The organism is Lysinibacillus sp. GW823-FHT06C08 (genome assembly GCF_058795135.1).
The window spans coordinates 1,095,757-1,153,427 of sequence record NZ_JBXAHN010000001.1 but is presented as its reverse complement, the minus strand read 5'-3'; the positions used below and the strand labels follow the sequence as shown (position 1 = coordinate 1,153,427).

Below are 57,671 nucleotides of genomic sequence, written 5' to 3'. Positions count from 1 at the left end.
AACGTATCAAAGAAATCACAAAATTAATAAATGAAGAGTATAACGGCTATTTAAATGCCACGTTAGCTATTAAAGACTATACAAAGCAAAAGGACGATGCAAAAAAAGCCCAACTTGATAAAATTGCAGATAAAGTTATTAGTGCGTATAAAGATTATTATCAAGAACTTCGAGATGAGCAAATCAAGCAACTTGATGAAGAAATTGAGCGCGAAAATAAAAAACATGAAACAATCATGAAAAATCTGCAAGAAGAAATGGACTTATTTAGAAAAAGTGTTGAAGATAAGCTAAGGCTCATTGACCGAGAAGAATCTCAAAGAAGCTATGATATGGAGATTTCCGATTTAGAAAGTGAACGGAATGACGTACAGAGCAAGCTAAATATTTTAGCGTTAGATAATTCTTATGAAGCGAAAGCAAAGAGGAAAAGTCTACAAGAACAGTTAGATGAAATTGATAAAACAATTGCGGAAAAACGCCATAACCGAGAAATTGATTTACGTAAAGAGTCTTTAAATGATGCATTAGAATCAAAAGAGGAAGAAATAAATGAAAAAATAGAGCTACAAGAGTCAGAGCATGATAATTTAGTCAATAAAATTAATCTTGAAAAAGAACATTGGGAGTCGTACTATAGCGATTTACTAAATAATGAACGCCAATTCGCTAAAATGAGAGAAGATATCATCAACGGTCATTTAACTAATGTGGAGGCAGACTTCAATCAGTACCGAGATAAATTAAAAGCCTCACTACCCGAAATTAGCGGTGCATTAGACGATACTATGAAAGCTATAGGTTTTTCTATCCGAGACAATGTTATTCTCGAACTAGAAGAAGCTCTAGATTTAATAAAAAAATTTAATGACAGTCAAGAATCAAAAGATAATGGTTCATTTGAATCGAATCTTTCCAATCCACAAACATCTAAAGGTAATTTATCTAATGCGGACTTACAAGTTCTATTAGGAAAGTTCTTATATGACAGAGTTTTGCCGAATGTTTCTGGCCAGGATCAGAGTGCCGTTAGTGAAATGGCAAAAAATTTAGCAGCAAAGGGTCGCGATAAGGCTGATTCCCGATTTACTGAAAATGGTGCTAATTTTAATGAGTCCACAAGGGTTCTTACACAAGCAGAGATGGATTCATTATCTGAGTATTTTAATAGTAATAAAAACTTGCTTGGTGGGAAATATAATAGCTTTTTTGAGCAGTTTTTCAATGAGAATTCAGGAAATACACAAGAAAATGGAAGTAAACTATCTGATGCGGATATGAAAGTTATGTTAGGCAAATTTATTTACGAGAAACTTGTACCTGAACCATCTTTAAATGCAAATACTAAAATGTCTCTAAAAAACAAAGCTGATAATCTCGCTTCAGAAGGCAGAAATAAAGATTCCCAAATCTCCGAAAATGTAACATTTGATTCTGTAAAAAATAATTACTCTTCTGAACAAATACAACAATTAAAAACTTTCTTTAATTCCAGATTAGATATGATTGTAAATCTTACAACCCGTGAATTAATGAAGAAAAAAATTGCCTCACTTGACAGTGGCGGTTTCATGAACTGGACTGGAATTGGGATTGATGGTAAAGGAGGCAAAGCTATTATTGCTCACCCTCAAGAAATTATGTTGAATAAAGCTGATACACAAAGTTTGTTTAATTCAATCAATATAATGGATAGTATCATGAATAATTTATCCCCTCTCTTACTAAAGTTTACCCCATTCCAAAAGTCATCCTCTGTTAGTACAGGCGATACGTATGGTGACATTAAGATAAACTTCCACATCGATAAAATGAACGGTGACAAAAACGACTTACATCGATTTAGTAAAATGATTGATGATGATTTATTGCGTAGGAAAGGAATGAGAAAGTAATGTTGGAATCTATTCATTTTATGTATGACAACATTTCATCAAAAGATATGGGGATTCAAATTGCTTCAACAAGAGGAGGTTTATTTGAAGAAAACTTTCTTCCTAGAAGGAGAATTATTGAGAAAAAAATTGCTAATAATGAAAAACCGTATTTTCAAAAGGTTGAACATGAACCCCTCTCCTTTAACTTGTCCTTTTATCTTGAAGATTGGCTTGATGACCACGATCTAAGAAAAATTGCTCGTTGGTTATTTCAGCCATATTACAAACCCTTAATTTTTGACAATAATCCAAATAGAGTATTATACGCCCTGGTAGAAGGAAATTCTGCATTATTACATAATGGTTTAAAGCAAGGTTATGTAGAACTAACTATTAGATGTGATTCTCCTTATACTTACTCTCATGAACTTATTTTTAATAATATGGCATTTAGAAATGCTAATACTGGTTATCAAATTATCGACGACATGAAAAGCTTTGAACAAGGGAGTTTTTTTAATTCGAAGGTTACCTCTAATGGTTTAACAATTGATAAAGTTGATAATTCTTGGGGAGCACAATATGCCAATATCAAAAAATGGAGTGAATTTTAAATGGAAACAACAGATGGACTTAAATTAAATATTACTACTGAATCCTCTTTTGAAGATGATGATATAAAAAATACCATTGTTGAATATGGCAATAATTTTAGTAAATTAGAAAAATACTTAAAAGATTCAACTCAATCTATTGAAGATCTAGGTGATAATAAATATTATCCAATTGGTCATATTATGTGGAATAAGGTCCCTGCCTCAGGTTCATATATCGGCTGGGTTGTCACAAGAGAAGGTATTCAAGCAAAAAAATGGTTGCCAAATAAAAATTACAGTATTGGCAATTTAGTAAAGCCGCCTGTAGATAATGGTGGCCTTTATGAATGCGTGGTCGATGGGAAAAGTTCCACTACCCCTCCAACTTTTATTACTTCCTTACAACAAGAATTTCCCGAGGTATCAGGAAAAATTTGGCGCAAAGAATTCAATTATGAGGTAGGTGACTTGGTATTCCCTACTAATGGAAGTAAGACATATTATTATCTTTGTGAGACAGCAGGCTACTCCTCCCCTACTGAACCTGAATGGTCTTCTGTTCAAAACGATACAGCATTTATTGATAGTTCAGTTGTCTGGAGAAAAGCAAAAAATATCATTTGGAAAAAGGTTGGCACAAATAGTGAGTTTAGACCTTTTGGAAAAATAGAATAGGAGTATTTAGAATGAAATGGGGTTCCTTAATAAATTCAACAGGCTCTTATGTATCTAAATATTATGAAATTACGAATGCTTCTTCAAAATATTTAACAACCATCCTCGCTAATATGATAAATATACATCATCAACAAATAGAGTTTCTCTATTCCCTCTCTTACGACTACAAGAATTGGACTAATTGGAAAACAATAAATTTCAGTGATAACAATTTGTTAGATGGCTTTAATTTAGATGGTTTGATTTTTAGATATAAGATTGTTCTTCATGCAAAAAAGGATAACGAAAAACCTTATATACAATCTTTCTCTATCACCTTCGATCCTTGCGAATCCTTAGAAAATCTGGGCGATTTTATTGTTAAGCCAAAACTATGGATTAAGAAAAAGAATGGAAAAGGCAGTATAGAACTAACCAATATCATGACAAATCAAACATTAGTTGTAGACAATCTTATCGATAATGAAGAAGTATTTATTGATTGTCAAAAAGAAGATATTGTTTCTGACAGGCAGCATTTAGGTTTTTATCGGTATGATGATCATAATGATGAATTCCTAGCATTAATAATCGGAACTAATCTCCTAAAAGGAAAAGGGGATTTCGATATGGATGTTAGACATCAGTATGTCTTTTTACAGGAGTGAGGTGAAAATCATTGAAATTAGGTGAAATAGATTACCGTTTAAAACCAGATGATGCAAGAATATTTTTATGTAGTCCAGATAAAAAAACAATTGCCAGAATTAGTGAGGCATATGATATCAATTATAGTACTAAGGTTTCGGTCCTAAATGAAATTTCATTTAAAATACCTACTGTCCTAATGGAAGATGGGATTCCTTTTGAAAATAAAAATATTGATAAAATAAGAAACAGGTATCTTTTCAAATTGAAATATGGGCAAATCACTGAATACTTTTTAATGAACGAATCCAGTAAATCCTATAGTGATGATGAGTATATTAGTTATACTGCTTTGTCACTCGGCGTCCAATTAAGTGATAAAAATATACGACAATTTGAAGTAGTCAGTAAAACATTGTCTCATATTATTACTGATATTTTATCTTCCGTAAATACAAAATGGAAATTAGGCTATGTTGACAGTTCCTTCGAGGAGGTTTATCGAAGCTATGAGGTTTCATCAAATAATATTTTAGAAATTATTTATGATTTAGCAAAAGTTTGGAATGCTTTAATTGTATGGGATTCAATAAAATATGAAATCAATTTCTATAAACCCGAAAATATTGGTAAAGATAAAGGCTTCCACCTCCGTGATGGAAAATATTTAGAGTCATTCAATTTAGCGACAAACACAATTGATACAATCACTCGCTTAAAAGTGTATGGACAAGATGGCTTATCTATACATCGATTAAATCCTACCGGTCAATCCTATCTCGAAGATTACAGATACTACCTCTACCCTTTCAAACGTGAAAACGGGATTGTTGTCAGTCATTCTAAATATTTAACAGATGGTTTATGCATTGCATTAGAAGACTATCAGGCGTTGGTTGAATCCTTATCAGAGAAGTTTACTAATTTAACTACAATGGTCACTACACAAAATTCCATTATCCAAACAGAGGAACAAAAACTAAGTACCCTGAATTCCCAAAGAGTCCTTATTGAAGATGAATTAGATTTATCAAATGCAAATTTTCACTCCTCAACTCCAAAGCATCAAGACATCATTCAACGTTTAGAGGCCAAACGATTAGAGATCTCCACTCAAGAAGCCTTTATTAGAGATTTAAACTATCAGCTTTCTGATTACGTAAATGAATTACTTGCGTTACAGGAAAAATTAACTAGAGAAAATAACTTTACAGTTGGGCAGTTAGCCGAGCTATCCGATTTTGAAATAGAAAAAGAATATACTAATGATTCAATTGTTGATGATGAGGACTTAATGGAAGACGGTAAGGAAGTATTCAGACAATATTTAGAGCCAAAAATCAGATTAGATATGAACTTAATTGATTTTCTATCCATCGTTGAATGCCAAAATGATTGGGACAAGTTAGGTTTAGGAGATATTATTAGGGTTAGATATGATAGATTACAAGTGGATATAAAAGCCAAAATTACGGAAATTACTCATGACTTTGAAAATGAAAGTATTTCTCTTGTTATCGAAAATGAATTTGATGAAGACAATAATTGGTTAGAACAGCTTAATAAAGCAGGCAATACATCTACAATTGTTCAGATGGATAAATGGAAGTGGAATTTGTCCGAGCAGAACAACGGGGCCATTAACGATATCATCAATAATAAATGGGATGCATTAAAAAATGCTGTCATGGCTGGTTATAACCAGAAGATAGAAATAAGCGAACGTGGCATTATTGTAAAAGATTTAGAAGATCCATTAAGCTGGCTTGTTATACAAAATGGATTTCTTGCTATCACCAACGATAATGGCGAGTCATGGAAACACGCAATTTCAAAGGATGGAATTTTTGGTGAGCGTATTTTTGGGAAGATCATATCTGGTGTTAATTTGATGATTGAAGATGAATCTGGTATATGGATAACACAGGGCTCAAGAACTACCATTTATAATCGACATGGTGAAGAAACCATGTATTTAGGGTTAGTTTCTAATAATAAAAAAGATGAACAAGGAAACTTAATTCCACAGGACCATGAATGCTTCGGACTTATATCGTGGAATGATGTAACAAGGGTTGCATTAACTACTTGCGAAGGGTTTTCTGTGAGTCAGAAAGATAATGAAGAATGGAAAAAGGTGTTATGGGCTAATACAGATGGTACTCTCTACTCTAGAAACATGATTGCTGAGAATATTAAGATTGTCAATAATCTTGATGAAGTGATCTTAGATGCTGAAAATAACTATTTTAATATTGGTTTATTTGACAAAATTGTAGCTGATGGCAAATTAACGACGCTTGAAAAATTAGAGCTCATTAAAGAATTATATAAAATCCATTCAGACTACAAGCTGCTTCTTCAACAGGCACAAAAATACATACGGAGTGAGAGAGATAATGTTTCAGATATTGACGGTGCTTTTAATACTGCAACTCAAACCTTCCCTACCGTTTACTCTACTACAGACAGGTATTCGACGAGTGCAATAAAAAATGCATATGTAGAGTTAACAACTTACATGTCCAATTATATCAAAATCATAAATACTGGTTACCTTGAATCATCCTTCTTAAATATTGATATGACTGATCCACTGACAGAATCCACGAGTCCCATTGAGAATCGTGGTATTTTTGTGCAGAAATTTAAAAATTACTATGATGAAGCGACTAGATTAAGACAAGAAATTGAGGATTCCTTATTCTATTCAGGTCTCACAATGGGTAGATATCACAACAATCTCATGATGAATGATTTTGGCTTTATCGCTGTTCGGAATGATGGTAAGTATCGAGCTTATCTAAATGCCACTAATGGACTTGCGCTGCAGAAATGGGAAAATGGGAAATGGGTTAGTAAACTATTTGCCACTTTAGGTGACTCTAAATGGGAAGACGGAACACTATACGCCGAAGGATTGGTAACAAAAAATCTTCGAATTGTAGATGGTGACTTAGGTGATGCCATTACTCTAGATTGGGACGAAGGTATTACCATTAATGGGAAAAATGGTGAAAAAATCAGATTAAATGCTAATGAAGCTATCTCCATTTATGTCGATGGTCAGAAGAAATTTTACGTAGGGACAGATGGAAGACTTTATGCAAAAGACATAACTACGCACAACCTTAAAATAGTTGATGGTTTCTTAGGTGAAAAGATCATCTTTGACCAAAATGATGGTATCACTATTAATGGGAATAGCGGTGAGGAAATTCGGCTAAATGCTAATGAGGGTATTGCAATTGATGTCAAACATGAGCCTAGATTTTGGGTCAGTAAAGATGGACACTTGTATGCACGAAAGCTTTTCATTATGAATGGTGAGCTAGATGAGTCGATTCTTGAAGAATTAGCTGACGATGATAGCTTTATCTCTGATTTGACGGTTACTAGACTCAGAACTTATGACCCTAAGGACCCTGATAATTATGTCCATATTAAACAAAAATTTTTAAGATTTATTACCAAAAATGGTTCATCGGAAAATGTTAAATATGAAATGTATTTTGAGGGTTCAGGATCACAAGCCTACCCTATTGCTATTTGGGGTAGTGGTTCAGGTAATAATACTAACAATAATAAAGCTAAGCAATATAAAACCTCTCAAGGTTTCTTTACTGAGTATATAGATGAAACTGGTGAAAAACACTCTATTAATTTAAACACTGAAAGCACAAAATCTATAGAGATTAATTCACCTAGGACGGTATCTATTAAAGGTGGGAGCGGTAGTATCACAATGAATAACTCACTTTTAGAATTAAAATTTGGAAGTAATACGATGACTATGTCTGCAACAGGCATTAAATTAAATGGTACTCGTATTGATCTAAACTAAGGAGTGTTAGCATGCCTGAAGTATCAGTAAGAGGTAATAAAATAAGTAGCTCTATTGCTAGTAAGCACGTTAAAGTAAGGAAACCTAATAAGCCCCAGTGTGTTCCAGAATATATAGATGGTCAATATTATGGAGGCTATTGGGTGGGAGATGTTTGTTTTGGTATCGAAATCCCACCTAGCTCGCCCTATGATGAGCTAGATATCGACGCAACTGTGGAAGGGACCATTGATGATGGAGCACCTACTGTTTTTGTGAATGGTAAGGAAGTTGCATTTTCAGGTGCCAAAACACAGGAACAAGATTCATATACTGTTCCAAGTGGCTGGTCTTATGTCAGCGGTGGACATTCTAGTGCCAATGGTTCTGTAAGCTCAGGTAGTTCCAAGGTATTTGTTAGTGGTAAACAGCTTGCTAGAAAAGGTGATTCTGTAAGAACACATGCAAGCTCCAGTGCTTCTATACAAGAAGGATCTAATAATGTGTTTGCCAATTAAAATTCACTTGGAAAGGAGGTGAGAAAATTGTCACTACCTACTAATTATTTAGAATTTAATAATCCTATTCATATCGTTTGGCGAAAAGGAACACCCAACGACCCTTACATCGATCGACTAGATATCGCTCGTGTTGTCAATCAACGTGTTTTTTTATTAGAAATTCCTGATGAAATGTATAAGGTTAGAATTTCAGGTATGTTTGAAATTAATTATGAAAAATTCATCAAGCACAACTTAGAAAAAAATGAATTTTATGTAGACTATACTAATGGTTTTGTTTATTTCCATGCAGTGAAGGAAGCAGAAACAATGTCAATGGTGTACAAAGGAAGAGGATTAATCCTTTACCCCTCTACACGAATTGTCCATTATGATGGTACCAATTCTACCGAAACACTTCACGAAATCATTGAAAGAAGTAAAATACAAGTTCAAGATCTAATTGATCGAACAGATAACTATGAAGAATACTTAAAAAAACTGGTCATTGCTATTAATGAATCCAATCATGCCACTGACCAGGCTTTAATTGCCACTCACAATGCTAATGAAGCAACTGAACTAGTAAGAGATGCATACGAAACAACAGTTTTAATTTATCAACCATTTATTCATACATATGATGACATTGCTAAAAAATTCCCCCATCCTGAAGTTGGATGGACAACACAGGTTTTTGATACAGGCATACGTTATCGTTGGAATGGAAAGGCCTGGATTCCTATCGATGCCTTAGGTGGAAATGTACCTTTAGCCAACGAAGTAATAAATGGATTAATGAGTAAAGAACAATTCGTAAAGCTTCAAAATATAACTGAATTTGTAAATGAGAAAACAATTGTATTCATTATTCCAAAAGATATTTTGCAAGGCGTTCAAGACCCACATATCATATTTGATTGGGACGGTGAAATTGTTGATATTCAAGCATCGATTTCTATTTTAGGTTCAATGCCTACCCCTATTCAAATACAAAAATCATCGAACTTCATTGATTGGTTGGATATTACAGTCAACCCAGTAATCATTGATGAAGATCGTTATTTAAATAATCAAGTATATACATTAAGAGACAGTTTGGTGAGGAAGGGAGATGTGTTTAGACTATACATCCCTTCTTTTTCTGTTGATGCACAAAATTTATCTGTCAATGTAAAAGTAGCATTGAAATAATTTATAACTCACTCATAATACCCTCACAATTTAATTTAAATAATACAAGGAAAGTAGGAATTTAAAATGACAAACCAACCTCAAGTATCATGGTATGAAGGTGCTAACACAAAAGCAAGCGAAGTAAAAAACACAGTAAACTACAATACTGTCGATGCAGATTCTCATTCACACATAAAAGTCTTTTATATTTGGAATAATCGTGGTGGTACAGAAGATGTTTCTAAGATGGAGGAAGTAGTTTTCACTACTCGTGACCGTCAAGGCGGGGATGGTAGCCAAGGGAATGTCGTTGAAGCTGTTCGTGACAACTGGTTTCATGTGCGTGTTGATAGTCTGAATGAAACAGGTTGGACACCTGTTGGTAAAGGTGGCGTTAATACAGTCAACCCTCCTGGAACTAAGGATTTAGGAACAACAGGTACTACAACAAATGTGAATGCTGCGACTGCTCATGTTTGGTCAGCTTCTAAGGATTTGACATTAGATACTTATGTTCAGCCAACAGTAGCTAATGGTTACATTTATAAAGTAACGAAAGCGGGTACTACGGGTGGAACAGAGCCTACATCATGGGTGAAAGTTGAAGGAAATCCTGTAGTTGATGGAACGTTAGAATATATAGCTATTCAAATTGAGAAAAAACCTAATGCAAAAGAGATTTTAGGTTTAGCTAACAACACTGACGTTAATGGTAGTAATGCAGACTTTGCAGGCGGTAACTTTGTCCAGATTTCTGTTTTCGCAGATGTGCCTATGACCGCTTCGGCAGGTAAAAATCTGTTAATGCAACGCGTTTCATACCGTTATGTGTAAAAGGAACATAATCATATTTAAGAAATAAAATAATTATTCTAAAGGGTAAGGGGATTTCTCCCCTACCCTTTTTTTATGGATTTATTAAAAGAAAAACTTCAATGCAATGAAGGAGATGATAAAAATGTTATTCTCAAGCTCAGAAAATGCTCAAGCAATCGGCATTCCTTTTAATTGGAATGCTGATTATGTAAATGGTAAAAACTATGCTGAGTATGACCTACTCACGCATAAGAAAAATGATTATTATTTAATTCAGAGAAATCAGGTCATACGTTTTGGTTTGTTTGGTCAAGGAATGAAATTTTTCTTCGAAATGACCGATGGCTCTTTTAACCTAAGTGGTAAAAGAATTGAAATCGAGTATATTGATGAAAACGGAAAAACGTTTCATTTAACAACAAATTTTGCAGACAAAGACCTTATTACATATAAAGAAGCCTACTCGGACTTCAATGGTGTACAGGGTGCTGTACAACGCTCAGATATAAAGTCCATTAATTTTGGCTATAAAACAACTTACAGGAAAGATGATGTTCAATTATTCTTTCAGCCTATTGTCTCAATTCCCTTTAATAAGAGTGCGTTCATTGAAGTTAAGCTAACTTCCAATAAAACAATGGACGGTCATTTGGTATTCAAAACAAGAGGGATTGAGGTGGAACGCTTCTATGCCCCTTTAGAAGCCAATCGAGCAGGTCAAATTAATTGGACAATCAAATAATAGAAAGCGAGGAAATACATGATGAAACGATTTTGGTTACATCTTCCCGATAAAAATGATTCCTTAGAAATAACAACCTCTAATAACAAGCTATCTTTATTTGAGTCTTCAAATGAAAAAGTTTACACAATAGAAACAGGAAAACATTCACTAAACAAGCTAATAGACGCCCTTGTCAAAAACGGTTTAAACGCCAAAATTGGAGAAATGAAAGCACCAAAAAATAAAAAACTATTGGTGTTGTTCTTAGATAAATCATATACAAACATAAGTGGGAGTTTTGTTACTTTTATGGGTGGCATCGAATCTATTGATACTGGCGATAGACAAGATGACCATATAATCATACTCAACAATTAAGAAAGGAAAATACTCATATGGCTCTTATAGGTGGTAATACAGAGAAGAAAAAAATAGGTTTATCTATTGGTGTCTCCGGAACACATGATAAAACAAAGATCAACAAAGACACAGGTTTTTTAGAGTTAGTGGATATTGATGTAGATGGTGAAGGAAAACCTATCTATGTAGAGCAAGGCTCGTGGACTTCTGACGTTATTAATCTAGGAGATATTTTTCAAGATTTCGAGAAAGTATTTACAGACAGCAAAATAAATGGTGCAAGCTCTTTCGCTGTGTTAACAAGAGTTTCATCAAACAATTATGATTGGTCTGATTGGGTTGCTATTGCGGAAGATGGAACTATTCAATCTGCTACTAAACAGTTTATTCAGGTAAGGATTGACCTGTTTGCAGGGTTTGTAACTGACTTATTCTTTATTGCTAAGAGAGACTTTAATATCAATGAATTTCTTGAAGAAAAGGAAGTAAAAATAGGTGGATATGTTGTTCCTAAATTAACATCAAACACTTCGTCAACAGAAGGCTTTGCATTTGCTGAAACAAGATATAGCGTTAATTATGACTCATGGTATGCATTTGACAAAGTAGATAGAAGTGAAGGATATTGTTCTGCTAATGGAGTTAAAACAGGGTTCTTAGGCTTTTATTTTATTAAAAGGGGTGTAGTAGCTTCTAAATACAAAATTAGAAGTTGCAATGTTTTGTCAACAATGATTAAATCATGGGTTCTTCAAGGCTCAACTGACACAACAAATGGCACTAATGGAACTTGGGTTGACTTAGATAAACAAACTAATCAGGTTTGGACTACAGGGTACACTGATAAAGTATATGAAGTACCAATATCAATAAGGGCTAATTATATTGCCTACAGAATTAAGTTTTCTGAGATAAATGGCGGTGATTATGCAGGTGTAGGAGAACTAGATTTCTATGAAGATGGAACAACTTCATTAAGCCTTAAACGAGATTACGTTCTTGATAAACAAGTAGATTCAACTTGGTCAGACACAGGGAGTTTACACAGAAAGAAAATCACCCGTAGCCAATGGCAAAGAATAGATAGACTAAATGTAATGGTGGTAGATAATTAATGGAAAAAAGATACACTGAGAATTTGATACCCTTAATGACAAGCTATACTACCCCTTTTGGAAAAGTAGATTATGGCGGAGATGCTTATTTGGTATATGGTGGATACAACTATGAACCATATCATCTGTTTGGCACAGGTCAGTTCAGTTCGGCAAGCTCAAAAGGCATATGGGTTTCATATGAGTTTGAAAAACCTGAGAGGATTGTAAAATACACACTAAGAACACACAGTTGGTTGTACGAAAGAAGCCCTAAGAGTTGGACATTCGATGCTTGGGATGGAACACAATGGATAGTTTTGGACACTAGAGATAATCAACCACAATGGACAAACACCGATAAAAGAGAATATGAAATAAAAAATAGTTATTATTATAAAAAGTACAGAATAAATCTCAAAAACAGTTGGGGTAGCTATATCCATCTAAGCAGAATGGAAATGATGGGAGAACTACCGAATAAATCATTTATTTTACATGAAGGTGAATATAAAAAATTCAATCCAAAGATACTAGGTAAAGACCCAAAAATTGATGTTGTTCCCAAAATGACAAGCGACACTAGCCCATTAGGAAAGGTTACTGCTAGGGGTGCTTATAATCCTGCATGGCAAGCATTTGATAAGGATAGTTCAACATATTGGTATGATAACGGCTCTAGTGCAAGCAATCCATCATGGCTTCAGTATGAATTTGACTCTCCAAAAATAATAAATAAGATTGCATTAGATTCTCTTATAATTACAGGAAGTGCATATGGAATAAAAGAATTTACCCTATTGGGCAGTAATGATGGTTTAAACTATGATAGTCTTCTATCTGTTGACAACCATCCTAATAGAAGTACTAAAGAAACTTATCAATTCAATAATAAAAATGAGTATTTAATATATAAGCTTAAATTCGGATTAAGCTACCATAATTACTATACATTAGTTAGTTCATTTGAAATGTATGAAATGGCTACTCCTAACACACCTGCTTTTTGGTCTACAATATCTACTACTGTCCCTACTTCAAATCAATTTATCGAGAAAGGTATTGATTCTTTATTTCCCTTACTAAATAGAACTTTAACACAATTAGAACCATTCCCAATGATACAAAGAAATGACATTTTAGTGTCAGGAGAAGTTGGCAAGGTGTTCAGCAAAACTATTGACTTAAAAAAATATTTTGATATTAGAAGCATAAGAACCGAGGTGAAATAAATGCCAACTATTAGAAACAATAAAAAAGATTTTACATTCAACAATATCTATTATGTAGATTCCTTAAATGGCTCAGATTCAAACGATGGTAGTAACAAATCTCCTTTGCTAACAGTCAACCACGCCATATCTAGGTGTTCATTAAAAGGTGACGCTATTTTTGCAAAAGCAGGTACTCATGATGTTACTAGAATTGCAGGTGATTTTGACTCAGGTGGTCTTTGGGATGATAATAAAGAGATTTATTTTTTTGGACTAAAAGAAAAAACTATTTTTCTATGTGATGGCACAAAACATAGTGGTAGAGATACACATTGTATTATGTTTAAAAACTCAGAAACAAAAGTATACAACATTACTTTTGATTTTAAAATAGGCAATAGAAATGGTAACAACTATCAAAATTCTATCTGTGGTATTGGTGGTGGAGCTGTAAAAGGAGAGCTTGTAAATTGCTTATTTAAAATTGATAGCCTAACTCCAAACTTCACCTATTCAAATAATGCAACTTCTACTACAAAATTTACTAATTGCGTATTTGATATTAAGGCGAACTTTGTAGGAAGTTATTCAGGCTCAGGGTTTACTATCGAAAACTGTGTCACTAATTTCACATTCTATAATGAAGGAACTAGGAAAAACATTTATAACAAAGTTACTTTTGACTCAAGTTATCACATTACAAACTATAATGAACTAACTTTAAATATTGGTGTCTATGCAGGCTCTTATTCTTGGACTTATTCTTGGGCTTTAGGTTTAACTCTACTTAGGGCAAATAATAAAACATATTCACTAGAGTCAATCAGTACAATCCACGAAACAAAAATGACTTCTAATAATGCACCTTCTCCATTAGTAGCATCTGCTAGTGGACAATATGGGTCAGGATATGAAGCATATAGAGCTTTTGATGGCAATTTAAACAACACTTGGATTGGAGCAGGAAGCCTAAAAACCGGTTGGATACAGATTGACTATGGTGTATCTTCCCCAAAGATTGTAAATGTTTTAGAGATAACTGGTCGAAACTCAACGGTTCTTACAGATAATGTTAAAGATTTTAATATACTTGGCTCTAATGATAACGTTAATTTTGATACACTTGCACAAATTAGAAATCAAATTGATTGGGCGCAAGTAGAAACTAGAAGATTCGAGTTTAAAAATGAGAAATCATACAGATATTATAGAATACAAGTATTAGATAACAATGGCTATTCTTATGTAGCAATAGGAGAGATTCTATTTTCTTATCAAAAAGCAACTCTATTTGAAGTTCCTGCCTTGTCAGTAAGCAATTATGTTAAGTATGGAAAAAATATTATAAACAATATAAATATACCTATTTTTAATGAAAAATACATTTTACAAGGTGATTATTCAAAACATGAAGAAGGTCTTTGGACAAAACAATTAGATAAAAAACCACTCAGCATTAGTTTTAATTAGTGCTGATTTTTTTTTGGAAATAAATTAGATGAAAGGGATGATAATATGAGTGCATTTAATAACATAATACCCATAATGACCTCAGATACAGCCCCTAGTGGGCAAGCTTTTTCGAGTGGAATTTTAAGCGCTAGTTATTTTAGTTTTTACGCATTTACTAGCAACCTAGCTCAATCATGGACTTCCTCTCAAATTGCCTATCCTCACTATTTAGGATACAAGTTTGATAGCACTAGTGAAATTGGTGGATATTCAATCTCAAGCAGAAATCTTGATGGCAATGATTTAACTGCTATGGTAAGAGATTGGGAGTTAGAAGGCTCAAATGATGGCTTTGTCTACACAAAAATTGATTCTCAAAGAAATGTAGTTTGGGTTTCAAAAGGAGAGGAAAAAATATTTCAACTTAAAGAAAAGGTGTCTTTTTCTTACTTTAGGATAAAAATACTATCAAATAATGGGTATTCTTCAACAGTTAGTACAGTAGGTAGACTGCAACTATTTGATGGAAAAAGTGTAAAAACAGAAAAAAAATTAACAATCAAAAGTGCAAGCACAGATGAACTCTATTCCCTTTCAGACAACACTCTTATACACCTTCCTGATAACACAACTGAAAGCATTATTGAATATGGTTTAGAACAAGGTAAGTATATTCAATTAGATGTGCCTTTTGATAAGCATAAATACTTTAACGACACACCTGTTGATGGTGCGAGTGGTAAAGTGTTTACACACGATATTGGAGTAATTAACACTTTGAGTATTAAAGAGTTTGCAAAGAACATGGATTTTAAGCCTTTATACAATTGGTATAACACCAGAATGACTGCTAATAACGCTCCTTCTCCCTTAGTAGCTTTTGCTAGTTCCGAGCAGAGTGCTACTTTTTCGGCTTGGAAGGCATTTGATGGAAATGTCATGCCAATAGATAATCAAAGTTCTTGGTCAGCTTCTATAGCTAATAGAAACGGTACACTAGCTCTTAATTTTGGTTTTAAAAAAATGTTTGACTGTATTCGTTTGACTGCTTTAGAATACACGACATCTCCAAAAGACTTTCAAATACAAGCTACCAATGATAACACAGGTACTTGGACTACCCTATTAAATGTTACCAATGAGGTATGGAGTCAATCAATATCTAATGAAACTAAGGTGTATACTTTCGACAATACAATAGAGTATCAATATTATATGATAGTCATTACACAAGTAAGCGCTCCTAATAAACAACCTATGGTTACAGAGTTAGTTTATGGAAATGTCAATAGAGAGGTGAGTTAATATGGCAACAACAGAGCAACTAATGACACAGTATGGTGTCGCATGGTTTGGTTTTGATGAAGATAGTGGTAATGTATACGATAAATTAGGATTGGGTAGTTATGTTGGCATAGATGTAACAGCAACTAGAACAGTTGGATGGAATGGTGATGGTAATTCTTTATTTTTCAACGGTACAAGTAATTCTGTATCTATGAATTTTGGCTCTAACCTATTAGGAGAGTTAACGTTTAAATTTAAAATTAAGATAAATCAAAATAATAATACAGAATATGTGTTTGCAACGCATAACAATGCCAATACTCAGAAAGGCTTTAATTTCTGTAAGATAACAGGCGATACTTTAAGATGGAATTTCTACAATGAAGCGAATCAACCGAGCTTCGTGTTAAATTCGTCAAATAAGATAACACCGCAAGTTTGGTATGACGTTATGCTGTCTTGGAATGGAAAGGCAGGCTCTCTAGCTTCTATGTACATCAATCAAGAGTTAGCAGGAGTGGTCAGAGCAGAGCGCCCTAACAACGGTAGTACTTTTAACTTAGCCATAGGAAGACTGTCTAATCTATTAAATGGGTGGTTTGCAGGTCAACTAGATGATTTACAAATCTACAATAAAGCTCTCTCCCCTTCTGACTTCGAACAAAAACGCTTTGTAGTCAAAACAACAAACAATAAAAACCTTGTTTTATCCCCTACTTCAACTCGTGTGAAAGAGATTCCTAACACAGTAGAATATATGATGTTAGCTCAAGGTGGTGTAGTTAGAGAGATTGACTCAGCAGTCGATAGACCACCAATTGATTTCACTAAGCCTACAACTGAATATGAGCTTGTAACTAATAACAGAACACCATTAGGAAAAGGTAGAATGTTTACAATTCCTATTAGTGGTGATTTTAAAACAGCAATGATTGAGGACAACTATTAATTTGGTTGTCCTTTTAATATGGAAAAATATTGGAGGTCAATACAATGGCTAATACAAAAGATAATTTAAGTAAGTATGGTAAATCTTTAATCGGTTTTGATGAACCTAGTGGTAATGCTATGGATTCTATTAGTGGATATACAGGAACATTAACTAATGCACCCACAAGAATAGATGGGTGGAATGGTAAAGGTTCTGCATTGTCATTTAATGGAACTAACCAAAGCGTTTCTTTTCCACCTTCTTTTATACCATTGGGTAAAAAAAGCATAAGATTCAAAATAAAATTAGGGGCGTTACCAACAAATTACTCTTGGGTTATGGCAAATGGCTATAATGGGCAAGACTCATTCAATGTCTTACTAAGAAATAATGGAGCAATAGGATTTAGTGTATCTCAGGCTACAGGAGCTCTAATTAACTTTGGTGCAATGATACCGAATGATAATAAATGGCATGATATTTTATTTACTTGGACAGGAGATGCATCTGTTGACGGTGCAAAGATATATGTTGATGATATGACAAATCCTGCTAATAAAACTACATCAACAGGGCTAGAAGTTACTACAAGCACACGTAATTTTATATTGGGCAATTATCCTGACTTACAAACAGGTCAGTTCTTCAATGGTCAGCTAGACTCAATTGAAATTTACGACAGAGTAATTTCCCCTATTCCTGATAAATATTTAATTCAACATAATGGTGATTACAAATATCATGATGGTACTACATGGAAATCAACAACACCAACAGAAGAAAACTTTATCCAATATGGTATGAACAATCTAAACCATATTACAGAAAAACAATGGAAAGAGCTATCAGGAAATAAGTCAGTAATCATGTGGTCTGATTTTGAAGATAAGCAATTCACTTCTGTTGTATTAAATAAAAATAGTTTTAAAGCACAAGATTTACTAGGTGATTCAGCTCAAGCGATTTACTACACTGATTCAGACACTTCTAAAATCGCTGTAGAAACAGGCGTTGATCCATATAGTATCTATGACTATATTGGTGAACTACCTACAGTGGCCATTTATACAGAGTCTAATGATGATATTGTTGTATCGACTAATGTTGAGCCTTTTGATATTTATGATGAATTTGGTGAAAATGTTGAGGTTCTTTATTACACAGATGATGAAACTGTAACAAATGCTGATTTAATCCTTGAAGCTAATTGGTCGCCTTTAGATGAACTTGAAGGTGATTTTGAAGTAGTGACATGGACAGATGAAGGTTCTGATACTGCTAAACGAGTGCTTGATATGAAAGCAATCCCACAACCTCAATTCGTTAAACTAGTTAACCCTAAACGTTTGTATGGTTCTTTAGATGATGTATTTGTCAATGATATTTCACAATCCTATCGTGATGCAGCTCGTTACTTTGTTGGTAGAGAAACACCTGATAAATGGTATGTATGGGACAAAAAAGAAAAGAAATTCGTTGTTGCTGATGCTTCAAGTCCACAAAAAATCATGTTAACAGGCATGACTTACAAAGACTTAAACAATATCACTGATATGCAATGGCGGACATGGACAAGTGACCACATTAATATTGGTATGTTTATTACAGACAACCCTCGTGACACAATCAAAACAATTGTCGAAGAAATCTCGTTCGAAGACTATCTCCCTCGTGATACGACAATTATTGAAAACTCAAGTCTATACATCTTAAACACTACTGCTAAAATTGACATTTCTTTTGACACAAATGTTCTTAAGGCTGTGTTAAGTGATGATGATTTAACGCGTGTTCAATATCGTGTATTACTAAACAATGGTTACTACTACCCTTCAGATGGAAGTTTTACTAAACTAGGTGAATCCCCTCAAAATATTGAGTTAGCGATTGGTAGTAAAGACATTAGGATTGATAATTGGAACACACTTAAAGTAGAGTTCCAAGATTTCTTTGGTACTACTGATTATTGGTCTACTCAATTCATGGGAACCTATACAGGTCTTATGTTCAAAGATGTTTATGGCCAATACTTCTCTAGTGAAATCGGTGAAGTCCTTAAATATCTTGATTTTGGTATCATTATTGCCGGCCAAACTACAATTGAACATGAAGTATTCCTTAAAAACCAATATGGCTATGATATTAAAGATATTCACTTGTATGCTAATACAGCAAATTTCCCTACAGGAATGACTTGTGAATTTAGTACAAGCTCATCCCCTTTTACACCTCAACCTGATTTAAGAATAGGTGGTGTGTTAAAAAACAATGAAGAAATTCCATTTTTCATTCGACTAAAATCTGAATTAGGTTCAACGCCTGACGTTAACGGTTCATTCGACATTATCGTGAGAGCAGACAAAGCCTAATCACAATACAATGTGATAAGGAAGTGAGATTATGGAGGATCAAGATTTTGGATTAGAAACAGACATTTCCTCTCATAGAAATGAAATAGTAACTGAGAATACAATACCCTTTGATAAATCCTTTGAAGTATATACTGAAATTGAAGTAAGTCCTCACAACAGTTTTAAAGCAACATACAAACTAATTGCTGTAGGGAAAATAGAGCAAGATGTTGAGATTATAGCTAGACCTTTAAGTGAAAGTAAAGTACTAACTGAGCTTATTTCTCGTGCTTTAGACGCTAGTAATAAAGATACCTATTTAAACATCATGTATCGTGGGAACTCAGATGTTTATACGGAGATTCAGCCTATTGGTTACAATTTCTTAGAAGCAGAAATTGAAGTGCCACCACATAATAGAATGTATGCCATTTATGAAGTTCAACAACCGCCTATCGTTACAGATGTGTACAATCCTACCCAAGATGCTTTCACAAGAGAGGAAGCAGCTTACCAAACAATCAACTATGGCAACAATTCTTCTATGGTTGTTGGTCGCAGTAAGGATGATATTTGGCGTTCGTTTGTGCAATTTGACTTATCTTCTATTCATCCTTCTTATGTGCTAAAAGAATCCAATTTACGCCTATACTATAAAGGTGAAGCTCCTGAAAACCTTAAACTAGAAATACTAAATGCTAGTAGCGAGTGGTACGAAACTAGCCTTACTCACCTGAATCGGCCAATCCCTATAGATTTAATTGCAGATAAATTCACGGTTAATAGGGATCAAAGATACATCGAATTTGATGTACTTGAAATTGTTGAATCTTGGGTTTCTCTTGAAAAAAATAATAATGGTTTTATTATTCGTTTATCCAATGAAACTGCTTTTGGACAGACAATTTTCAATACAAGGGAAACTTCTTCTCCACCTGAATTAATTGTAAAATATTTCGATTCAAGAATATTTTCTCAAGGAAGAAGCCAGCAACTTACTGAAATCTTTGTCTACAAAAGAAAGCATTCCGAATGGTTTACTGAGGTCACTGTTGATTCCATTTTCAGTTTCGATAAGTTAGATACTGAAATCTATGTTCACAGACCAGAAGTTCCTTTAGATTTCGAAGCACAAGCTGAAATCACCGTCACCAAGCCATATGTTGAGACTGAGATCATTTCTTCGATTCGTGATGAAGACGAAATTTTGATTGAAATTAGTGCCAGAAGACCACTTAATAGAGAAATATTTGCTGAAGTTACGATTAATACCCCCTTTACTTTAGCTCAAATCAACTGCGCCCGAATTGACACTAGTTCTTGGGATACAACTGTTTCGGTAACACGGCCTTCTATCCATGCTGAAATTTCTGTACCATTCCATGACAAAAATGAAGTTTACACAGAAATTGAAATTAATAATATTTGGACATCTATTGTTTATACAGAACTTTTTGTAGCAAAGGATAAAATAGCAACAGAAATCACGCCTAGGGTTGGTAAAGATAGTAATCTTTTTGCCGTAGTTCATGTCTCAAAACCAAAAATAGAAACAGAAATTGAAATTAAACATAGAAATGACATTTTGGTAGAAATTGAGCCTAATATTAAGTCAGATGTTTTCACTGTAATCATTGTTTCTAAGCCTTCTATCAATGTATCTATTGCCGTACAGCTTTATGAGAAATCCGAAAAAGATACCGAAATATTCGTTAAGTTCATTCAAGATATTTTTAGTGAACTTACCGTAAAAGCTGTTAGCCAAGTCGATACTGTAATTGATATTAAAAAGGTATCTCAAGTTTATACTGAAATTTCAGTGAACAGAAGATTTGTTCAAACAGAGATTACCATTCCAACATGGGCTGACCAGGAAGTTCCGACTATTATTGAGCCTCGTATCTTAATGGTAAATAATAAACTAACAATCATTACTGTTAATGGTTCAGTATCAGGCTACGCATTTATACTGTAAAAGAAATGGAGAATATTAACTATGATAATAAAAAACTATGAAATTGGAGAATTACAATCATTCCTTTTCAATCTAATTCTTAAGGGCAAAGAATCTAGAATGCGAACTAGGTTTATTAAATTACTGGAAGATCAAATAGAGCTCTTAAAGGTAGAAAGGCAACAACTTATTAACGATTACGCTTTAAAAGATGAGAATGGGGAAATCGTTACTGAAACGAAAGAAATACATAACAAAGAAGAAGAGATTGTACTATTTCAATGTGAAGAAGCTGAAAAAGAAGCACAAATGCAAATTATGTTAATGATGAATGAGGATTTTATTATGGAAGAAACGGCAGATAAAATTGAAATGCTTACAATTTTACAAAGTATCATTTTAAACTGTGATTTAGAATTTACGGGAAATAAGGCTGTTCTCTATGATCGATTTTGTGAAATTTTTGAAGAGATAGAACTATTAAATGACTGAGGGTACTCAGTCTATATTTTTAAAGGATAGATGGATAACTACATCTATCCTTTTCTATTTTACAAAAGTTGGTGATTACGTGCAAAATGAAAAATTTGGTGAAAGATTAGCTAGTGCAGAAGTTGAAATTAAGAATCAGGAAAACCGAATTTCAAAATTAGAAGGTAATCATGAGTTATTATATCGCTTAACATTAGTATCTGAACAACAGCAAGAAATGAATAAACATCAGCAAATACAATTAAATAGAATGGATAAGACTTTTAACAACATCAATATGAATTTAACAAAATTAAATATGTCTCAAGTTGAATTGCAAGAGGATGTTAAAGATATTGGAAAGCGTGTTGACAGCATTGAAGATGATTTGAAACAGGAAACTGCTAAAGACAATCTATCAATTAGCGACATGATCAAACAATATCTACACTGGTGGATTCTCATCCCCACTGTGATAATTGGAGCTCTAATTTTGAAAATATTAGGCTTGTAAGAAAGGAATGGATATTTATGAAAATCAATTGGAAAGTACGTATAAATAATCCTCAGTTTTGGATTACAGTCGGATTATCTATTATTACCCCCCTATTTGCCTACTATGGGATTACAGGAGCCGATTTAACCACCTGGTCTAGTGTAAGGACCTTACTTGTCAACGCCGCTTCAAATCCATATGTAATCGCCTTAATGGCTGTAAGTACATATAATGCCGTTTTAGATCCCACTACCGCTAGCCTAAGTGATTCATCACGGGCTCTAAGATATAAAAAACCGAAACGAGATGATCTATAATGCTAGATTTTATTTGCCCGGTTAAAAATGCAAGGTTAACAAGTAAATTTGGATGGAGAAATATCGGATATGGCAATGAGTGGCATCAAGGCATCGATCTTGCTTCAACAGGAAAAGTTCCCATTTATGCTAGTGCTGCTGGGATAATTAGTCGCGCCCAGGTGTTAAGTAGCTATGGGAAAGTAGTAATGATTAAACATATTGTTAATGGTAAAGCCTATGAAACAAATTATGCACATTTAGATTCTTATTGTGTTCGTGTTGGTCAAAGTGTGAAGCAAGGTCAACAAATTGGCATGATGGGGAACAGCGGTAGAGCATTCGGTATCCATCTACATTTTGAAATACATAACGGAAAATGGGCTATAGGTCAGCCAAATGCAATTGATCCTATGACATATATTTCTCTAGCAAACGAAGCTAATACTATTATTAATAACAAAGGAGAGCTGACGATGTCACAATATACAGAGTTACTTACTAAAATTAACGAACTGGAGGAAGCTTTAAAAACGAAACAGGCTATTATTCCAACTCGGAAACCCGCTAAAATACATCATTCTGCTTGGGAATGGTTAAAAAATAAAGGTATAACAGATGGCTCTAATCCTCAAAATTTCTTAACGCGCGAGCAATTTGCCACAATGCTTAAAAGATACAATGATTCATTCAATAAAAAATAATTTTTTCATACCTTATACATAAAATTCTCTTCCATATAACATAAATTCATTCCCATCTAATAGAACCATGTTACAATAGAAAGGATTCTGGCAACTAAGGAGATATAGCATGAAGCTCTCGACGATCTTAAATTTCTTTATTCTAGTATTTTTCACATTATTATTTGTAAATGATTTCTTCCCTGACACAACGATTGCATCGATCTTGACTAAAAAGATAATTCTTCTCATATTAGTCGTGCTAGTGATCATACAGCTAGCCTTAGATAAAGGTCAATATAAAAAAATGTCTAAGAAGGCCTATGTTGGTTTGACTCTGTATACAGTTGGATTATGGATTGTACTAACATTGCTTGGTGGTCAGTCACAAATTGGTTTGTCGTTTACTAGCCCACTGTTTTATATCATTATTGTATTGCTTGGGTTGGATTTATTACGTATTTCGCGCCAATCTAAACGCGATCAGCCTGAGAAAAAATAAAGAGTACACTCATAGGCCTGCTCATTATTATCTGTCTATACTATAAAAAGCATGTCACCGACTGAAATTTCAATCGGCTGACATGCTTTTTTAAGATTCTAGTACATTTAAAATCTCATCCAATTCATGAACGGCTAAATCTAGGCGTTCCTTTGCCTCGATATTTTGTTGTTTTAAATGATTAAACTCTAATAAATTGTTTTCATGTTTTAATTTGATAGAAGATAAGCGTTCAATTCGGGTTTCTACCTTCTCTATTGCTTGCTCACAGACTGTTGTCCAGAGCTTCTCTGAATGTTGCATTTCTGTAGTTGATGGATTGTGCTGACGCATAATGCGTGTGTAAATGACTTCTATTGGTTCGATTAATTCTGAATAAAAATGGCGCTCCACACGAGTAGTTTGGAATGTTGGATGCTCTACCTCTTTTGCATATGGTGTAATTTGACGTAGGAGCTTTCCAGCATTTTCTCCGAAGGCATGCGATAAATTTAAAACATTCATTAGTTGCAGCAATAAACGGATTTCTTCTAGATTAATCAGCTGTGAATCAATGCTTTCCTTTAATTTTAAGGACTCCATATAGCGACGATCAAAATGCTCTATTTCGCCGTTACGTTGCTCTACTAAATGTTCACTTGCATTGTCTTTTAAGCTTTTAATATAACGAATTGCATGGTTTTTTAGCTCTTCTGGTGACAGCAAGTTGTCATTATCTTGTTGTGGTTTTTCTCGTTGAACATAAGCAAATGCATCCATTTTTTTGGGCCATTTTGCTGCTGAAGTTTCTTTTGAGACATTATAGCGTATATAAATTCCGTGCATTCCATATCCTCCAAGTCCATAAACAAGTATCTCTAAAGACAATAAATCGAATACGGTATTTTTTCAAGTAAAAAACTTATAATCAATGAAAATTCCTCTTTTATAAGAATAAATCAAAATTCCTGAATAGTCGATACTATTCAGGAATTTTACTAACTATTACCTTCTAAAAATTTTATCCTTTAACCAGTTTAGTACGTGCACGATTTGAAACATACTCCACCAGTAAAATAAGAACAACAAGCCCTAATAAGATGGCACCTACCTCTGACCATTTGTACGAATTCATAGCGAAAATTAGGGGTGCACCGATGCCTCCTGCTCCCACTAAACCGAGTACAGTTGCATCTCGCAAATTCATATCAAAGCGATAAATGACAATAGATGTAAATAACGCCGTTAGCTGTGGCCATATACCAAAACGAATTTTTTCCATTAACGTACAACCAATAGCCTCCATCGACTCTAGTATACTTTTATCTAAGTCCTCAATAACATCCACATATAGCTTTGACAGCATTCCGATAGACGTTAAAGACATAGTCAATACACCTGCAAATGGTCCAGGGCCTGTTACACGAATGAACATTAGTCCATAGACGATGGCAGGTATGGTTCTAATAATAATTAATAGAAAGCGAACAATAAATGCAACAGGCTTTGGTACAATAGTAGAAGCGGATAAAAAGGCTAGAGGGATCGCTAGCAATGCCCCTACAATAGTACCTAGAAACGCTATGGCCATTGTTTCGATTAATAAATAGGGTATACCTTCAGTTGTCACATTCATTATTAATGACCAATCAGGATTCAGCAAGCCTACGAAGATATTTTTTGCAATTTTCGTACCACTTGCCGAAACATTCTCGAAATGAATGGCGGTTACAGACCAAATAAATAATAAACTAAGTATGATCATTGTCATGATGTATGACATGCGTCGATTTGGTTGTAGTTGTAATTGCTTGTCGATAGCATTCATTACATCACCTCTACATTAATTTTTTGCGGAAATATTCGCTTGTTGTTTCAATTAGAAAAACCGTACAAACCAGCATGAGAAGGATCATCCCCACATTCTCATAGCTTCGCCATCCCAAACTTTCATTCAGAAGTAACCCAATTCCTCCTGCACCTACATACCCTAAAATCGACGCATAACGAACATTTCCCTCAAAGCAAAATAACGAGGTGGAGAGATAATTGGGTAAAATTTGCGGCATAATCGCATAACGAAATGCTTGAATTGTTGTGAGGCCCATTGAATGCATTGCCTCATATGCCCCCATATTGGCATTTTCTATTTGTTCATATAATAGTTTCCCTACATACGCTATAGTAAATAAAAAAATCGCCACTGTACCAGCCATCGTTCCAAGCCCAAAAATAAACGTCGCTATTAAGGCAACAATCAAAGTAGGCAACGTTCGTAGTAGACTTAACATAAATTTAGCTACCATGGCGATTCCTTTATATTTCGTGATAGTAGTGGCAGCAAGTATGGCAATAGGTAACGCAACTAAAGCACCTGCTACAGAGCCAAATAAGGACATTTTAATCGTATCAAATAGCGGCTGCCATAGCTTTGATAAGTAGTCCCAATTAGGTGGAATCATCTGCTGTAGGATGACAAAGAACTCTTGAATTCGATGGACAAGCACCTCTATGCTAAAGCCCGTAATACGAATTGAAAGAAAAAGTAGTACAACTATTAATAGCCACAACACAGGCAGGAATGAGCGTTTCTCCAGCACTTCTTTTCCATTAGGCAAAACTATTTTTTTCGGTGATCGCATCTTCCATGACATGTTCTGTTTCGCCTCTCCCTTGGTTCGTAGTGTTATAAATGAAGGCAAGCGTTTCCTCCGTTATTTCACTTGCCTGCCCATCAAATACAATTTCACCGCTCCGTACACCAATAACGCGTGTCGCATAGGCTAATGCCAAGTCAACATGGTGAATATTAATAATTATGGTCATGTTGAACTGTTTATTAATTCGTTTAAAATCGTCCATCACTTGTTTAGCTGTTACAGGGTCAAGTGACGCAACAGGCTCGTCCGCCAAAATAATTTGCGGATTTTGTGCAAGTGTACGAGCTAATGCCACACGCTGTTGTTGCCCCCCGGATAATTGGTCGACACGGACATACGCCTTATCCAAAATACCGACTTGATCGAGTGCCATTAATGCTTGTCGCTTTTCTTCTTGCGTAAATATGCCTAAAACTTTTCGCCATACTGGCATATTCGGCACAAAGGATACGAGCACGTTTTTCAAGACCGACACACGTGTCACAAGATTAAAAGATTGAAAAATCATGCCAATATTTCTGCGTAAATTACGGATGCCCTTGCCCTTCAGATGCTGCACATTGACTTCATTGACACGCAATGTACCTTCAGTAATGTCGTGCATTTTATTAATACAGCGTAATAATGTTGATTTTCCAGCACCGGACAAACCGATGATGGCCACGAATTCGCCCTGCTCAATTTGTAGATTAATGTGATTTAAGGCAAGAAAGCCATTCGGATAACGTTTTTCTACCTCTTTAAACTCAATCATTGAACCGCTCCCTATCTAGAAAATATAAAAGAAGAATCTGCTTTCTGCGAGTAAACCGCAGGCCACGCAGATTCTTCATTCCCTTATTTCGAACCGAGGTTTTGCACTAATTCCTGTGCCTTACGCTCGTTGTCATAGTCACTGTCTTTTGCCTCCTGATAGCCTTCATGACTATAGATAGCAATTACTTCCTTACCTTGATCTGTGTTACCAATATTCATGAAGGCCTGCTGAATTGCCTTCTTCAGGTCGTCAGTCATGACCTTGGAATTTTTACTTACACTAATAGTGTCGTTATAAATGGCAGGCATTACCCCGATTAAATCCGTCTCATCCCAAATGGAAGCAGTGCGTCCGAAATCTCCTTGCCAGCTTTCCTCATAATCACGACGTGCATCTGCATAAGTGACCAAGACATCTGTTTGTCCAGCAGCTAAACGTCCAAAGGCATTCCCATAAGAATCAGCTTGAACAACCTTCGCTAAATCAGGAATGGTTTTATCGAAATTCTCATGTAACCATAATGTAGGGTAAATATAGCCTGCTGGTGAAGAAGAGGACATAACATTCCACGTGACATTATTTAAATCTTCAAACGTTAATTTCTCACCATTGTTCACTTTCGCTGCTAATGCTTTACCTTTTTCAGATGGACCTGCCACTAAAATAGCCCTATATGATGTAGCCTGTGTTGTCGTTGGTGCTGTTGGTTTATTGTTATTCCACTCCACTGGGTTATCAGAATCATTATTTAATCCAGCACGTGTAGCAGTTAAAATTACTTCTGCGCCATCATCATATAACACATAAGTCCCTCCAGGTATTAAGCCAATATCTGTAGTACCTGCAGACAAGGCTTCCCCTACTGCTTCAAAATTAGTTCCAACGGTAATATCAATTTCACCTACATCAAAACCTAGTTTCGCAAGCTCGTCCTTTAACAAACCTTTTAAAGGTTCGGTTGCCGTAATAATTTCATCTGGATTACGAGAAGGTACAAAGCCAATCGATAAATTATCTATAGACTCATTGCCACTTGCCTCTGCAGCCACATCTGTCGTTTTATTATCTTTAGATGTGTCCGAAGCTTCATTTCCACATGCCATTAGGAACACAGTAAGCATGCATGTTAACGTGAAAAATAGTAGTTTCTTCAAAATGTTATCCTCCCTTTTTGAAATGCTTTTTCAGTATATACAGTAAATATTTTCCTAGTGTTAATAGCGCGTAAATTAATGTTTCTACTTGGTAAAATAATATTTTGATAGTGTAAATAAGCTAACTTCCTACGAAATTACTTTATATACTATGGATATACTAATGATCGGAGGATCTATTATGTCTACGAAAACGATACAAATACTTGCAACCAGTGATATTCATGGCTATATCATGCCCACAACCTTTCGACATGATCGAAATGAAGCGCTTGGGTTAGCCAAGCTTGCAACAATTATTGAAGAAAAAAGGCTTGAAATGCCAACCATCTTAATTGATAATGGTGACTTTATTCAGGGCAGTCCCATGACCTTTTATCATCAAAAATTTCATACGCAGGAACGGAATCCTTTGATTCAGGTGGCCAATGAGCTTCAATATGATGCCATCGTATTCGGTAATCATGAATTTAATTATGGACTTCAGACGTTACAATCGGTGATTCACCAATCACATTTCCCTTGGCTAGGCGCCAATATCGTGACCAAGGATGGGAGACCATTTACAAAGCCATATATCATTAAAGAAATAGATGGCATTAAAATAGCCATTTTAGGTGTGACAACACATTTTGTCACTAAGTGGGAGGAACCTCTTCACATTGAAGGACTTCATTTTGAAGATGCCTTTTCAAGTGCTAGCTACTGGGCAAAATGGATTCGTGCTAATGAACAAATTGACGTTCTAGTTTTATGTTATCACGGTGGATTCGAGAGAGATCTTGAATCAGGAGAACTACTTGAAGCTGAGGATGGAGAAAATCAAGGATACCGTATGTGTGCTGAAATAGAAGAAGTAGACATTATTATTTCTGGCCACCAACATCGTGAAATTAGCACAACCATTATGGGAAAATCAGTCGTTCAACCTGGGACGAAGGGCGTTTGTATCGCTAAAATAGAGCTAGAAATTGACATGGATCATCAGCAAAAAATCCAATCGATTTGTCATACCCCATCGCTCATTTATAGTTCAGAGCATACGCAACCTCATGATGCTGTTTGTCAGATCATCTCACCAACCTTTGAAAAAACCGAAGCATGGTTAGATGAAACAATCGGCATGATCCAAGGAGATTTACAAATTGAAGATCCATTTCTTGCGCGCATTCAGGAACATCCCTATATTGAATTTATCAACCGCATTCAAATGGCTGTGTCGGAGGCATCTATTTCCTGTACAGCTCTTTTTCATGATGAACCAGGTGGCTTCAAACAAGCCGTTACGATGCGTGACATTGTGACAAACTATATTTACGCTAATACATTAAAAGTACTTCGACTCTCAGGACAGGACATTTTACTTGCCCTTGAACAATCCGCTAGCTATTTTACGGTAACAGCAGGTCAATTGCATGTAGCGGATTCATTCCTTTTCCCGAAGGCGCAACCTTATAATTATGATATGTGGGAAGGTATTGAGTATATCTTGGATATTTCAAAGCCTATTGGTGAACGTGTTACCAAACTTTCATATCATGGTGCAGCTATAAATAGGGAGGAAGAGTTCGATGTCGTAATGAGTAGTTATCGTGCGACTGGTGCAGGAAATTTTGACTTTTTAAGAAATCGCCCTGTTGTGAAAGAGATTCAGATTGATATGACCGAGCTAATTGCCGATTATCTGTTAAAACAGCCCATTGTCCAAGCGACATGTAATCATAATTGGCAAGTACAATACTAAAAAACCCGCCAAATTCTAAATTTCACAGGAATTTGGCGGGTTTTTATATATGTTAGATTAAGAATTTTGTCGTATATCTTGAATACTTTTACCTTCTGTAAATGCATGAATGGAGGCAATGGATCCAACCGATTTAAAGTTAGACCTATCATAGACTTTAGCAACTTGATCGTTAATTGGCCATATCCAAAGCTGCTCAAGCTTCTGATTCACTGACTGCTGTTGGATATGCTGCAACATATAGCCGATTAAACCACGACCTCGATGGCTTTCAATTGTTGCTACACTCTCAATCCTTCCTTGATTTCCTGACACAAATAGATTTGCGGAACAGCATGGCACCCCATCAAGTTTTAATAAATAGTACGTAAAGCTTGGCGAATAATACGCTTGCTCAAAGGCCATTTTAATTAATTCAGGATCTCCAAAAGCAGAAATGCTCATTTCCACTGCCAAGGCTTCGTTCAAATTTGCATCTGTTACCCGTTCAATTTTGATCGCTGGATGTGGTGAGAGTTGACGAAACTCACCATTCCAGCACTGAATTTCATTGACGAACTGCTCATATTGAAAGCCATGCATCTCTAAAGACTCTATACACGCTTGATTATCCTCAAGATTATATAAATACAGCCGTGGGATAAGCGACTTAGATTGATAGAACGTTTTTATATCTTCTAAAAACTGAGCAGGTTTTTCGATCTTTCGCCAAACATGTGCATGATTAGCATCATAATAGGTCGGAATTGCCTTATTATAGAATAAAACTCCTTCTTTACATTCCTCCATTTCACTAAAACTCTTTACATAATCTATATCAAGCTGCATAATGCGTTCTAAATTAAGCATGTTCCGTTCCCTCTTCCATCCATTTTTCATATAATTCCTCTATTTGCTGTTCGAGCTTTTGCCGTTGCTCTTTAGCAAGTGAAGGTTCCTCTAGTTTTACCTCTAGTTTTTCAATTTGTTGCTCAATCGATAGCTCTTTTTTGACAGATTGTATTTTAGGTGCCGCTTCATTTTCAACTTCAACTACTATTTTTTTCCAGAGCTCCTCAAGTTTTTGTCTAGCCCACTCATAATCTCCTTCAAAAACATGAATAGTTTGATCCTTTAGCCATGCTGTTTTGGTAAATATTTTTTGTAAGAAGTAGCGGTCATGGGACACACCAATAATGGTTCCCTCAAAGGTTTCTAGCGTATCCTCCAATACCTCTCTTGCTTCAATATCTAAATGGTTCGTTGGTTCATCCAAAATGAGCACATTAATATCCTCATGCATTAATTGAGCTAACCGAAGGCGCATTTTTTCTCCACCGCTTAAATTCTTCACTTTTTTAAAGACATCATAGCCATAGAACAAAAATCGTGCGAGAATATGGCGTGCTTCGGTCTCAGACACCGCTACATTTTCACGAAACGCATCAATTAATCGGATAGCTGGATTTTTATGTTCCAATTGCTGAGATAGATAACCAATTTTCACATTACTACCTACATGGCAAACACCGCGATTAGGAACGATTTCCCCTAACATCATTTTTAATAACGTTGATTTACCACTACCGTTGTTCCCAACAATCGCTAGTCTTTCTCCAAAGTAGACAGCTAGGTTACTGTCTATCAATAAAGGCTTATCATAGCCGTGGTAAATGTCTTGTAATTGCACTACCTCTTTACCGCTGCGTTCAGCCATCGTTAAAGCGAGATTCATTTTCTTTTTTGATATAGGCTTCTTCACCCGTTCGATACGTGCTAATGCTTTTTCCATACTTTTCGCACGTCTATGCATAGAAGCGTTTGGTGGATTTGCTTCATTAGCCCATTGTTTTAATCGTTTAATCGTTTCTTGCATTTTCTTAATTTTCTTCTGCTGCTCTTCATAATCAGCAAATTGCTGTTCAATCTTTGCCTCTTTTTGTGCTATAAACGCATCGTAATTACCTGTGTACGTAAAGGCCTCTCCATCTTCAATTTCTATGACTTTATGTGCAATCTGATTCATAAATTGGCGGTCATGAGAGACGACAATGACAATTCCCTCAAAGCTGCGTACGTAATTTTCAAGCCATTCGATTGCCTGCATATCAAGATGGTTCGTTGGTTCATCTAACAATAAAATAGCTGGCTGGCTCAATAAAATTTGCCCAAGCATTACTTTCGTCTTCTCTCCACCACTTAAACTACTAAATGGCTGTGCCAACATTTCCATAATACCTAGCCCATTTGCAATCATCGCTAATTGGGCATCCACCTCATAGCCCCCCTGTAGCATGAATTGCTCCTGTACTTGCCCATATTGCCATAAAATTTTATCCGTTACGTTTGACTGCATCTCTTGCTCAAGTATCGTCATTCTAGCCTTTAATGCATAAATATCAGCAAATGCCTCTTCTAACACTTTCTTTACTGAATGACCCGGATAATTTGGTATTTGATGTAAATAGCCGACTGTGGCATCTTTACTTTTTATGATACGTCCCCGATCGGGAAAATCTACACCCGATAGAAGCTGCAATAAAGTTGTTTTACCACTACCATTTACGCCAACTATAGCAACATGCTCCCCACTATTTACCTCCAGTTGTAAATTCTCAAATAATATATTGCCACCCATAATTTTTTGTATTTGCTCAGCTTTCATTTGCATCGTTTTTTCCTCCAATGAAACGCGCGAAAACATCTTGACAACACAAAAAAGACTGCTCATTAACAAGCAGTCTTTTTCTCATTAAAATGTGTGAAAAAGAATGGTTAATTCGCTACGTTAGTTATTTGATTTTGCTTAAAAATGGACAGAACTATCCCGTTGTTCGCAAAATCGAAAGTAATGACACGTGCAAAATACATAGCTGTATCCACTTTTATACATGTGTCCGTAGCGTTTTTATTCATTCTTTTTCACCTCCGTTCAATATAGTTAAACATATAATACCATTTTTCAGATAATTTGAAAAGGGGATAAATGAACAATCATTTTATTTTATAAATATACAAACTGGCACACTAGTTATATACTAATAAAAAATAGAAATTTTTTCCCAAATTATATCAATATTTAGGCGATTGGTAGTAGGGTTTTTTACGGAGAATGTGGAGGGACATTTCATGAAAAAGCTAAGTATGCAAAAGAAAATGAGCTTATTAATTGTGGTTATTATTGGATTTGTACTCATTGCTATAGGTCTTATGAACACAACCGAAATGAAAAAAACATTACGAGATGAGTACAATACAAGGCTCCATCAAATTTTAGATTTAAGTATACTTAACCTCGACCAAACATTACCTGGTGAATGGCAATTAAAAAATGGTGAGCTTTACAAAGGCAATGTAAACGTAGCCAATGAAACGGCACTTATTGATACTTTAGGAGAATTATCACAGGCTGCCATTACAATTTTCGCTGGAGAAACGAGAATTAATACAAATATTGTCATAGATGGACAACGTGCTATTGGAACAACGGTCGACCCAAAAGTAGCTGACACTGTTTTACAGCAAGGGAAAACGTACACGGGTACTGCCGAAGTGCTAGGCAACCCCTATTTTACAAAATACGAGCCCATTAAAAATAAAAACGGCGAAACGATTGGCATGTTCTTTGCTGGGGTACCTTCCGCTGATATTGATGTAGTCGCACAAAAGATGTTATTAAAGACTGGAATTATCGCTGTCATCTCAGCCCTTATTGCAGTCATTGCAGGTATGCTCTTTATTCGTGGCATTGTCAGACCTTTAAAGCAATTAAACATCCAGCTAGAAACGATCTCTGCTGGGAAAGGTGATTTAACGCAGCAGCTACTAGTGCAATCAAAGGATGAAATCGGCCATGTGGCAGAGTCGTTTAATGCCATGCTGGCAACTTTACGTAGTATGATGCAACAAGTAGATGCAACAGCCAATCAAGTGTCTGCATCCTCACTGGAATTATCTGCAACGGCAGGTTCCACCACGACAACAACGGAGCAATTAACAGCCAATATGCAGGAGCTTGCAAGTGGTGCAAGTACTCAAAAGCATAGTGCTCATGAGAATGCCGAAGCGATGGAAGATATTGCAGGTGGAATTCAACTAGTTACAGAAACTAATAGTGAGGTATCTTCCTATGCGTCGGATGCCTTCTATACGGCCAAGCATGGTGAGGATGCCGCACATAATATGCAGTTTCAAATGCGTGCTATGACCAATGCCGTTCAGGAAAGTGCAGAAGCCATTGCAGCACTTGATACACATGCCAATAAAATAGATGAGATTGTGGAGGTCATTCATGCCATCGCTGATCAAACGAATTTATTAGCCCTCAATGCATCGATCGAGGCGGCTCGTGCGGGCGAACATGGCAAGGGCTTCGCAGTGGTTGCAGAAGAGGTTCGGAAGCTTGCCGAACAATCCAAAATCTCCGCAGCAGAAATTACAGAGACGATTCACACGATGCAACAACTGTCTAAGGAAGCACGGGTGTATATGCAGCAAAGTAAACAAGAGGCCACTACAAGCGCTGAGGTGGTCTACACAACTAGCAAGGCTTTTGCAGATATTACTACAAAGGTGTCACTTGTGACACTCAAAATTCAAGAGGTGTCAGGCATTGCCGAAGAGCTGTATGCAAGAATTGAACAGGCGAATGCTTCAACACAAATTATGGCTGAAATTGCTATGGATGCACGTGAACAATCAAAAATCGTCACACAAATTGCTGAAACGAATCTTCTATCAATGGATGATATTAATCAGGCAGCGTCACAGCTAACAGCGAATGCCGAAACATTGCAAGATTTAATCCATCAATTTAAATATTAAATCGACCAGCAAAAAAACATGAGGGATTAGTTGATCACTATCCCTCATGTTTTCACTTTTTTTACAAACATTTTGACCACAGGCACAAGGAAAATTGAAATCACTAGGATTCGGAAGAGTTGAAAAGCTGTGACGATTGTCACATTGGCATGTACAGAAGCCGCAATAATCCCCATTTGATCAAGTCCCCCAGGCACAATACTTAAAAAGCCTGTCTTAAAGTCGAGACTGTATAAACTTTTCATTAAAAATGTTAAGCCATACGCTGCTCCTATATAAATGCCAGCTGATACAAATGCATAAAAAATATGCCTCTTTGATAAATGTAAATCTTCTTTTTTCAACAATAACCCGATATGGATTCCAACCATCAATTGAGCAATATGTAGAAGAGATATGGGTATTCTAGGCACTTCTATCCCCACCATATTAATACCCATCAATAAAAATACTGGGCCGAGCATATAACCTGTTGGAATTTTAAGCTTTTGAGCAATCCATCCTGCTAAGCCACAAACAATTAGTATACCGATAAGGCCCCATGTATACATTCCGTTGTTCATAGTGCTGTTTCCACCAACATCTGTCAACATTAGCGGGACAAAGCCGACGATTAAAAGAACACGGAGGATTTGAAAGAATGTAATGACCACCATATCCATATCGCCTTGCTCCTCAGCAAAAGCCACAACCTGTGCCATGCCACCAGGTACACAGCATGTCAATGCCGTTGCAAAATCCAAATCTGTACGTTTGGCTACTAAATAACTGACACCAAAAAATAATAATATAAAAATCACATTTATAACGACAATACTCCCTAAAAAAAGCTTAATATCCTGCACCGCTTCTGGAGTAAAGGCAAAGCCGATAGAATACCCTGCTACGATTAAGCCAAAATTACGGAAGGAAGAGTGCCATCTCAATTGTACATTGGTCGACAATTGCACGATAAGTACAGCTGTAATAGCGCCTAGCAACCAAGGCATTGGTATATGAAGTAGTTGAAAAACGACAGCACCTATGAGGCCAATGCATAATGTAATCAACATATGCCTACCAAAAACAAACATACTAGCAACCCCTTACAACACTAGATAACTATATTATGACGTTTCTTAACCTTTTTTTCTATTGAAGCGACTTTTATATGGTTTGCTATCGTTAAAAAATAACCTGTTATCGATAAAATTGAACCTCTTATCCAATAATTTACCTTTGCTAAAATTATCTATGCTACATTATTATTACCTGATTCAGCGTTTTCCCTTTGAGGGGAAAATAAAGGAGGCCTCCTATGAAAATTCATTTGACTATTCACCATGAACTTGAAGAAACAGAGGTTCATATACATGCGAAAGAATACAACGAACAAATTGAAAGACTCATGCAGCAATTACAAGCGTCCCAAACGACTATGCTAGATGGGTACTTTCAACAAGAAATTCATCTACTAAAAATTTCTGATATTTATTCCATCTATGCAGAGGATGCCAAAGTATTTTTACAAACGAATGAGCAAGAGTTTGAGTCTAAACGAAAATTATATGAACTAGAGGCACAGCTTTCAAAGGACTTTGTACGAGTAAGTAAATCTACACTTGTCAATATCCATAAAATCTCCTCTATTCAAATGGGCAAAATCGGTACAACACAATTACTGCTTGAAAATGATGTAACCATTCATGTTAGTCGTAAATATATAAAAGAATTGAAGCGACACTTAGGTATTGGGAGGGATCTATAGCATGAAATATGTAAGCATGATGATTATCGGACTACTCATATCCCTTAGCTCTTCATATGTCTTAGTGACATTTAGCGTCCTATCAAATAATGCGATGGTGTCAGGCACAGAATTACTAGAGCAAATTGTTATTGCAGCCATACTTGGCATTGCCATCGGACTTATATCTGGTATTTTTGAGATTGAATCGATCCCTTTTATGGTGCAGCTACTCTTGCATTTAATCGCTGTGACAATCTGTGTTTTAATTGCTGGCTATTTTGGTGGTTGGTTTATGCATTCTGGTGTGAAATATGTGCTGCTTTCTGAAGCCGTTATTTACATCATCGTTTGGTGTATTCTTTATATCCTTCAATTAAATGATATTGAAAAAATAAATCGAGAAATCCGAAAAAGAAAGGAATAATCTGGATGACCTTCGCAATAAAAGTAGAGAATTTATGTAAACAATATGGTGATCATCATGCGGTTAATGATATTTCATTTGCGGTTGAACGAGGTACCCTCTTTGCTTTTTTAGGAGCAAACGGTGCTGGCAAATCGACAACAATTGAAATCCTTTGTACTTTATTAAAAAAATCCAGCGGCAATGTCACTATCAATAACTTTAAACTAGATGTCAGCAATCATAACGCAGATATCCGTAAATCCATTGGTGTTGTGTTTCAGCAAAGCTTATTAGATGATCGTTTAACTGTGCAGGAAAACATTCTACACCGAGGCAGAACATATGGATTATCAAAAACACAACTTGCTGAAAACTATCAATTTGTTTCCTCCTATTTGCATTTAGAGGATATTGAAAAGCAAAAATATGGAACCTTATCAGGCGGTCAAAAAAGACGAGCAGACATTGCACGTGCACTTATTCATCGTCCAACTATATTATTTCTAGATGAACCTACAACCGGCTTAGATCCACAAACTCGACAATTAGTTTGGCAGGCCATCAAGCAGCTTCAACTCGAAACGAATATGACTGTGTTTTTAACGACCCATTATATGGAGGAAGCGGCAGTCGCCCATCAGGTCCTTGTTTTAAAGGAAGGAAAAATTGTCGCACAAGGTACGCCTGATGCGTTGAAAACAAAGTATGCCTATGACTCTATGGCCGTTGTTTTCAATAATCCACTAGACGGTGTTAAATGGCTGGAAGAACACGCCATTACCTATACCGAGAAACAGGAGATCTATACAATCCGTTTAGAGTCCACTCTACAAGCTCTCTCCCTTTTAAAGAAAGCGGAGCCACTCATCGCCTCCTTTGAAGTGATTAAAGGAACGATGGATGATGTCTTTCTTCATATTATGGCAGAGGAGGATGTTGCATAATGGAAGCCTTAATGAGCTTAGTACAACGAAATAATAAAGTATTTAGACGAGATAAAACACAAGTGTTCTTCTCTCTACTATCGGTGATTATAGTCATCGTGCTTTACGCCTTATTCCTCCAAAAAATGCAGGTAGATGCAATTGAACGAATCACGGAAGCCACACCTGAAGTGATTACCATGGTGAACGAATGGGTTGTAGCAGGGTTACTATCGATGATTGCCGTTTCGTCAACACTTAGTGCATACGGTATCGCCATAAAGGATCAGGAATCAAAGGCAATGGCCGATTTTTTAACCGCCCCTCTTTCCCGCGCCACAATACAAATGAGCTATGTACTCAATGCATTAATAATTGGCTGTATTTTTTCCTTTATCGCATTAATTGGCTGTGAAATTTTTATCGTAGCAACAGGCGGTAAGCTTTTAAGCCTTGCACATTTTGTTCAAGTACTTGGCATTATCTTATTATCTGTCTTACTCGCAAGTGTCTTGAATCTATTTCTTTCCTTGTTTGTGTCGACACAAAATGCCTTCTCAACATTAGGAACTATTGTCGGTACACTACTCGGATTTTTATGCGGTGTTTATGTCCCACTCGGTGCTCTACCAAGCTTTGCACAAAATTTAATTATGTATTTCCCAGTTAGTCATACTACATTACTCTTACGAAACACATTTATGGAAAGCTCCATTGCCAATGTCTTTGAGGGTACACCGGTCTCCTATGTGAATGACTACAAAATTAATTATGGTATTGTCTACGAGCTTCATGGTAATACCCTTAGTGCCTCAACGAGCATCATCATTATCATTGGTACAATCCTCGTCCTAGCGATCGCCTCCTTCCTTTTGTTTAAAAGAAAATATAAATAAATAGTTGCCAACGTTTTTACACATCGTTTAGAAAACGATGTGTTTTTTATTGCTTTATCATAAACAATTTGTTATTTTAATAATAAATAAGCAAACAAAAATAAAAATCGTTTGTTTTTATCGGAGGATTCCTAATGGATGTAAATGAACTATTTTGGCAAGCGCCTATCGATAATCTAAAAAAGGGTTATATCGACGATGAGACACATTTCACTTGTCTACTATGTGGAGAAGAAATAGAAAAAGGAATTATTTACCCTTACGACGGCTTACTGTATGAAGCCGAAAAAATGATGCAGCATCATATTACGATTACACACCAGTCTGTTTTTCATTACTTAAATGGTCTCAATAAAAAAATGACCGGCTTAACTGAGCATCAAAGTCATATTTTAGGCTTATTTTATGAAGGTAAATCAGATCAGGAAATAAAAAAGGAATTAGAAATTGGCAGTGCCACGACTATTCGTCATCACCGCTTTGCTTTAAAGGAAAAAGAACGTCAAGCCAAGACGTTGTTAGTAATGATGGAATTACTGAAGGAACAAGATCGAAAGGAGGATACGTTTGTGTCTATTCATAAAACAGCTACAATGGTTGACGATCGCTATAACGTCACTCTCTCAGAAGAACAACAAGTATTGGCGAAATTATTCCCACACGGTGTTGGTAAGGAGCTAGTTCGTTTTCCTAAGCGTGAAAAACAAAAAATTATAGTACTTCGTGCCATCACAATGCTTTTTGACAAAGAAAAACAATATACAGAAAAAGAATTGAATGAAATCATCAAGCCCATGTATGAAGACTATGTTCATATACGCCGCTACTTAATTGAATACGGTTTTCTGGACCGCCAATCTGACGGCAGTGCTTACTGGGTTAAAAAATAAGAAGGCAGGTCATTAAAATGGATCATAAAAAAGAACTAAAAGAAATGTATAAGGACATGAAAATTGAAGCGGGCGTTTTTACTATGACGAATACACAAACAGATAAAGTATTTGTCGGTAGCTTTAATAATTTGAAGCGTTTAAATGGTTTTCAGTTTATGCTCAAAACGAATACACATACGAACAAGGAGCTTCAAGCGGACTATAATTCATTTGGTCAAGAAGCTTTCGAGGTGAAAATCGTTGAGTATTTAAAGAAGAAGGAAGAGGGTTATTTCGATGCCAAAAAAGAGCTTGAAAAGCTAGAGCAAAAATGGCTCGATACGCTAAATCCTTATGGTGAGCGCGGTTATAATTGATCAAAGATGAGCGCATTTACCAATAATAAAGGTAGATGCGCTATCCCTTACTCATATAAGTCTTGTTATTGTTTTGCTTCCAATAGGCAAATTTCCTGCTGTGCTTTTTTCGTTAATTTACTGAAAACAAGTTCATACGAATGCTTAATAAGTTTCTCTACCAAATCCATCGGAACATCTTCAGCATCCATATAAATGGAGTTCCAATGCGTTTTATTCATATAGTAGCCAGGTATAATGCTGGTATAGGCTTCTCGTAATTCCTCTGCTCGCGCAGGTTCACATTTTAACGTTAGCACTGGCCGACCTGTGGCATTTCCTCCAATCATGGCATACATCTTCCCACCTATAAGATAGCGATCTGCTTGCCATTCTTCCTTATAGTCATACGTTGTTCCTTGCAGCTGAAGACAATTTGCATGAATCGTTTCCTTTTCCATTTCCATTCCCCTTTCAACATTAACTAGTTACCCCTAAAACAAAAACACACGTTCGATTATAGTAAGTATAATCGAAAACATGTGTTGAGGATAGCGTTATTTACTTGTACCACGATCAAACATCCCCATCACCTCGGTTGTTTGCAAAATATTCACAAACGACTTAGGATCGGTTTCTTTAATCGTACTTTTCACATCAGCCAGTTGATAGCGTGTAATAACCGTAATTAATACTTGACGGCCTTCGCCAGAATAGGCTCCTTTAGCATCGATGATCGTTACCCCACGATGAAGTTTTTCTAATAATTGCTGTTTAACCTCTTCGCCTTTATTCGTAATAATCATAAGGGTTAATTTAATATGACTTGTATGAATCGTGTCCACTACTTTTCCGGTTGCATAAATGGAAACAAGCGTTAATAGCGCTGCATCCCAACTAAAGACAAAGCCTGAAGCTGCCACTACGATACCATTCATAGCAGCAATTAAAGTACCAAGCGGAAAATCACGTTTACGGCTTAAAAGCATGGCAATAATATCGAAGCCCCCAGAGGAGCCTGCTGCTCGGAAAATCAATCCCATGGCAACACCTACGATGACTCCACCAAATAAGGAAGCAAGAATGGGCTCTTGTGTCGCCTTGTAAATCGGAATAATATATAAACTCACTGATAAAACAGCCACCGATAAAATCGTATAGCTAATAAATCGTTTCCCAAGCTTCATCACACCTAAAATAAGCAAGGGCAAGTTCAGTAGTAGGTTTAGCACCCCGGTATTCAGCGGAGTAATAATCCCAAGCATAATGGCAATACCGCTTAATCCCCCACTTAAAATTTCATGAGGAATTAACAAAAAATTATAAGCAAAGGCCACTAAAATGGAAGAAAATGTAATAATAATCACATTACGCATGTTGATGTCCCCTATAAACGACCAAATTTTGATACATCTTTTCCATAGACTACCCAACTTACTTACTGGGAAAACATATTTACTTATTTTTCTTCTGTTCTTCCTTTAAAGGACCCTCTTGTTTGTACTCGCCCTTATCAGCAACGTTATTAATACGCTCTAGCATTGGAGGATGCGTATAACGGAACCATTTCACCAAAAGCGGTGGGTTGACCTCGCTTAAGCCCGAAATCGTTAGCTTTTGAAATGCCGTTACAGCCGCCTTGCGATCATTCATCAAGTCAATCGCATATTGATCTGCCCTTGATTCCTGGTATCTGGATACGTAATTAGAAACGGGATTGGAAGCAAATAATAATATGGAGGTAATTAGTAAAAATAATGGGTAGGAGCTAATATTACTAATTTTATTAATTTTGAATACCTGTCCATATCGTGTAACGAAGCGTCGCATAATTTTAGCTGTTAGCCATAAACCAGCTAAAGAGAGTAAAAGATAGCCTGCAATGCCAAAATAAATATGCTTTTCAACATAATGTCCCATTTCATGCGCCATAATAAACAAAATTTCATTATCTGTTAGTCTGTTTAATGTAGTATCCCAAAGAACAATTCTTGAATTGCTACCTATCCCTGTCACGTAAGCATTTAGGGCATTCGTCTTCTCAGCCATATTCACCTCGTAAACATGCTCTGCTGGGATATGTGCCTCGGTAGCAAGTGATAATATTTTAGTTTCCAGCTCTTTATTTTTTAACGGATAAAAGTCATTGTACAAAGGGTCGATCACAACTGGCTGGATAAACATCACAAACATTGTGAACGGGATGGTTAATAGCCATGCATAAAGCCACCATCTTTTCTCACTCTTTTTAATGAGCCAATAGAGCACTGTCACTATGATCAAGGTCATTCCAAAGTTCACCCAAAAATCAATGACACCATCCTTCATCCAAGATCCAAATGCTTGGTTGCTAATGCCATAGCTTTTACTGAGATAATAACGATAATAGTCCATTGGGAATAATGCGACATATACTAATAATGACAATAAAAATAAGTAGCCTGCATTTTGCAAAAGCTTCCACTTTGTTTGAGATGTGCTTACTTTCTCTAAATAACGTGAGACACCTAGCAGTAATATCATGAAGTAAACAAGCCATTCTAAAGGAGTAGCTACAAAGAATAAAAAGTTCCGTATTTTAGAATATTCACCACTTAAAAGAAGTTCCTTACCAGACATAAACATTACTGGATCAGCAACAGTTCCCTGTAAGGTACTTGGTATTTTGCCTCCTCCGCTATGGAATATATACCAGTACATACAAAGCACGTAAACACCGAAAAGTAATAGCGCAACAATGCCCATTTTTTTAGCTATGTCAATTCCCCCTCATATTACCCAAAGTTCGTCCTATAGTAAGTGTAAGCGAAATTATCAAAGTTAGAACAAATATGGACCTACTTTTTATCATCTGTTTTTTACAAGAAAAAATTCGCTCCATTTCTAACAATGAGGACAGTATATCCTTCTCATTGTTTCAACATGTCGCGAATTTATGAAAATGCTTGTTATTTATCCATTACAAATGTTGTTTTCCCACGTTGATCCGCACTTAAATAGCCTGCGGATAATAGTTGGTCATACCATTGCTGTTCGATAACAGCAGCTAGAGCGCTATCATCCACTTTTGTAGAAAGCTCGACCATTATATCTCCTTTATACTCCCAAACCTCAATATCGGCATCATGTCCTAAAAAGCTTCCTTTATAGGTAGTAGCTTTGGCAGGACCGTAGACAACAGCTTGAGATAATATATTTTTATACCAGGCTTCAGCATCCCAATTTAAAATTTTCTTAGGCGAATGATCAAGGATGAGTTTTTTAGCAGCACTTGTATCTACAGAATCGTAAGAAACATTGGAAGTCGTTTTCAAGGATTCTTTACGGCTAATCGTAAATGTACGCTGGTCGCCCTTTATATCTAATTCAAATTTATAATTAGATTCTGACCCCGTAAAGCCATGATCTGTTGCCTCAGCAATCGCTTCGTTCAACGGTGTATGAAGAAAACGTTTTTTATAGGTAATATCCATCTTATTGCTACCTTTATATACACGTAAGCGATGAATATAATCACTTTGGAGAAACATTTTATCAGACGTATCATAGAAATAAATTTTTACATCGTCTTTTTTTGTTGCTTGAAAAACATTTGCTATATTTGATTCTGTTAAAATGTCTGATTTGATATTAAATTTAATTTCATGCCCTGGTTCTATTGCTGCTTTTGCCTCTGTTGGATGGATATACATCATACTAATAATTGTCAAACCCATGAAGCACATATAAAATGCCCATTTCTTCAATTTAGCCATTATTTACTTCCTCCTTTTGTATGGTTGTTTCTAAATGTGTATGTGGACTGTGAAAATAAATAGTTTGTCGTGCATGGATACTTTGCGATAGCGAAATTGTATCCTGATAGTCGGGATGGGTTTTATAGAAAAATTCCTGAGAAGGTTGCATTGAAACATGCTGATTGAATGACGGACGCGAATACCCTGTTTCAATGAATATGGCCGTTGGATGCTCCTTTGCTAGTTCTTCAAGTCTAGCTTCATCCTGTTCCCTAACAAAATAGAGTGTATGACCATCGCCAGTGCATTGCTTGTGACCGACTTGTAACGTCATTCTGTGCGGCCAAATATTTTCAGGTTCTTCTTCATACTGTTTAAACAGGGACTGTAATTTTGTATCTATACAAATGGCTCGCGAAGTTCGCTGAGCAAGATAGGTGACAATATCGACGGTTTTTCCTGAAAAGGATGATGGAAAAATAAAAGCGTTGTTTGGATGTTCATTTACATAATTTTCAAGTTTCCGTAATACCTCATGATTATCAATATTTTTTTCAATATGGCCACTATCGATGAATGCTACATCATAAATCGTCCCATCTTCTACTGGTAAGGAAGCCTTGAGCAAATAGGAATCACGAACATAATCACCTGAGAAAAAAATTACCTTTTCAAAAAAGCGAATTTTATACCATACACTTCCAATTAAATGGCCACTATATCCCCATTGAAAGGCCAAATAATCATTCACCTTTATCCAAGTCCCTCTCGAATCTGGATGGAAAGTGCGGATATGCGAAATAGGATGTTGAAGCTGCTGAGAAGTTTTATGACTCATTAGAACCGGCCCTTTGTAGCCCATTTCTTCAAGTAGCGGTAGTGCGCCCACATGGTCAATATGGGAATGAGAAATAAAAACTGCCTTTAGTTTTTCTACATGATTAAGTGTTATAGCTGGTGGGGTTTTTTGTGAATTTTTCATCACCCCGCAATCCAGTAAAATCGCCTTCCCTTGATTTTCGATATAAAAGCAATTGCGCCCATACTCCCCCACCCCGCCTAAAATTTCAATCTTAAACATGTGCTTGCCCTCCACGTTTTTGCAGCCAATCAAGTAGAATCATAAAAATCACCGTGATGAAGACGGTGATGACGGCAACAGCCATCCCAACACCTACATTCCCTTGCTCAAATTGACTATAAATAAACGTTGCGCCTGTCTCGACAGAAGGTGGCAAAATTAAGAGACCGGCCACTAACTCTCGCATCGAAATAATAAAGGTCATCATCATACCCGTAAGTATGCCCTGCATTAATAACGGAAGGATGATTCTGCGATAAATATCCCAGTTACTACGACTAAAAATTGCTGCCGATTGAAATATGGAAGCATCTAACTGAGAAAACGAAGATTTAATATACTGTACAGAATAGGGTAAGAAAAGAACACAGTATGTCACCACAACCATGGTTTTTGTGTTATAGATGGTTGCGGGAAGCCATGGAGCATTCCAAAACATAATCAATCCTACGACAAAGACAATACCTGGAATAATATTAGGCATTAAGCTAAGGAAGTCTAATACTTGCTGTTTCTTTGTTTCCCCTTTTTTTATATAGAGTGCCAAAAGCAAGCCAATAATTGCTGTGATCACGGCCGTCATGATGGAAAAAACAATACTATTTAAAAATGCTGTTAATCCTGCACTGCCAACTGTGAATAGCTCCTGATAGGAGGCAAAGCTAAAATTACCTGCTTGTAAACCATCTCCTCTCACCTTTTGCAAAGAGGTGACGATAATCGAAAAATAAGGGATGCCAATAGATAATAAAAGGATCAACCCGACAAAGGTCCATGATATGACTTTTATATACCATTTATCTGTGACCTCACGTTTTCCAGGACTTTTCCCTGAAAGCACGCCATAAGTATATTTGCGTGCCATTAAATTTTGGAAATACCAAATGACTAAACAAACCGAAAGTAAAAATAAAGACAGAGAGGTCGCCATCCTAATATCGACCGGCCATCTGGATAAATATGAATGAATTTCTGTTGTAAATACTTGAAAACCAATACGACTACCAAATGTAGCTGGTGTTCCAAATTCCGCAAGCGTTTTAATGAAAATCAGTAAACTGCCTAAAACATAGCTTGATAGAATAAGTGGTAAAACGACTTTCACCCAATTTCTCCACGGATTCCGTCCGAAAATCAATGCTGCATCTAAAAAGGAACCATTCATTCGTAGTAATGTATTTCTTAACATTAAATATAAAAACGGAAATAGGTGTAAGCTCATAATCATAACCATTCCAAATAAGGAAAAGAATGAATCCGTTAACCAAGCAGCGCCCGGAACTAATTGTTGAAGAAAACCATTATGCTGCATAAACAATATCCAACCCATAGAACCAATATAAGGGGGTGTCATAAATGGAATGGTCAAAACAATATCAAGCCATTCATGTTTATATAAGCTTGTTTTCGTTCGTATAAATGCCATAGGAAAGGCAATTAACGTTGTACCTAACATAACGAAAATCCCTAAGCCTATTGAATTTCCAAGTGTCTGCCATAATCGTTCATGTGCAAACATTCGGCTAAACTGTGAAAAATCAAAATGCCCATCTTTTGTAAACGTATAGAACAAAATCGCCATTAAAGGAGCGATAGCAAATACGACGACAATTGTCATTAAAAATCCAAAAGTTCGTCTTCCTTCCATGATCATGACTACTTCAACCCTTCTATTTGAAAACTCAACAGAGAACTATGTACCTCCCTATCGCTTAACGAAATAAATCGATAAACTTTGTTAATACGTCAAGTTGCTTGGCTTCAGCACCTGCCCACTCAACTTGTAGTTGAGGAATTTCATCTAATGCCGCACGATTTTTTACCGCAATCTCCTTATTTCCTGGTAATAAGTAAGCATCTGCTACAAGCTTTTGTCCTTCATCTGACAATAAAAAGTCAACATATGCCTTGGCAGCTTCAACATGTTTCGCATCCTTCAAAATACCAACAGCACGAGGACTAACGACCGTGCCGCTTTTCGGATAGACGATTTCCACTGGTTCTCCATCTGCTTTTGCTTTGTAAGCCATATAATCAACGCCTGCTATTGTCGCATTTTTCTCACCTGTAATGACTGCGTCTAACGCTTCCTTATTTGCGCCATTGACTTGTAATCCATTGTTCTTCCACGTATCCACTGTTGCCCATGCCGTTTTCTCTGCCTCCGTATAGCCAAATAAGAAATCGACAGCTGAACCTGATAAACTTGGATCCGGTATATTAATTTTGTTTTGCCACTCAGCTTTTGCTAAATCTGCCCAATCTGTCGGTGCCTGCTTTGTATTTTTCGTATTATAGGCAATACCTAAGGCCGAGGCACTGTAGCCGAAATAATACCCTTCTCCGTCTGACCAAGTAGGATTGATGTTCTCTTTATTTTCGGCATCTTTATAACTTTGTAGCTGGTCAGTTGCCTTAAGACCATCCATAGAAGCTACAGAGGCTAGTACGACAATATCGGCTACAGGATTATTTTTTTCCGCTTCTAAACGAGAAAGAATTTTGCCTGTAGTACCTTGAAACATCTCAACCTTAATACCTGTTTTTTCTTCAAAAGCTTGCTGAATATTTGCGGCTAAGCCATCAGGGCCCGCAGAATACACTGTTAATACTTGCTCCTCTTGTGTCTTTGCACTTGCCTGTTGCTCCTCCTCCACCTGTTTGTTCCCACAGCCAGCTAATGCCAATGTTAGTAGAATTCCCGCAGTTGCCCATAATTTAAAACGTCGCTTTTTCAATGTAAACCCTCCATTTGATAGATCTGATTTTCATCAATAAATACTTGTAATCGTTTTCCATGTTCTAGTGGCTGATTCTCGTAAAAGCTCCATGCTTTTCCTTCCACTTGAGCCTGTACTAAGTAACGGTCTCCAACAAACGTACTTTTCACAATCTTCGCTTGCTTAGCAATCGTGCCTGGACGTTGTATTCTAGAAACACCTTCAGGTCGCACAATAGATTGTCCATTTTGTAACCAATTTACTTTTCCAATAAAATCGGCTACATAAGGTGTTGCTGGCGCACGATAAATTTCTTCAGGGGAGCCGATTTGTGCAATGCTTCCCGCTTCCATAATGATAATTTGATCTGACATGGTCATCGCTTCTGTTTGATCGTGAGTAACAAAAATGGCTTGGCAATCAAGCTCATGGATAAGTTGCATAATTTCATCCTGCATTTGCTCTCGAAGCACTGCATCTAGGGCAGATAATGGCTCATCAAATAAAATTAATTGTGGGTTTGTAGCTAAAGCCCTTGCCAGTGCGACTCGTTGCTGCTGACCCCCTGATAACTCCCCTGGCTTCCGTTTCTCAAACCCTTGCATTTTTACTAATTGCATCACATGCTCTACACGTGCTGGAATGTCTGACTTTGGAATAATCCCCTTTAAACCAAAGGCGATATTTTGAAAGATGGTCATATGGGGCCATAGGGCAAAATCTTGAAAAACCATGGCGATATTGCGTTTATTCGGTTTGACATTTTTACGAGATTCCGAAGAATAAATGACAGTGTCATCAAATCGAATTTCCCCTTTCGTTGGCTGTTCAAGACCTGCCAACAATTTTAATAAAGTGGTTTTACCACAGCCTGATTGTCCGAGAATCGTAATGAATTGCTGATCTAACTCCACATTAATAGGCCATAATGCTTGAGATTGCCCATATTTTTTCTCGATATTAGCTAATGAGATTTTCATAAGTATCCTCCTCGTTACTAACTACTATAAATTCCACATATTTAGAAAATATTAATCTACTATTAATAACTCGTTAAAAAAAATCTAATAAACTTAAGTAAATGCAAGATTTTTTCTAATTTACTTTAGGAGGATAAAATGAATAATTTAAAATTACAGGCATTTTGCTTACTCGTTGAATTAAAAAAATTAGCTCCGGTCGCCAAAGAACTCGGCATTACAGCCCCAACTGTGTCCTTTCATATTCGTTCAATTGAGGAGGAATATGGTATTCGTTTATTTCGCACAAATGCAGGCGGGTACCGCTTAACTGAAGCGGGCGAGGGTGTTTATCATTATGCTCGTCAAATTGTACAGCTGCAAAAAGATATGAATCGCTATATTGAAAACCTATTAGCTGGGCATATCGGCTCCCTCCGACTTGGGGCAAGTGGATTACCCGCACATATTTTCATGCCCGATTTAATCCATCAAGTTTCAATGGCTTATCCAGAGATTCGTATTTCGTTAGAGGTGAAAACAGCTCCTGAAATTGAAAATAAAGTAGCCCTTCAAGAATTAGATTTTGGGCTCATTATGGAGACTAAACAGGAAAATACCGCCCTTCATTACGAGACAATCGGAGAAGATGCCCTTGTTTTAGCATTAAGCCCAACACATGCACTCGCATCTAAAAAGTTCATCACCAGAGAGGATGTTCTTAAAAATAAACTGTTATTGCATACTTCATCTAGCTCCACGAATCACTTCATCGAAAAGTGGATGGACCCCTTTCAGCCTTCTACTTATACCATCGAATTGGATTCGGTAAGTACAATAAAAAAAATGCTGACCTTCGGAAAGAACTTGGCTTTCGTTTCCGCTGCCTTAATCGAAGAAGAATTAAAATCGGGTCTACTAATGAAAAAGGATTTACAAGATGTGACGCTTCGGAGAAAGATTCAATTTATATATCCTAAAACGCGGTTAGATAATGCCATTGATGAGTTTGTCAAAATGTCGATTTACGAAGTAGCACAGCGATTAAAAATGTCTTCAGTTCTGACATAATTCCACAGATCGCCGTAATAAAATGCAATGGGGATATATTTATTAGAAAGGAGGAATGTATTTGCTAACCAAATTGCTGACAAAGGATTGTATCCAAGTTGCAAACTTTGTTCAGTCCTGGCAAGAAGCCATTCGTTTAGCTGCCAAACCATTAATACGTCAAAATAAAATTGAACAACGCTATATCGTGGCAATGATTCAATCCATTGAGCAATATGGTCCTTATGTCGTCATTACGCCGAAAGTTGCAATTCCACATGCACGGCCTACAGACGGTGTTCATGCCTTAGCAGTAAGTTTGCTACGTTTACAGCAGCCTGTTTTTTTCAGCCCTAATCAGCCTGTCTTTTTAATTATTGTTTTAGCTGCAATCGACAATACATCACATCTACAGGCATTGGCTGATCTAACCTTAGTGCTACAACATCCGGATCAGGTTGATAGCCTTATTGCTTGTCAGCATGAAGAAGACATACGAGAGAAGATCAAACAATATACGACAAAGGAGTCAGCAGGATGAAAATATTAGTCGTGTGCGGTAGCGGATTAGGAAGTAGCTTTATTTTAGAATTAAATGTAAAGAAGGCATTAGAGGCTATGGGCAAAGAGGCAGAGGTGACCCATACGGATTTAGCATCCGCAAAGGCGGAGAAAGCTGATATTTATTTAGGTGCGGCCGATATTGTGAATGAATTAGCGAAAGACAACGCAATCATTGTGAGTATCGTCAATATGATGAATATATCGGAAATTAAGGAAAAGCTGGAACCTTGGCTTTAAGCAAAAAAAATTTGGATAGGATGAGGTGTTGGTATGTTAGATGTTATCATGCATGACATTTTAGGAACACCAGCTATATTAGTCGGCCTATTCGCATTTATTGGTTTATTCATTCAAAAGAAATCAAGCTCCACTATTCTTTCTGGTACTTTAAAAACGATTATGGGCTTTGTGATCCTAGGGGCAGGAGCAACTGTCCTAATAGGCTCGTTAGATCATTTTAGTAAAATGTTCGATCATGCTTTTCACGTACAGGGAGTTATTCCTAACAACGAGGCCATCGTAGCAGCTGCTCAAACTAATTTTGGAACAGCCACTGCACTCATTATGGTATTTGGGATGATTATGAACTTATTACTTGCGCGATTTACGCCATTAAAATATATCTTTTTAACTGGGCATCATACATTATTCATGGCTTGTTTAATCGCTGCCTCTTTATCTGTTGGCGGAATGAGTGGGACACCTCTTATCATTGTCGGTTCTATTATACTCGGACTTTGTATGGTAGTGTTCCCTGCTATTTTGCAACCAACTGTCCGCCAAATAACAGGCAGTGATGATTTTGCTGTCGGTCACTTTGGTAGTGTTGGTTACTATGTATCTGCTAAAATTGGAAAGCTCGTTGGTAATAAAGCAAAATCAACAGAAGATATACAGGTACCTAAGTCCCTTGGCTTTTTACGTGATACATCTGTCGCTATCTCTTTAACGATGAGTGTATTCTTTGTCATTGTAGCGCTATTTGCGGGACCTTCCTATATAGAGGCTCAACTATCTGGTGGATCTAACTTCATTATTTTCGCCATTATGCAAGCGATTACATTTGCTGCTGGGGTATATATCATTTTAGCTGGTGTACGGATGTTAATTGCTGAAATTGTTCCAGCCTTTAAAGGCATTGCTGATAAACTTGTGCCCAATACTAAGCCCGCACTCGATTGCCCAACTATTTTCCCATTTGCCCCGAATGCTGTGATCATTGGTTTCCTATTTAGCTTTTTAGCTGGACTTGTTTCAATGTTTATACTGCCTTTCATCGGACTGAAAGTAATTGTTCCAGGGCTAGTTCCCCACTTCTTTACTGGTGCTGCAGCAGGTGTGTTTGGCAATGCTACAGGAGGCAGAATCGGTGCTATGTCAGGTGCCTTTGCTAACGGTTTATTAATTAGCTTTATTCCCGCGATACTTCTAATATTTATGGGAGATATCGGTTATGAAGGTACGACCTTTGGTGATTCAGACTTTGGTGTTATCGGCATTATTATTATTAATTTATTAAAATTATTTGGAGCTGTTTAAATCTAGATAAAAGCCCTACGCAAATTGCGTTGGGCTTTTTTGTTATTGTACATCCGTGGAAAAGTGGGAAACTTTAATAAATATATTACTTGATTAGTCATCTAGCTTTATATTATTAACTTATTATGTATATAAATTTGGATATATATTCTTATAGATCGTACAGAAATTTATTTTATTCGACGTCTGACATCCGACTAAAAATATTAAATTTTTGCCGATATATACTTTATAACTAGAAACAACAGGAGGTACATATTTTGAAGAAATTAATGGTGGCTTGTCTTTTGATTGCTCTATTAATAGCAGGCTGTTCATCGGCTCAGACAGAAACATCCACGGAAGGTTATAAGATAGGAGTTTTACTATCGGATGCTGGACTTGGAGATGAATCATTCAACGATTCTGCTTTTAAAGGACTTGAAAAGGCGCGGGATGAACTTGGTATTTTATTTGATTATAAAGAGGCACCAGATGGAAATTATGAGGAAAAGCTACAGGAGCTTGTAGAAGAAAAATATGATATTATCATTGGTCTCGGTTTTTCTGTACAAGAGGCACTAGAAAAGACTGCGAAGCAATTCCCTGAGCAACAATTTGTATTGATTGATGGACAGTCAGATGTGAACAACATTATCTCTATTACCTTTAAGGAGCAAGAAGGAAGTTTCTTAGTTGGTATGGTGGCTGCTATGACAAGCAAAACAGGAAAAATCGGCTTTATTGGTGGGGCAGATGCTCCTGTTATCCATCACTTTGAAAATGGTTTTATAGAAGGAGCTCGCTATGTAAACCCAAATATTGAAATTATGAGTGACTATGCAGGAACCTTTGATGATACACAGGCTGGTGCGGCAATCGCTGATAAATATATCCAAAATCAAGTTGATTTTATTTACCACGCTGCTGGTTTTACAGGCTTTGGGGCGATTAAAAAAGCTGAAGAGATGGGAATTTATGCAGCTGGGGTTGATATCGATCAATTTTATATTGCTGAAAAAACAGTCGTCACTTCTATGTTAAAGAATGTTGACCATGCCGTTTTTCAACTCGCAAAAACATTGGTGGACGAAGGTAAATTAACTGAAAAATCCTTGGCTCTAGGACTAGCCGAGCAAGGTGTAGGACTAGCTGATATCCGTGTGATTACATTAACGTCTGAGCAACAAGCCGCCATTGAAAAAGCCCGTGAAGCAATTGTTTCAGGCTCGATAAAAGTTTCTGCAGAAAAGAGGGATAGTCAGTGACACTACGAAAGAAATTATTTATGAACACATTGATCCCCATCTTGCTGGCAATGGGGATGATTGGTTTTATTATTGTTCAAACATTTTCCATTCAAACAACGGCTCAAGATGATACCGCACTATTACTCTCAGTGAAAGAGCTTGAACAAAGCTTCGTAGTTGCTAGCCAATCATTAAATAACTACACCTATTTAGATAGTGAGGCCAATAAAAACGAAGCACTTGCTATCTTACAAGAAACAAAAGTCAATTTAGATGCATTAGCATCCCTATCGAAAATTCCTGAACATCAGAAATTAATTAGTAAAATTACAGATAAATTTGCAGCTCTTGAAAAAGCTACAAAAGCGGGCCTGCAAGAGGACAATCGTCCAGAAGTTAAAAAGCAATCTCTTCGAATTAAAGGCATTTTAAATGATATGTATTTGCTCAAAAAAGAAACGAATGAATGGTATCAAGAAATGATACAAGTAACAAAGCAAAAAATCGGTTTTATTATTACAACAGCTATCATAGGTAGTGTCCTATTAATCTTAGCAACAATTGTTTATTCCTATGTAGCTGCTAAAAGAATTACGAAACCTATCAACCAAATTGTAGAATGTGCACAGAGCGCGGCTACTGGGGATCTCACGATAGATACCTCCACCCTTTCCTATCAATCAAATAGCCGTTATGAAATTGATCGATTGACTGAAAGTTTTTCACAAATGATGACGAATTTAAAGAGCACCGTGTTGTCCATCGATCAAATAGGCAAGGATGTTAGTTTATTTACACAGGATGTAACAAGCCATATGCAAAATATTAACGAAGGTAGCAATCAAGTAGCAGTATCTACGGACGAATTAGCAAAGGGTAGTTACACGATGTCAGAAGATATTCAATCTGTCGCGATTCTTATGAATAATATGTCGGATCAATTTAAATCCGTTGCTCACACAACAGAGCAATCAGCTATACATGGTAAACAGGCATTGGATGCCGTTCAAAATGGGCAATATACATTGGAAAAACAATCTACTATTGCGAAGGATATTCAAGGTGCCTCACTAGCAATTAAAAATGCTGTTACTCAATTTTCACAATTTACAACAGAAATCGAAGGAGCCGCTAATGCTGTTCATACAATTGCCAGTCAAACAAATTTGCTAGCTTTAAATGCGGCTATTGAAGCAGCTCGTGCTGGCGAAGCAGGAAAAGGATTTGCCGTCGTAGCCGATGAAGTTAAAAAGCTTTCTTCTGAAACGGAACATGCGACAAATTTAATTTCTTCAATGGTTACTCATATTCAAGGTGGTATAGATCACATCCTAGCTACGGCTGAAAGAGGGCATGACCTTTCAAATGAGCAAGCACAATCAATGCTAGAAACGGAACATTCATTTGCAGCCATTACTAATCATATTACTGATATCCATCATGATTTACAGCATCTCACTAAGGAAATGATGCAAACAAATGAAATGAGCCAGCAAGTGAATGGTACGATTGAAAATATTTCTGCGATTACAGAAGAAACAGCCGCAGGTACAGAGGAAATTTCAGCCTCAACACAGGAACAACTAGTATCCTTCCAAAAAATAAATACAAAAATCGTCGATCTTCAAAAAATGACGGATACATTAATGAGTGAGCTTAAAAAATTCACATTATAGCTTGTCAAATAAACATAAAAAAATCCAGTGACTAGTTGTTCACTGGATTTCTTCATTTTATAATGTTAAGCCACCATCAACTACTACGATAGAGCCTGTCATATAGCTTGCTTTGTCTGATGCTAGGAAAACAACCATTTCTGCTAATTCTTCTGGTTTAGCATAACGTCCCATTCTCATATTTGGAATTTCCTCTGGAATATAGCCCCCTGTTTCAAACATAGCAGTTACACTGTTTGTTAGCGCTGTTTCCACTCCACCAGGACAAATCGCATTGATTCGAATACCTTTTTTCACATACTCTAATGAAGCAGATTTTGTTAAACCAATAACTGCATGCTTACTTGCAGAATAAACAGCCATACTATGCTCGCTGCGAACACCAGCCGTTGAAGCTGTGTTTATAATAGAGCCGCTACCTTGTCCTTCCATAACTTTAATCACATGTTTTAAGCCAAGAAAAACTCCTTTTACGTTGATTGACATAATGCGATCATATTCACTATCAGCAATCTCTGTTAATGGGGAAATTTTTTGAATCACTCCTGCATTATTGAAAAACACATCAATACGACCGTATGTTTCAACGGCAGCATTCACATATTTCTTTACATCTTCACTTTTCGAAACATCAGCTTGAACGAAGATTCCCTCTCCGCCTTGTTCTTTCACCAATTTTAATGTTTCTTCTCCCGTTTCCTTGTTGAAATCAACGATCACGACTTTTGCACCGTTGCTAGCAAGCTTTAAACTGCTTGCTCTTCCAATACCGCTTCCAGCACCCGTTACTACGGCAATTTTATTTAAAAGTTCCATCTTCCATTCCTCCCTAGTATGTTGAATACATGGTCTATTTTATTGCTACTTTCCCCTTTTTTATTGTATTATTTTACACAAAATAGTACTTTCCCATTGTCTGTCCATAAAAATTGTAACTGCTTTCATTTTGAAAGCACCATGAAGAACTGAGGTGTGTAACACGTGAAAATATCCACTATCGACCTTCAATACATAAGTCAACTCGTTTATGAAACACATCATCTTCCTGTCTCTTATATTCATGCATCGGGAGAAATAATTTTTGAATATGCATCAGCGGAATGTCTCAATCATCCATCCTATCATTCTATAAAGGAACAATTGAAAATATATCCTTACCATACGTCTTCATCGGACTATCCGATTTTTTTCACAATCGCTAATTTTAATTTCTTCTTTATCAACCTCATCATAAACAAACAGCATTTAGGAGCCATAATTGTCGGTCCCTCTCTTTCACCACAATTGGAGGAAGCCACTTATCATGAGCACGAGCCGATTCCTACTCTTCATTATCAGCAGCGCTTAGCTATTAGTTTATTTGTTTATTATTCCATCTATCAGCGGAAATTAAATAAAACAGCGGTAATTCATTACAACCAAGAGCTAAAGCCTCTTATTCGTCATGAGGGACATACAGCGCTTGAGCTTTCGTATGCCAGAAGAAATGATATTGTTCATACAAATCTTTACTATGAAAAAATATTATTAGACAATGTGAAAAATGGGCGTATGGAGAAATTAACAGAAGTCTTGAACTATTCCATTGTTGAACAAGCGGAACTAGGCGTACTTTCAAAGCGTAATAATTTAAAAAGTGTCCAATATTTGATGATTACAGGGATTGCCCTAATTTGTCGTGCAGCAATTGAAGGTGGGTTAAACGAAGAAACAGCCTTTACACTAAGTGATTTTTACATTCAAAAACTAGAGGATCAAAATAGTATAATCGACATTCTTTCGTTAATGGAGGAAGCTATTTACGACTATACAAGTCGTGTAGCACAAGCCAAAACAAGGAAATATTCGGCTCCCATTACTACTTGTATTCATTATATTGAAAATCAATTATACGGAGATATAACACTCGATCAACTTTCAGCTATTTGCCATTTAAGCCCTAATTATCTTTCCTCCCTATTTAAAAAGGAAGTAGGGATTTCCTTTACTGAATATATTCAGCAGCAAAGGATTGATGAGGCGAAGAAGCTCTTAACATTTACAAACTATCCAATCTTAGATATCGGCTCTTTACTTAATTTCACTGACCAAAGCTATTTTATTAAAGTTTTCAAGAAATTTACGGGTATCACCCCTAAGCAATATAGAACTAAATATAATCATCATTAAAGGAGAGAAAATAATAAGTTGGTGGGAACTAGCTTTTATTTTCTCTTTCTTTTTGAAAGTACTAACAGAAACTTTTATCACATACCTTGTATTAAAACGTAATCATTACACTTTAAAGGTGGGGTATTTGTGGTACATCTTGCTTACTCTAAATATGGATTGAATTTTTGGTTCCTCTTCATTCTATTTATTAGCATTCTATCGCTAATCTTGTTCAACATCTCTGCACTGAACAATCTAAGCTCCTCTTTACTCAGTTTGAACACCATTTTTTTAAGTATTTTAATTGAGGCATTACCATTTGTCTTAATTGGGATACTCATTGCTGGCTTTATTCAAATTTTTATTACAGAGGAACATATCCAAAGGTGGATCCCTCGAAACCCTCTGTTGGCCGTTGTTATGAGCTGTCTTATAGGAGCCTTATTTCCAGCCTGTGAATGTGGAATTGTTCCGATTGTTAAAAGATTGATTGCCAAAGGGGTACCTATACATGCAGCTATGGGATTTATGTTAACTGGCCCGCTCATTAATCCAGTCGTTATTCTTTCTACCTATATGGCATTTGGCAATGATTTAAGAATAGCTAGCCTTCGGATGCTAATTGGCTTTGTCATTGCCATTGTAGTCGCATTACTCATCAGCTTGTTTTTTAAAGGCTCACAATTTAAACGTTCCTTACAGCCCTATTCATTGACAACTACTAATCAACAAACATCCTTCGTCACAAAACTAATGAATATGTTTAAACATGCCATTG

General features: G+C 36.2%; 56 protein-coding genes (2 of these 56 only partly in view). 38 read left to right on the top strand and 18 right to left on the bottom strand.

What is annotated here, in order from left to right; genetic code table 11:
- The 22 genes from AC1Q6O_RS05385 to AC1Q6O_RS05280 all read left to right on the top strand — a co-directional run.
- Window positions 1-1,895 carry the final stretch of a peptidoglycan DD-metalloendopeptidase family protein gene (locus AC1Q6O_RS05385; protein ID WP_492400987.1) on the top strand. 4,504 nt of this gene lie to the left of the window's left edge, so only the last 1,895 of its 6,399 coding nucleotides appear in the window; the start codon falls outside the window, past its left edge; its stop codon occupies window positions 1,893-1,895.
- Window positions 1,896-1,915: 20 nt separating this feature from the next.
- Window positions 1,916-2,491, top strand: a complete 576-nt coding sequence (locus AC1Q6O_RS05380; protein ID WP_161785555.1) for a distal tail protein Dit — start codon at window positions 1,916-1,918, stop codon at window positions 2,489-2,491.
- Complete coding sequence (locus AC1Q6O_RS05375) at window positions 2,492-3,148, top strand: hypothetical protein (protein ID WP_171365202.1); 657 nt, start codon at window positions 2,492-2,494, stop codon at window positions 3,146-3,148.
- Between the two features lie 11 nt (window positions 3,149-3,159).
- A complete protein-coding gene (locus AC1Q6O_RS05370; protein WP_492400986.1) occupies window positions 3,160-3,798 on the top strand; it encodes a hypothetical protein in 639 nt (212 codons plus the stop codon).
- 11 nt (window positions 3,799-3,809) lie between these two features.
- Window positions 3,810-7,622: a phage tail spike protein gene (locus AC1Q6O_RS05365; protein WP_171365204.1), complete on the top strand. Its 3,813-nt coding sequence runs from the start codon at window positions 3,810-3,812 to the stop codon at window positions 7,620-7,622.
- An 11-nt stretch (window positions 7,623-7,633) separates the two neighbouring features.
- On the top strand, window positions 7,634-8,119 hold the full coding sequence (locus tag AC1Q6O_RS05360; protein WP_216604595.1) for a PAAR domain-containing protein: 486 nt from the start codon (window positions 7,634-7,636) through the stop codon (window positions 8,117-8,119).
- Between the two features lie 27 nt (window positions 8,120-8,146).
- Window positions 8,147-9,295 (top strand): hypothetical protein, encoded by a 1,149-nt coding sequence (locus AC1Q6O_RS05355; protein WP_171365205.1) that lies wholly within the window; start codon window positions 8,147-8,149, stop codon window positions 9,293-9,295.
- Window positions 9,296-9,361: 66 nt separating this feature from the next.
- The gene (locus tag AC1Q6O_RS05350) at window positions 9,362-10,111 is read left to right on the top strand and encodes a hypothetical protein (protein ID WP_342532380.1); all 750 of its coding nucleotides are present in this window, start codon (window positions 9,362-9,364) and stop codon (window positions 10,109-10,111) included.
- A 124-nt stretch (window positions 10,112-10,235) separates the two neighbouring features.
- The gene (locus AC1Q6O_RS05345; RefSeq protein WP_036124504.1) at window positions 10,236-10,835 is read left to right on the top strand and encodes a hypothetical protein; all 600 of its coding nucleotides are present in this window, start codon (window positions 10,236-10,238) and stop codon (window positions 10,833-10,835) included.
- An 18-nt stretch (window positions 10,836-10,853) separates the two neighbouring features.
- Complete coding sequence (locus tag AC1Q6O_RS05340) at window positions 10,854-11,195, top strand: hypothetical protein (protein WP_171365208.1); 342 nt, start codon at window positions 10,854-10,856, stop codon at window positions 11,193-11,195.
- 17 nt (window positions 11,196-11,212) lie between these two features.
- A complete protein-coding gene (locus AC1Q6O_RS05335) occupies window positions 11,213-12,292 on the top strand; it encodes a hypothetical protein (protein ID WP_342532379.1) in 1,080 nt (359 codons plus the stop codon).
- Window positions 12,292-13,503, top strand: coding sequence for a discoidin domain-containing protein (locus tag AC1Q6O_RS05330; protein ID WP_492400985.1), 1,212 nt, complete (start codon window positions 12,292-12,294; stop codon window positions 13,501-13,503). Before AC1Q6O_RS05335 ends, AC1Q6O_RS05330 begins: the two co-directional genes overlap by 1 nt.
- Window positions 13,504-14,955 (top strand): discoidin domain-containing protein, encoded by a 1,452-nt coding sequence (locus AC1Q6O_RS05325; RefSeq protein WP_492400984.1) that lies wholly within the window; start codon window positions 13,504-13,506, stop codon window positions 14,953-14,955.
- A 75-nt stretch (window positions 14,956-15,030) separates the two neighbouring features.
- Window positions 15,031-16,242, top strand: coding sequence for a discoidin domain-containing protein (locus AC1Q6O_RS05320; RefSeq protein ID WP_492400983.1), 1,212 nt, complete (start codon window positions 15,031-15,033; stop codon window positions 16,240-16,242).
- A 1-nt stretch (window position 16,243) separates the two neighbouring features.
- Window positions 16,244-17,173: a LamG domain-containing protein gene (locus AC1Q6O_RS05315; RefSeq protein ID WP_492400982.1), complete on the top strand. Its 930-nt coding sequence runs from the start codon at window positions 16,244-16,246 to the stop codon at window positions 17,171-17,173.
- A 44-nt stretch (window positions 17,174-17,217) separates the two neighbouring features.
- Window positions 17,218-19,524 (top strand): LamG domain-containing protein, encoded by a 2,307-nt coding sequence (locus AC1Q6O_RS05310; protein ID WP_492400981.1) that lies wholly within the window; start codon window positions 17,218-17,220, stop codon window positions 19,522-19,524.
- Window positions 19,525-19,555: 31 nt separating this feature from the next.
- Window positions 19,556-21,481 carry a DNRLRE domain-containing protein gene (locus AC1Q6O_RS05305; RefSeq protein ID WP_492400980.1) on the top strand — a complete coding sequence of 642 codons (1,926 nt, stop codon included), beginning with the start codon at window positions 19,556-19,558 and terminating at the stop codon, window positions 21,479-21,481.
- 21 nt (window positions 21,482-21,502) lie between these two features.
- Complete coding sequence (locus AC1Q6O_RS05300; RefSeq protein ID WP_089986636.1) at window positions 21,503-21,952, top strand: hypothetical protein; 450 nt, start codon at window positions 21,503-21,505, stop codon at window positions 21,950-21,952.
- Window positions 21,945-22,445, top strand: coding sequence for a hypothetical protein (locus tag AC1Q6O_RS05295; protein WP_089986637.1), 501 nt, complete (start codon window positions 21,945-21,947; stop codon window positions 22,443-22,445). The genes AC1Q6O_RS05300 and AC1Q6O_RS05295 overlap by 8 nt, the downstream gene beginning before the upstream one ends.
- A 17-nt stretch (window positions 22,446-22,462) precedes the next feature.
- On the top strand, window positions 22,463-22,744 hold the full coding sequence (locus AC1Q6O_RS05290) for a phage holin (protein WP_170844154.1): 282 nt from the start codon (window positions 22,463-22,465) through the stop codon (window positions 22,742-22,744).
- Window positions 22,744-23,427 (top strand): M23 family metallopeptidase, encoded by a 684-nt coding sequence (locus tag AC1Q6O_RS05285; RefSeq protein ID WP_492400979.1) that lies wholly within the window; start codon window positions 22,744-22,746, stop codon window positions 23,425-23,427. Before AC1Q6O_RS05290 ends, AC1Q6O_RS05285 begins: the two co-directional genes overlap by 1 nt.
- Window positions 23,428-23,536: 109 nt before the next feature.
- Window positions 23,537-23,908: a hypothetical protein gene (locus AC1Q6O_RS05280; protein ID WP_008174304.1), complete on the top strand. Its 372-nt coding sequence runs from the start codon at window positions 23,537-23,539 to the stop codon at window positions 23,906-23,908.
- 90 nt (window positions 23,909-23,998) lie between these two features.
- On the opposite strand, the gene AC1Q6O_RS05275 is transcribed toward AC1Q6O_RS05280, so the two are convergent.
- From AC1Q6O_RS05275 to AC1Q6O_RS05255, 5 genes are all read right to left on the bottom strand, one after another.
- Window positions 23,999-24,733, bottom strand: coding sequence for a hypothetical protein (locus AC1Q6O_RS05275; protein ID WP_043989737.1), 735 nt, complete (start codon window positions 24,731-24,733; stop codon window positions 23,999-24,001).
- A 175-nt stretch (window positions 24,734-24,908) separates the two neighbouring features.
- On the bottom strand, window positions 24,909-25,715 hold the full coding sequence (phnE, locus tag AC1Q6O_RS05270) for a phosphonate ABC transporter, permease protein PhnE (RefSeq protein WP_096363930.1): 807 nt from the start codon (window positions 25,713-25,715) through the stop codon (window positions 24,909-24,911).
- A 10-nt stretch (window positions 25,716-25,725) separates the two neighbouring features.
- A complete protein-coding gene (gene phnE, locus AC1Q6O_RS05265; RefSeq protein WP_164908685.1) occupies window positions 25,726-26,541 on the bottom strand; it encodes a phosphonate ABC transporter, permease protein PhnE in 816 nt (271 codons plus the stop codon).
- Window positions 26,498-27,301, bottom strand: coding sequence for a phosphonate ABC transporter ATP-binding protein (gene phnC, locus AC1Q6O_RS05260; protein ID WP_008174314.1), 804 nt, complete (start codon window positions 27,299-27,301; stop codon window positions 26,498-26,500). The genes phnE (AC1Q6O_RS05265) and phnC overlap by 44 nt, the downstream gene beginning before the upstream one ends.
- 83 nt (window positions 27,302-27,384) lie before the next feature.
- Window positions 27,385-28,458 carry a PhnD/SsuA/transferrin family substrate-binding protein gene (locus AC1Q6O_RS05255; RefSeq protein ID WP_237068753.1) on the bottom strand — a complete coding sequence of 358 codons (1,074 nt, stop codon included), beginning with the start codon at window positions 28,456-28,458 and terminating at the stop codon, window positions 27,385-27,387.
- Window positions 28,459-28,609: 151 nt separating this feature from the next.
- Between AC1Q6O_RS05255 and AC1Q6O_RS05250 the strand changes: the two genes are divergently transcribed.
- Complete coding sequence (locus tag AC1Q6O_RS05250; RefSeq protein WP_089986640.1) at window positions 28,610-30,202, top strand: bifunctional metallophosphatase/5'-nucleotidase; 1,593 nt, start codon at window positions 28,610-28,612, stop codon at window positions 30,200-30,202.
- 57 nt (window positions 30,203-30,259) lie between these two features.
- Here AC1Q6O_RS05250 and AC1Q6O_RS05245 read toward each other — a convergent pair whose 3' ends face one another.
- The 3 genes from AC1Q6O_RS05245 to AC1Q6O_RS05235 all read right to left on the bottom strand — a co-directional run bounded on the left by AC1Q6O_RS05245 (window position 30,260) and on the right by AC1Q6O_RS05235 (window position 33,097).
- On the bottom strand, window positions 30,260-31,051 hold the full coding sequence (locus AC1Q6O_RS05245; RefSeq protein ID WP_492400978.1) for a GNAT family N-acetyltransferase: 792 nt from the start codon (window positions 31,049-31,051) through the stop codon (window positions 30,260-30,262).
- Window positions 31,044-32,852 (bottom strand): ribosomal protection-like ABC-F family protein, encoded by a 1,809-nt coding sequence (gene abc-f, locus AC1Q6O_RS05240; protein WP_492400977.1) that lies wholly within the window; start codon window positions 32,850-32,852, stop codon window positions 31,044-31,046. The genes AC1Q6O_RS05245 and abc-f overlap by 8 nt, the downstream gene beginning before the upstream one ends.
- Before the next feature lie 104 nt (window positions 32,853-32,956).
- Window positions 32,957-33,097, bottom strand: a complete 141-nt coding sequence (locus AC1Q6O_RS05235; protein ID WP_239354355.1) for an RAxF-45 family protein — start codon at window positions 33,095-33,097, stop codon at window positions 32,957-32,959.
- 213 nt (window positions 33,098-33,310) lie between these two features.
- On the opposite strand from AC1Q6O_RS05235, the gene AC1Q6O_RS05230 reads away from it, so the two are divergent.
- Entirely contained in the window at window positions 33,311-35,005 is a 1,695-nt protein-coding gene (locus AC1Q6O_RS05230; RefSeq protein ID WP_239354351.1) for a methyl-accepting chemotaxis protein, read from the top strand.
- Window positions 35,006-35,049: 44 nt separating this feature from the next.
- On the opposite strand, the gene AC1Q6O_RS05225 is transcribed toward AC1Q6O_RS05230, so the two are convergent.
- Window positions 35,050-36,078: an AbrB family transcriptional regulator gene (locus tag AC1Q6O_RS05225; RefSeq protein ID WP_089985534.1), complete on the bottom strand. Its 1,029-nt coding sequence runs from the start codon at window positions 36,076-36,078 to the stop codon at window positions 35,050-35,052.
- A 224-nt stretch (window positions 36,079-36,302) separates the two neighbouring features.
- On the opposite strand from AC1Q6O_RS05225, the gene AC1Q6O_RS05220 reads away from it, so the two are divergent.
- From AC1Q6O_RS05220 to AC1Q6O_RS05195, 6 genes are all read left to right on the top strand, one after another.
- Window positions 36,303-36,752: a LytTR family DNA-binding domain-containing protein gene (locus AC1Q6O_RS05220; RefSeq protein ID WP_089985532.1), complete on the top strand. Its 450-nt coding sequence runs from the start codon at window positions 36,303-36,305 to the stop codon at window positions 36,750-36,752.
- Window position 36,753: 1 nt separating this feature from the next.
- Window positions 36,754-37,158 (top strand): DUF3021 domain-containing protein, encoded by a 405-nt coding sequence (locus AC1Q6O_RS05215; protein ID WP_008174333.1) that lies wholly within the window; start codon window positions 36,754-36,756, stop codon window positions 37,156-37,158.
- A 5-nt stretch (window positions 37,159-37,163) separates the two neighbouring features.
- Window positions 37,164-38,084: an ABC transporter ATP-binding protein gene (locus tag AC1Q6O_RS05210; protein WP_107921765.1), complete on the top strand. Its 921-nt coding sequence runs from the start codon at window positions 37,164-37,166 to the stop codon at window positions 38,082-38,084.
- Window positions 38,084-38,959 (top strand): ABC transporter permease, encoded by an 876-nt coding sequence (locus AC1Q6O_RS05205; protein WP_239354349.1) that lies wholly within the window; start codon window positions 38,084-38,086, stop codon window positions 38,957-38,959. The genes AC1Q6O_RS05210 and AC1Q6O_RS05205 overlap by 1 nt, the downstream gene beginning before the upstream one ends.
- A 134-nt stretch (window positions 38,960-39,093) precedes the next feature.
- Window positions 39,094-39,849 (top strand): DUF2087 domain-containing protein, encoded by a 756-nt coding sequence (locus AC1Q6O_RS05200; RefSeq protein ID WP_008174339.1) that lies wholly within the window; start codon window positions 39,094-39,096, stop codon window positions 39,847-39,849.
- A 17-nt stretch (window positions 39,850-39,866) separates the two neighbouring features.
- Window positions 39,867-40,208, top strand: a complete 342-nt coding sequence (locus tag AC1Q6O_RS05195) for a GIY-YIG nuclease family protein (RefSeq protein WP_008174341.1) — start codon at window positions 39,867-39,869, stop codon at window positions 40,206-40,208.
- A 65-nt stretch (window positions 40,209-40,273) separates the two neighbouring features.
- Here AC1Q6O_RS05195 and AC1Q6O_RS05190 read toward each other — a convergent pair whose 3' ends face one another.
- The 8 genes from AC1Q6O_RS05190 to AC1Q6O_RS05155 form a co-directional block, all read right to left on the bottom strand.
- Entirely contained in the window at window positions 40,274-40,648 is a 375-nt protein-coding gene (locus tag AC1Q6O_RS05190; protein WP_089985524.1) for an MmcQ/YjbR family DNA-binding protein, read from the bottom strand.
- A gap of 96 nt (window positions 40,649-40,744) precedes the next feature.
- Complete coding sequence (locus AC1Q6O_RS05185; protein ID WP_107921764.1) at window positions 40,745-41,563, bottom strand: YitT family protein; 819 nt, start codon at window positions 41,561-41,563, stop codon at window positions 40,745-40,747.
- Between the two features lie 79 nt (window positions 41,564-41,642).
- The gene (locus AC1Q6O_RS05180; RefSeq protein WP_043989743.1) at window positions 41,643-42,944 is read right to left on the bottom strand and encodes a M48 family metallopeptidase; all 1,302 of its coding nucleotides are present in this window, start codon (window positions 42,942-42,944) and stop codon (window positions 41,643-41,645) included.
- A 191-nt stretch (window positions 42,945-43,135) separates the two neighbouring features.
- Window positions 43,136-43,942: a hypothetical protein gene (locus AC1Q6O_RS05175; protein ID WP_008174350.1), complete on the bottom strand. Its 807-nt coding sequence runs from the start codon at window positions 43,940-43,942 to the stop codon at window positions 43,136-43,138.
- Entirely contained in the window at window positions 43,935-45,005 is a 1,071-nt protein-coding gene (locus AC1Q6O_RS05170; RefSeq protein WP_492400976.1) for an MBL fold metallo-hydrolase, read from the bottom strand. The genes AC1Q6O_RS05175 and AC1Q6O_RS05170 overlap by 8 nt, the downstream gene beginning before the upstream one ends.
- Complete coding sequence (locus AC1Q6O_RS05165; protein ID WP_107921762.1) at window positions 44,998-46,659, bottom strand: ABC transporter permease; 1,662 nt, start codon at window positions 46,657-46,659, stop codon at window positions 44,998-45,000. Before AC1Q6O_RS05165 ends, AC1Q6O_RS05170 begins: the two co-directional genes overlap by 8 nt.
- A 58-nt stretch (window positions 46,660-46,717) precedes the next feature.
- A complete protein-coding gene (locus AC1Q6O_RS05160) occupies window positions 46,718-47,743 on the bottom strand; it encodes an ABC transporter substrate-binding protein (RefSeq protein WP_008174357.1) in 1,026 nt (341 codons plus the stop codon).
- The gene (locus tag AC1Q6O_RS05155; protein ID WP_089985515.1) at window positions 47,740-48,705 is read right to left on the bottom strand and encodes an ABC transporter ATP-binding protein; all 966 of its coding nucleotides are present in this window, start codon (window positions 48,703-48,705) and stop codon (window positions 47,740-47,742) included. The genes AC1Q6O_RS05160 and AC1Q6O_RS05155 overlap by 4 nt, the downstream gene beginning before the upstream one ends.
- Window positions 48,706-48,843: 138 nt before the next feature.
- Between AC1Q6O_RS05155 and AC1Q6O_RS05150 the strand changes: the two genes are divergently transcribed.
- The 6 genes from AC1Q6O_RS05150 (at window position 48,844) to AC1Q6O_RS05125 (ending at window position 54,742) form a co-directional block, all read left to right on the top strand.
- Window positions 48,844-49,755, top strand: coding sequence for a LysR family transcriptional regulator (locus AC1Q6O_RS05150; protein ID WP_008174360.1), 912 nt, complete (start codon window positions 48,844-48,846; stop codon window positions 49,753-49,755).
- Between the two features lie 55 nt (window positions 49,756-49,810).
- Window positions 49,811-50,275 (top strand): PTS sugar transporter subunit IIA, encoded by a 465-nt coding sequence (locus tag AC1Q6O_RS05145; RefSeq protein WP_008174362.1) that lies wholly within the window; start codon window positions 49,811-49,813, stop codon window positions 50,273-50,275.
- Window positions 50,272-50,535 carry a PTS sugar transporter subunit IIB gene (locus tag AC1Q6O_RS05140; RefSeq protein WP_008174366.1) on the top strand — a complete coding sequence of 88 codons (264 nt, stop codon included), beginning with the start codon at window positions 50,272-50,274 and terminating at the stop codon, window positions 50,533-50,535. The genes AC1Q6O_RS05145 and AC1Q6O_RS05140 overlap by 4 nt, the downstream gene beginning before the upstream one ends.
- A gap of 33 nt (window positions 50,536-50,568) precedes the next feature.
- The gene (gene ulaA, locus AC1Q6O_RS05135) at window positions 50,569-51,837 is read left to right on the top strand and encodes a PTS ascorbate transporter subunit IIC (RefSeq protein ID WP_107921761.1); all 1,269 of its coding nucleotides are present in this window, start codon (window positions 50,569-50,571) and stop codon (window positions 51,835-51,837) included.
- A gap of 260 nt (window positions 51,838-52,097) precedes the next feature.
- Entirely contained in the window at window positions 52,098-53,084 is a 987-nt protein-coding gene (locus AC1Q6O_RS05130) for a BMP family lipoprotein (RefSeq protein ID WP_043989745.1), read from the top strand.
- Window positions 53,081-54,742, top strand: coding sequence for a methyl-accepting chemotaxis protein (locus AC1Q6O_RS05125; protein WP_043989746.1), 1,662 nt, complete (start codon window positions 53,081-53,083; stop codon window positions 54,740-54,742). The genes AC1Q6O_RS05130 and AC1Q6O_RS05125 overlap by 4 nt, the downstream gene beginning before the upstream one ends.
- A 57-nt stretch (window positions 54,743-54,799) precedes the next feature.
- On the opposite strand, the gene AC1Q6O_RS05120 is transcribed toward AC1Q6O_RS05125, so the two are convergent.
- Window positions 54,800-55,558: an SDR family NAD(P)-dependent oxidoreductase gene (locus tag AC1Q6O_RS05120; protein ID WP_089985507.1), complete on the bottom strand. Its 759-nt coding sequence runs from the start codon at window positions 55,556-55,558 to the stop codon at window positions 54,800-54,802.
- Between the two features lie 165 nt (window positions 55,559-55,723).
- Here AC1Q6O_RS05120 and AC1Q6O_RS05115 point away from each other — a divergent pair, with 165 nt between their 5' ends.
- Both AC1Q6O_RS05115 and AC1Q6O_RS05110 read left to right on the top strand, forming a co-directional pair.
- A complete protein-coding gene (locus AC1Q6O_RS05115; RefSeq protein WP_239354340.1) occupies window positions 55,724-56,911 on the top strand; it encodes an AraC family transcriptional regulator in 1,188 nt (395 codons plus the stop codon).
- 180 nt (window positions 56,912-57,091) lie between these two features.
- Window positions 57,092-57,671, top strand: the 5' portion of a protein-coding gene (locus AC1Q6O_RS05110) for a permease (RefSeq protein ID WP_420866468.1). The gene runs 368 nt beyond the window's last position; the window shows 580 of its 948 coding nt (coding positions 1-580); it begins with the start codon at window positions 57,092-57,094; its stop codon lies beyond the right edge, outside the window.

What these genes read in the sequence shown, in the direction of transcription:
- AC1Q6O_RS05380 (WP_161785555.1), top strand. Translation starts at nt 1,916, where the DNA reads ATGTATGACAACATTTCATCAAAAGATATGGGGATTCAAATTGCTTCA.
- AC1Q6O_RS05375 (WP_171365202.1), top strand. Translation starts at nt 2,492, where the DNA reads ATGGAAACAACAGATGGACTTAAATTAAATATTACTACTGAATCCTCT.
- AC1Q6O_RS05370 (WP_492400986.1), top strand. Translation starts at nt 3,160, where the DNA reads ATGAAATGGGGTTCCTTAATAAATTCAACAGGCTCTTATGTATCTAAA.
- AC1Q6O_RS05360 (WP_216604595.1), top strand. Translation starts at nt 7,634, where the DNA reads ATGCCTGAAGTATCAGTAAGAGGTAATAAAATAAGTAGCTCTATTGCT.
- AC1Q6O_RS05350 (WP_342532380.1), top strand. Translation starts at nt 9,362, where the DNA reads ATGACAAACCAACCTCAAGTATCATGGTATGAAGGTGCTAACACAAAA.
- AC1Q6O_RS05345 (WP_036124504.1), top strand. Translation starts at nt 10,236, where the DNA reads ATGTTATTCTCAAGCTCAGAAAATGCTCAAGCAATCGGCATTCCTTTT.
- AC1Q6O_RS05340 (WP_171365208.1), top strand. Translation starts at nt 10,854, where the DNA reads ATGATGAAACGATTTTGGTTACATCTTCCCGATAAAAATGATTCCTTA.
- AC1Q6O_RS05335 (WP_342532379.1), top strand. Translation starts at nt 11,213, where the DNA reads ATGGCTCTTATAGGTGGTAATACAGAGAAGAAAAAAATAGGTTTATCT.
- AC1Q6O_RS05330 (WP_492400985.1), top strand. Translation starts at nt 12,292, where the DNA reads ATGGAAAAAAGATACACTGAGAATTTGATACCCTTAATGACAAGCTAT.
- AC1Q6O_RS05325 (WP_492400984.1), top strand. Translation starts at nt 13,504, where the DNA reads ATGCCAACTATTAGAAACAATAAAAAAGATTTTACATTCAACAATATC.
- AC1Q6O_RS05320 (WP_492400983.1), top strand. Translation starts at nt 15,031, where the DNA reads ATGACCTCAGATACAGCCCCTAGTGGGCAAGCTTTTTCGAGTGGAATT.
- AC1Q6O_RS05315 (WP_492400982.1), top strand. Translation starts at nt 16,244, where the DNA reads ATGGCAACAACAGAGCAACTAATGACACAGTATGGTGTCGCATGGTTT.
- AC1Q6O_RS05310 (WP_492400981.1), top strand. Translation starts at nt 17,218, where the DNA reads ATGGCTAATACAAAAGATAATTTAAGTAAGTATGGTAAATCTTTAATC.
- AC1Q6O_RS05305 (WP_492400980.1), top strand. Translation starts at nt 19,556, where the DNA reads ATGGAGGATCAAGATTTTGGATTAGAAACAGACATTTCCTCTCATAGA.
- AC1Q6O_RS05300 (WP_089986636.1), top strand. Translation starts at nt 21,503, where the DNA reads ATGATAATAAAAAACTATGAAATTGGAGAATTACAATCATTCCTTTTC.
- AC1Q6O_RS05295 (WP_089986637.1), top strand. Translation starts at nt 21,945, where the DNA reads ATGACTGAGGGTACTCAGTCTATATTTTTAAAGGATAGATGGATAACT.
- AC1Q6O_RS05290 (WP_170844154.1), top strand. Translation starts at nt 22,463, where the DNA reads ATGAAAATCAATTGGAAAGTACGTATAAATAATCCTCAGTTTTGGATT.
- AC1Q6O_RS05285 (WP_492400979.1), top strand. Translation starts at nt 22,744, where the DNA reads ATGCTAGATTTTATTTGCCCGGTTAAAAATGCAAGGTTAACAAGTAAA.
- AC1Q6O_RS05280 (WP_008174304.1), top strand. Translation starts at nt 23,537, where the DNA reads ATGAAGCTCTCGACGATCTTAAATTTCTTTATTCTAGTATTTTTCACA.
- AC1Q6O_RS05275 (WP_043989737.1), bottom strand. Translation starts at nt 24,733, where the DNA reads ATGCACGGAATTTATATACGCTATAATGTCTCAAAAGAAACTTCAGCA.
- phnE (WP_096363930.1), bottom strand. Translation starts at nt 25,715, where the DNA reads ATGAATGCTATCGACAAGCAATTACAACTACAACCAAATCGACGCATG.
- phnE (WP_164908685.1), bottom strand. Translation starts at nt 26,541, where the DNA reads ATGTCATGGAAGATGCGATCACCGAAAAAAATAGTTTTGCCTAATGGA.
- phnC (WP_008174314.1), bottom strand. Translation starts at nt 27,301, where the DNA reads ATGATTGAGTTTAAAGAGGTAGAAAAACGTTATCCGAATGGCTTTCTT.
- AC1Q6O_RS05250 (WP_089986640.1), top strand. Translation starts at nt 28,610, where the DNA reads ATGGATATACTAATGATCGGAGGATCTATTATGTCTACGAAAACGATA.
- AC1Q6O_RS05245 (WP_492400978.1), bottom strand. Translation starts at nt 31,051, where the DNA reads ATGCTTAATTTAGAACGCATTATGCAGCTTGATATAGATTATGTAAAG.
- abc-f (WP_492400977.1), bottom strand. Translation starts at nt 32,852, where the DNA reads ATGCAAATGAAAGCTGAGCAAATACAAAAAATTATGGGTGGCAATATA.
- AC1Q6O_RS05235 (WP_239354355.1), bottom strand. Translation starts at nt 33,097, where the DNA reads ATGAATAAAAACGCTACGGACACATGTATAAAAGTGGATACAGCTATG.
- AC1Q6O_RS05230 (WP_239354351.1), top strand. Translation starts at nt 33,311, where the DNA reads ATGAAAAAGCTAAGTATGCAAAAGAAAATGAGCTTATTAATTGTGGTT.
- AC1Q6O_RS05225 (WP_089985534.1), bottom strand. Translation starts at nt 36,078, where the DNA reads ATGTTTGTTTTTGGTAGGCATATGTTGATTACATTATGCATTGGCCTC.
- AC1Q6O_RS05220 (WP_089985532.1), top strand. Translation starts at nt 36,303, where the DNA reads ATGAAAATTCATTTGACTATTCACCATGAACTTGAAGAAACAGAGGTT.
- AC1Q6O_RS05215 (WP_008174333.1), top strand. Translation starts at nt 36,754, where the DNA reads ATGAAATATGTAAGCATGATGATTATCGGACTACTCATATCCCTTAGC.
- AC1Q6O_RS05210 (WP_107921765.1), top strand. Translation starts at nt 37,164, where the DNA reads ATGACCTTCGCAATAAAAGTAGAGAATTTATGTAAACAATATGGTGAT.
- AC1Q6O_RS05205 (WP_239354349.1), top strand. Translation starts at nt 38,084, where the DNA reads ATGGAAGCCTTAATGAGCTTAGTACAACGAAATAATAAAGTATTTAGA.
- AC1Q6O_RS05200 (WP_008174339.1), top strand. Translation starts at nt 39,094, where the DNA reads ATGGATGTAAATGAACTATTTTGGCAAGCGCCTATCGATAATCTAAAA.
- AC1Q6O_RS05195 (WP_008174341.1), top strand. Translation starts at nt 39,867, where the DNA reads ATGGATCATAAAAAAGAACTAAAAGAAATGTATAAGGACATGAAAATT.
- AC1Q6O_RS05190 (WP_089985524.1), bottom strand. Translation starts at nt 40,648, where the DNA reads ATGGAAAAGGAAACGATTCATGCAAATTGTCTTCAGCTGCAAGGAACA.
- AC1Q6O_RS05185 (WP_107921764.1), bottom strand. Translation starts at nt 41,563, where the DNA reads ATGCGTAATGTGATTATTATTACATTTTCTTCCATTTTAGTGGCCTTT.
- AC1Q6O_RS05175 (WP_008174350.1), bottom strand. Translation starts at nt 43,942, where the DNA reads ATGGCTAAATTGAAGAAATGGGCATTTTATATGTGCTTCATGGGTTTG.
- AC1Q6O_RS05170 (WP_492400976.1), bottom strand. Translation starts at nt 45,005, where the DNA reads ATGTTTAAGATTGAAATTTTAGGCGGGGTGGGGGAGTATGGGCGCAAT.
- AC1Q6O_RS05165 (WP_107921762.1), bottom strand. Translation starts at nt 46,659, where the DNA reads ATGATCATGGAAGGAAGACGAACTTTTGGATTTTTAATGACAATTGTC.
- AC1Q6O_RS05155 (WP_089985515.1), bottom strand. Translation starts at nt 48,705, where the DNA reads ATGAAAATCTCATTAGCTAATATCGAGAAAAAATATGGGCAATCTCAA.
- AC1Q6O_RS05150 (WP_008174360.1), top strand. Translation starts at nt 48,844, where the DNA reads ATGAATAATTTAAAATTACAGGCATTTTGCTTACTCGTTGAATTAAAA.
- AC1Q6O_RS05145 (WP_008174362.1), top strand. Translation starts at nt 49,811, where the DNA reads ATGTATTTGCTAACCAAATTGCTGACAAAGGATTGTATCCAAGTTGCA.
- AC1Q6O_RS05140 (WP_008174366.1), top strand. Translation starts at nt 50,272, where the DNA reads ATGAAAATATTAGTCGTGTGCGGTAGCGGATTAGGAAGTAGCTTTATT.
- ulaA (WP_107921761.1), top strand. Translation starts at nt 50,569, where the DNA reads ATGTTAGATGTTATCATGCATGACATTTTAGGAACACCAGCTATATTA.
- AC1Q6O_RS05120 (WP_089985507.1), bottom strand. Translation starts at nt 55,558, where the DNA reads ATGGAACTTTTAAATAAAATTGCCGTAGTAACGGGTGCTGGAAGCGGT.